Origin of the sequence: Nitrospira sp. T9 (assembly GCF_052156535.1) — a bacterium.
Lineage (GTDB): Bacteria > Nitrospirota > Nitrospiria > Nitrospirales > UBA8639 > Nitrospira_E.
In genome coordinates this window covers 115,343-173,013 of sequence record NZ_JBQKUP010000029.1, presented here as the reverse complement: position 1 = coordinate 173,013, position 57,671 = coordinate 115,343, and the positions used below count along the sequence as shown (strand labels likewise).

51 protein-coding genes (1 of these 51 cut by a window edge) are annotated in these 57,671 nt (G+C 47.6%); 22 read left to right on the top strand and 29 right to left on the bottom strand.

What is annotated here, in order from left to right; translation table 11 throughout:
* On the top strand, positions 1–436 hold the final stretch of the coding sequence (ligA, locus tag ACTRXD_RS05890) for an NAD-dependent DNA ligase LigA (RefSeq protein ID WP_442430911.1). 1,703 nt of this gene lie to the left of the window's left edge; the window shows 436 of its 2,139 coding nt (coding positions 1,704–2,139); its start codon lies off the left edge, out of view; its stop codon occupies positions 434–436.
* Between the two features lie 146 nt (positions 437–582).
* Here ligA and ACTRXD_RS05885 read toward each other — a convergent pair whose 3' ends face one another.
* The 3 genes from ACTRXD_RS05885 to ACTRXD_RS05875 all read right to left on the bottom strand — a co-directional run bounded on the left by ACTRXD_RS05885 (position 583) and on the right by ACTRXD_RS05875 (position 4,112).
* Positions 583–1,854 (bottom strand): hemolysin family protein, encoded by a 1,272-nt coding sequence (locus ACTRXD_RS05885; RefSeq protein WP_442430910.1) that lies wholly within the window; start codon positions 1,852–1,854, stop codon positions 583–585.
* Between the two features lie 250 nt (positions 1,855–2,104).
* The gene (locus ACTRXD_RS05880) at positions 2,105–2,761 is read right to left on the bottom strand and encodes a septal ring lytic transglycosylase RlpA family protein (protein WP_442430909.1); all 657 of its coding nucleotides are present in this window, start codon (positions 2,759–2,761) and stop codon (positions 2,105–2,107) included.
* Between the two features lie 115 nt (positions 2,762–2,876).
* On the bottom strand, positions 2,877–4,112 hold the full coding sequence (locus ACTRXD_RS05875; RefSeq protein ID WP_442430908.1) for a hypothetical protein: 1,236 nt from the start codon (positions 4,110–4,112) through the stop codon (positions 2,877–2,879).
* A gap of 167 nt (positions 4,113–4,279) precedes the next feature.
* Between ACTRXD_RS05875 and ACTRXD_RS05870 the strand changes: the two genes are divergently transcribed.
* Both ACTRXD_RS05870 and ACTRXD_RS05865 read left to right on the top strand, forming a co-directional pair.
* A complete protein-coding gene (locus tag ACTRXD_RS05870; RefSeq protein WP_442430907.1) occupies positions 4,280–4,702 on the top strand; it encodes a hypothetical protein in 423 nt (140 codons plus the stop codon).
* A gap of 189 nt (positions 4,703–4,891) precedes the next feature.
* On the top strand, positions 4,892–7,303 hold the full coding sequence (locus ACTRXD_RS05865) for an endonuclease MutS2 (RefSeq protein WP_442430906.1): 2,412 nt from the start codon (positions 4,892–4,894) through the stop codon (positions 7,301–7,303).
* On the opposite strand, the gene queG is transcribed toward ACTRXD_RS05865, so the two are convergent.
* From queG to ACTRXD_RS05840, 5 genes are all read right to left on the bottom strand, one after another.
* Complete coding sequence (queG, locus tag ACTRXD_RS05860) at positions 7,295–8,323, bottom strand: tRNA epoxyqueuosine(34) reductase QueG (protein ID WP_442430905.1); 1,029 nt, start codon at positions 8,321–8,323, stop codon at positions 7,295–7,297. The two genes, ACTRXD_RS05865 and queG, sit on opposite strands and share 9 nt — an antisense overlap.
* A gap of 30 nt (positions 8,324–8,353) precedes the next feature.
* A complete protein-coding gene (locus tag ACTRXD_RS05855; RefSeq protein WP_442430904.1) occupies positions 8,354–8,728 on the bottom strand; it encodes a hypothetical protein in 375 nt (124 codons plus the stop codon).
* 324 nt (positions 8,729–9,052) lie between these two features.
* Positions 9,053–10,702, bottom strand: coding sequence for a chaperonin GroEL (groL, locus tag ACTRXD_RS05850; protein WP_442430903.1), 1,650 nt, complete (start codon positions 10,700–10,702; stop codon positions 9,053–9,055).
* A gap of 77 nt (positions 10,703–10,779) precedes the next feature.
* Positions 10,780–11,097: a GroES family chaperonin gene (locus ACTRXD_RS05845; protein WP_312641348.1), complete on the bottom strand. Its 318-nt coding sequence runs from the start codon at positions 11,095–11,097 to the stop codon at positions 10,780–10,782.
* Positions 11,098–11,349: 252 nt separating this feature from the next.
* Positions 11,350–12,390: an RNA polymerase factor sigma-32 gene (locus ACTRXD_RS05840; RefSeq protein WP_442430902.1), complete on the bottom strand. Its 1,041-nt coding sequence runs from the start codon at positions 12,388–12,390 to the stop codon at positions 11,350–11,352.
* A gap of 324 nt (positions 12,391–12,714) precedes the next feature.
* Here ACTRXD_RS05840 and ACTRXD_RS05835 point away from each other — a divergent pair, with 324 nt between their 5' ends.
* The 17 genes from ACTRXD_RS05835 to ACTRXD_RS05755 all read left to right on the top strand — a co-directional run bounded on the left by ACTRXD_RS05835 (position 12,715) and on the right by ACTRXD_RS05755 (position 27,733).
* A complete protein-coding gene (locus ACTRXD_RS05835; protein ID WP_442430901.1) occupies positions 12,715–13,854 on the top strand; it encodes an MFS transporter in 1,140 nt (379 codons plus the stop codon).
* A gap of 40 nt (positions 13,855–13,894) precedes the next feature.
* Entirely contained in the window at positions 13,895–15,124 is a 1,230-nt protein-coding gene (locus ACTRXD_RS05830; protein WP_442430900.1) for a bifunctional 3,4-dihydroxy-2-butanone-4-phosphate synthase/GTP cyclohydrolase II, read from the top strand.
* Between the two features lie 110 nt (positions 15,125–15,234).
* Positions 15,235–15,744: a 6,7-dimethyl-8-ribityllumazine synthase gene (ribH, locus tag ACTRXD_RS05825; RefSeq protein WP_442430899.1), complete on the top strand. Its 510-nt coding sequence runs from the start codon at positions 15,235–15,237 to the stop codon at positions 15,742–15,744.
* Positions 15,741–16,268, top strand: coding sequence for a transcription antitermination factor NusB (gene nusB, locus ACTRXD_RS05820; protein WP_442430898.1), 528 nt, complete (start codon positions 15,741–15,743; stop codon positions 16,266–16,268). The genes ribH and nusB overlap by 4 nt, the downstream gene beginning before the upstream one ends.
* Positions 16,269–16,280: 12 nt before the next feature.
* Positions 16,281–17,654, top strand: a complete 1,374-nt coding sequence (gene purB, locus ACTRXD_RS05815) for an adenylosuccinate lyase (protein WP_442430897.1) — start codon at positions 16,281–16,283, stop codon at positions 17,652–17,654.
* Positions 17,647–18,351 carry a phosphoribosylaminoimidazolesuccinocarboxamide synthase gene (gene purC, locus ACTRXD_RS05810; RefSeq protein WP_442430896.1) on the top strand — a complete coding sequence of 235 codons (705 nt, stop codon included), beginning with the start codon at positions 17,647–17,649 and terminating at the stop codon, positions 18,349–18,351. Before purB ends, purC begins: the two co-directional genes overlap by 8 nt.
* Before the next feature lie 115 nt (positions 18,352–18,466).
* Positions 18,467–18,712 (top strand): phosphoribosylformylglycinamidine synthase subunit PurS, encoded by a 246-nt coding sequence (purS, locus tag ACTRXD_RS05805; RefSeq protein ID WP_442430895.1) that lies wholly within the window; start codon positions 18,467–18,469, stop codon positions 18,710–18,712.
* A 91-nt stretch (positions 18,713–18,803) separates the two neighbouring features.
* The gene (purQ, locus tag ACTRXD_RS05800; protein WP_442430894.1) at positions 18,804–19,517 is read left to right on the top strand and encodes a phosphoribosylformylglycinamidine synthase subunit PurQ; all 714 of its coding nucleotides are present in this window, start codon (positions 18,804–18,806) and stop codon (positions 19,515–19,517) included.
* 68 nt (positions 19,518–19,585) lie between these two features.
* The gene (locus ACTRXD_RS05795) at positions 19,586–19,792 is read left to right on the top strand and encodes a DUF433 domain-containing protein (protein WP_442430893.1); all 207 of its coding nucleotides are present in this window, start codon (positions 19,586–19,588) and stop codon (positions 19,790–19,792) included.
* A gap of 209 nt (positions 19,793–20,001) precedes the next feature.
* Positions 20,002–22,275, top strand: a complete 2,274-nt coding sequence (purL, locus tag ACTRXD_RS05790) for a phosphoribosylformylglycinamidine synthase subunit PurL (RefSeq protein ID WP_442430892.1) — start codon at positions 20,002–20,004, stop codon at positions 22,273–22,275.
* 94 nt (positions 22,276–22,369) lie between these two features.
* The gene (gene purF, locus ACTRXD_RS05785) at positions 22,370–23,806 is read left to right on the top strand and encodes an amidophosphoribosyltransferase (protein ID WP_442430891.1); all 1,437 of its coding nucleotides are present in this window, start codon (positions 22,370–22,372) and stop codon (positions 23,804–23,806) included.
* Between the two features lie 112 nt (positions 23,807–23,918).
* Positions 23,919–24,473, top strand: a complete 555-nt coding sequence (locus ACTRXD_RS05780) for a peroxiredoxin family protein (RefSeq protein WP_442430890.1) — start codon at positions 23,919–23,921, stop codon at positions 24,471–24,473.
* Positions 24,474–24,519: 46 nt separating this feature from the next.
* Positions 24,520–24,759, top strand: a complete 240-nt coding sequence (locus ACTRXD_RS05775) for a hypothetical protein (protein WP_442430889.1) — start codon at positions 24,520–24,522, stop codon at positions 24,757–24,759.
* Complete coding sequence (locus ACTRXD_RS05770) at positions 24,756–25,355, top strand: hypothetical protein (RefSeq protein WP_442430888.1); 600 nt, start codon at positions 24,756–24,758, stop codon at positions 25,353–25,355. Before ACTRXD_RS05775 ends, ACTRXD_RS05770 begins: the two co-directional genes overlap by 4 nt.
* Positions 25,356–25,418: 63 nt before the next feature.
* Positions 25,419–26,222 (top strand): tetratricopeptide repeat protein, encoded by an 804-nt coding sequence (locus ACTRXD_RS05765; protein WP_442430887.1) that lies wholly within the window; start codon positions 25,419–25,421, stop codon positions 26,220–26,222.
* A 46-nt stretch (positions 26,223–26,268) separates the two neighbouring features.
* Positions 26,269–26,655, top strand: a complete 387-nt coding sequence (locus ACTRXD_RS05760; RefSeq protein WP_442430886.1) for a hypothetical protein — start codon at positions 26,269–26,271, stop codon at positions 26,653–26,655.
* A 52-nt stretch (positions 26,656–26,707) separates the two neighbouring features.
* Complete coding sequence (locus tag ACTRXD_RS05755; RefSeq protein ID WP_442430885.1) at positions 26,708–27,733, top strand: methyltransferase; 1,026 nt, start codon at positions 26,708–26,710, stop codon at positions 27,731–27,733.
* An 89-nt stretch (positions 27,734–27,822) separates the two neighbouring features.
* Here the strand turns inward: ACTRXD_RS05755 and ACTRXD_RS05750 are convergent, their stop codons facing one another.
* Positions 27,823–30,003, bottom strand: coding sequence for an ATP-binding protein (locus tag ACTRXD_RS05750; RefSeq protein ID WP_442430884.1), 2,181 nt, complete (start codon positions 30,001–30,003; stop codon positions 27,823–27,825).
* A gap of 239 nt (positions 30,004–30,242) precedes the next feature.
* Positions 30,243–32,573, bottom strand: coding sequence for a methyltransferase domain-containing protein (locus tag ACTRXD_RS05745; protein ID WP_442430883.1), 2,331 nt, complete (start codon positions 32,571–32,573; stop codon positions 30,243–30,245).
* Between the two features lie 460 nt (positions 32,574–33,033).
* Between ACTRXD_RS05745 and fusA the strand changes: the two genes are divergently transcribed.
* A complete protein-coding gene (fusA, locus tag ACTRXD_RS05740) occupies positions 33,034–35,136 on the top strand; it encodes an elongation factor G (RefSeq protein WP_442430882.1) in 2,103 nt (700 codons plus the stop codon).
* A 28-nt stretch (positions 35,137–35,164) separates the two neighbouring features.
* On the opposite strand, the gene ACTRXD_RS05735 is transcribed toward fusA, so the two are convergent.
* The 9 genes from ACTRXD_RS05735 to lepA all read right to left on the bottom strand — a co-directional run bounded on the left by ACTRXD_RS05735 (position 35,165) and on the right by lepA (position 44,822).
* The gene (locus tag ACTRXD_RS05735; protein WP_442430881.1) at positions 35,165–36,538 is read right to left on the bottom strand and encodes a Do family serine endopeptidase; all 1,374 of its coding nucleotides are present in this window, start codon (positions 36,536–36,538) and stop codon (positions 35,165–35,167) included.
* 42 nt (positions 36,539–36,580) lie between these two features.
* Positions 36,581–37,177: a glycerol-3-phosphate 1-O-acyltransferase PlsY gene (gene plsY / locus ACTRXD_RS05730; protein WP_442430880.1), complete on the bottom strand. Its 597-nt coding sequence runs from the start codon at positions 37,175–37,177 to the stop codon at positions 36,581–36,583.
* Between the two features lie 22 nt (positions 37,178–37,199).
* Positions 37,200–37,817 carry a CDP-diacylglycerol--glycerol-3-phosphate 3-phosphatidyltransferase gene (gene pgsA / locus ACTRXD_RS05725; protein WP_442430879.1) on the bottom strand — a complete coding sequence of 206 codons (618 nt, stop codon included), beginning with the start codon at positions 37,815–37,817 and terminating at the stop codon, positions 37,200–37,202.
* A gap of 28 nt (positions 37,818–37,845) precedes the next feature.
* Positions 37,846–38,694, bottom strand: a complete 849-nt coding sequence (kdsA, locus tag ACTRXD_RS05720) for a 3-deoxy-8-phosphooctulonate synthase (protein ID WP_442430878.1) — start codon at positions 38,692–38,694, stop codon at positions 37,846–37,848.
* 15 nt (positions 38,695–38,709) lie between these two features.
* Positions 38,710–40,311, bottom strand: a complete 1,602-nt coding sequence (locus ACTRXD_RS05715; protein ID WP_442430877.1) for a CTP synthase — start codon at positions 40,309–40,311, stop codon at positions 38,710–38,712.
* 70 nt (positions 40,312–40,381) lie between these two features.
* On the bottom strand, positions 40,382–41,185 hold the full coding sequence (kdsB, locus tag ACTRXD_RS05710; protein WP_442430876.1) for a 3-deoxy-manno-octulosonate cytidylyltransferase: 804 nt from the start codon (positions 41,183–41,185) through the stop codon (positions 40,382–40,384).
* A complete protein-coding gene (rfaE1, locus tag ACTRXD_RS05705; protein ID WP_442430875.1) occupies positions 41,172–42,185 on the bottom strand; it encodes a D-glycero-beta-D-manno-heptose-7-phosphate kinase in 1,014 nt (337 codons plus the stop codon). The genes kdsB and rfaE1 overlap by 14 nt, the downstream gene beginning before the upstream one ends.
* A gap of 53 nt (positions 42,186–42,238) precedes the next feature.
* On the bottom strand, positions 42,239–43,000 hold the full coding sequence (gene lepB, locus ACTRXD_RS05700; RefSeq protein WP_442430874.1) for a signal peptidase I: 762 nt from the start codon (positions 42,998–43,000) through the stop codon (positions 42,239–42,241).
* 7 nt (positions 43,001–43,007) lie between these two features.
* Positions 43,008–44,822, bottom strand: coding sequence for a translation elongation factor 4 (gene lepA / locus ACTRXD_RS05695; RefSeq protein WP_442430873.1), 1,815 nt, complete (start codon positions 44,820–44,822; stop codon positions 43,008–43,010).
* Between the two features lie 84 nt (positions 44,823–44,906).
* On the opposite strand from lepA, the gene bioA reads away from it, so the two are divergent.
* Entirely contained in the window at positions 44,907–46,328 is a 1,422-nt protein-coding gene (bioA, locus tag ACTRXD_RS05690) for an adenosylmethionine--8-amino-7-oxononanoate transaminase (RefSeq protein WP_442430872.1), read from the top strand.
* Here bioA and ACTRXD_RS05685 read toward each other — a convergent pair.
* From ACTRXD_RS05685 to pyrR, 10 genes are all read right to left on the bottom strand, one after another.
* Positions 46,325–47,125 carry an SAM hydrolase/SAM-dependent halogenase family protein gene (locus ACTRXD_RS05685; RefSeq protein ID WP_442430871.1) on the bottom strand — a complete coding sequence of 267 codons (801 nt, stop codon included), beginning with the start codon at positions 47,123–47,125 and terminating at the stop codon, positions 46,325–46,327. The two genes, bioA and ACTRXD_RS05685, sit on opposite strands and share 4 nt — an antisense overlap.
* Complete coding sequence (greA, locus tag ACTRXD_RS05680) at positions 47,122–47,604, bottom strand: transcription elongation factor GreA (protein ID WP_442430870.1); 483 nt, start codon at positions 47,602–47,604, stop codon at positions 47,122–47,124. Before greA ends, ACTRXD_RS05685 begins: the two co-directional genes overlap by 4 nt.
* 75 nt (positions 47,605–47,679) lie before the next feature.
* On the bottom strand, positions 47,680–50,982 hold the full coding sequence (gene carB, locus ACTRXD_RS05675; protein ID WP_442430869.1) for a carbamoyl-phosphate synthase large subunit: 3,303 nt from the start codon (positions 50,980–50,982) through the stop codon (positions 47,680–47,682).
* A 9-nt stretch (positions 50,983–50,991) separates the two neighbouring features.
* Complete coding sequence (locus ACTRXD_RS05670) at positions 50,992–51,888, bottom strand: M48 family metallopeptidase (RefSeq protein WP_442430868.1); 897 nt, start codon at positions 51,886–51,888, stop codon at positions 50,992–50,994.
* 35 nt (positions 51,889–51,923) lie between these two features.
* Positions 51,924–52,880 carry a signal peptide peptidase SppA gene (sppA, locus tag ACTRXD_RS05665; RefSeq protein WP_442430867.1) on the bottom strand — a complete coding sequence of 319 codons (957 nt, stop codon included), beginning with the start codon at positions 52,878–52,880 and terminating at the stop codon, positions 51,924–51,926.
* A 5-nt stretch (positions 52,881–52,885) separates the two neighbouring features.
* Entirely contained in the window at positions 52,886–54,070 is a 1,185-nt protein-coding gene (gene carA / locus ACTRXD_RS05660) for a glutamine-hydrolyzing carbamoyl-phosphate synthase small subunit (protein ID WP_442430866.1), read from the bottom strand.
* 49 nt (positions 54,071–54,119) lie between these two features.
* Complete coding sequence (locus ACTRXD_RS05655; protein WP_442430865.1) at positions 54,120–54,650, bottom strand: DUF4149 domain-containing protein; 531 nt, start codon at positions 54,648–54,650, stop codon at positions 54,120–54,122.
* Positions 54,651–54,659: 9 nt separating this feature from the next.
* The gene (locus ACTRXD_RS05650; protein WP_442430864.1) at positions 54,660–55,982 is read right to left on the bottom strand and encodes a dihydroorotase; all 1,323 of its coding nucleotides are present in this window, start codon (positions 55,980–55,982) and stop codon (positions 54,660–54,662) included.
* A gap of 9 nt (positions 55,983–55,991) precedes the next feature.
* Positions 55,992–56,933, bottom strand: coding sequence for an aspartate carbamoyltransferase catalytic subunit (locus tag ACTRXD_RS05645; RefSeq protein ID WP_442430863.1), 942 nt, complete (start codon positions 56,931–56,933; stop codon positions 55,992–55,994).
* Between the two features lie 7 nt (positions 56,934–56,940).
* Positions 56,941–57,492, bottom strand: coding sequence for a bifunctional pyr operon transcriptional regulator/uracil phosphoribosyltransferase PyrR (gene pyrR / locus ACTRXD_RS05640; protein WP_312747691.1), 552 nt, complete (start codon positions 57,490–57,492; stop codon positions 56,941–56,943).
* Positions 57,493–57,671: the final 179 nt, after the last annotated feature.

Genomic DNA, 57,671 nt, shown 5'->3' with positions numbered 1-57,671 from the left:
CAATTTGAAGAAGGCTACCGAAGAGGAACTGTTGCAAATCCGTGACATCGGACCAGAGATTGCTGCGAGCGTGACTCATTTTTTTCAAGAATCCCGTAATTTGAAGGTTTGGCAACACATGGAGTCATTGGGAGTTCGGGTTCAACAGGAAGCAAGGATGTCAGAGACGCACGCTCAACCGTTGAGGGGGAAGATATTTGTGTTAACCGGGACGTTGAAGGGCTATTCCCGTCAGGAGGCGAAACGCAGAATTGAAGAGTTAGGTGGACGTGTCACTTCCAGCGTCAGTAAGCAGACAGATTACCTCATAGCCGGCGAAGACCCCGGCTCTAAATATGACAGGGCCACCACATTAGGAGTCAGAATTTTAGATGAAAATGAATTTTCCTTATTCATTCAATCCGGGAACACTCTATCTTCATCATCCAACGAGTAAGGTTTTTATCGAATAATTATTGCTAAGGTTTTGCCTCATCATGCACTAGCGTGGGTTGCAAGAAAGGGCCAGATCAATTTCTTTGTTAGGATTGAGCGATGTTAAATTTTACCAACAGAACACATTATACAACCGGAAAGTTTTTGTTAGGATTCTGAAGACACCGTAGAGGGTTCGGTGGGAGGCGTTTCGGGAACAGGTTCTTCCTTGATGATTTGGACACCTTTGATAGAGCGTTCATCAGCTTCTTGGACAATTAAAAGGCAATTGTCCGTTTGAACTTTCTCACCGACAGCAGGTATATGGCCTAATTCTTCGAGGATAAGTCCGCTAATCGTATTTTGTTCCTCGTCGAGTTCGACCTTAAGAAATTCATTGATGCGGCGTACTTCGGTTCGCCCATCCACTAATATTTGATTTTTTCCCGTCCGGCGAATCCATTCTTCGCTAAGATCGCCTTCATCGAGAATCTCTCCAACTACTTCTTCAAGAAGATCTTCGACGGTAATTAACCCCATCACTCCCCCAAACTCATTGACCACGATTGCAATGTGTCGTTTTTCTTGTTGGAATTGCCTCAATAAATCATCAGCCGTTTTGGTAGAGGGGATGAATAATGCCGGTTTCGCTAATGATTTGAGGGTGAGGTTCGTATGACTTTGAGCCAGCTCCATCAAGGCATGATTGCGATAGAGAATGGCGGTGATATTGTCCGGATTTCCTTCGTAAATGGGAATCCGTGAATATTTCGCTTTAAATAATTCTTCCCGGGCTTCTCCAAGTGTTTGATTGCCATCGAGAGCGAACATATATATCCTCGGCGTCATCGCATCTTCAGCCGTCACGTCATTAAAATCAAACACGTTTTTAATCATTTTCACTTCATCTGTTTCCAAGACCCCCGCTTTTCCTCCGGCATCGAGCATGATCTTGAGTTCTTCTTCCGTGATAAAAGGAACGGTTAACCCCCGACCACCTGTGAGTTTTAAAATAAACGGTTCCAGGAAATAGAGGAACGGAAAAAATAATTGTTCGAGGAGATATATGGGGTATGCCAGTAATTGCACGGCCGTTTCAGAATATTTGGCACAAAGCGTTTTTGGGACAATTTCACCGAATAACAGGACCATAAAGGTTAAGAGACCCGTAGCCACAGCCACGGCCTCAGACCCAAACATGCGAATGGCAATCAAGGTTGCCATGGAGGCCGCCATAATATTGACTAAATTATTACCAATCAGAATTGTCGAGAGAAGGCGTTGTGGATTTGACCGTAATTTCAGGGCAAGTTTTGCCCCTTTATGGCCTTCATCGGCCAGGGTTTTTAACCGGCTTTCCGTTATTGAAAAAAATGCAATCTCCGCCCCGGAGAAAAAGGCGGAAAGTCCTAGACAAATAAGGACGGCGATAAAATCCATAGAGGGCTTAACGAGCTCCGACGTGACAAAGATATGTCGTTACAGCAAGTAAAGCTGCAAGATCTGGTAGTCTGGTCTTGGAGGAAGTTGGTATCAGAAGAGTATGAGAGGGATTCATAATAAGGCCAAAAGTCTCATTGTTGATGAGAGGTTTTGAGCCCTCAGTGCTTGATTGGGTTCAAAGTACCATAGGGTATTGGTTTAAGGCAATTATACCGGATGAATTATCAGATTTGCTCTTTTATTTCAGTCAGTTACCTTGTATCAGAAGAGAGTCAAGGTCGTATTGTTTTTCCAGTTCTATCGCCACGATTTTGGCCTTTTCCTGAGAGGGAAATGTCCCAATCTGAACACGGTGCCATTGTCCGGAGGGAAGGTCCACGGTCGTCAATCGTATATTGGGATAGTGGTAAGCCAATTGTTCATGCAAGGCGACCGCTTGAGTTAAAGTCGAGAAAGAGCCTACCTGCACCCAATAATGATCAAACCCTCCCTTCGACATATAGCCTGAACTTGCGTTTGTCGATTCGAGGATCGTTAAACTGACGTTTTCCGTTCCTCTTCCAATCATGGCCAACTCCCGGGCAGCTCCATAGGACAGATCAATGATCCGACCCCGAATAAAAGGACCACGATCATTGATGCGAACGGTTACTGATTTCCCGGTATCGAGACTTTGAACGAGGACCTGTGTTCCGAATGGTAGCGTACGATGTGCGGCAGTGAGTGCCCACATGTCGTAGGGTTCACCGTTGGCAGTCGGATTACCATGAAAATTTGGGCCATACCAGGAAGCCACGCCTTGTTGAATTGTATCAGGGATCATTGGCTCGGTTCGAGATTGGCCACCTGCACATCCAGCCATGAGCAGGAAAGTCAGGATAAGACAAATCCTTTTGACTGGCATACCACTATTCATGACTCGTATTTCCCGCAGGAGTGTGAAGGGAAGGTGTTTTGTCGAGTTGGATGATCTTGGGAAGCGCATGAGTCTCATGGACTCACCAGTTAGCCATGGATCCTTAAGGAGCCTGGTCCATCGTTCGACGGTCGACAAAGCGGTAGCTCTGTCGATTGAATACCGGATATACTGAAAAGATGGGTGTTCCACAGGGGATAACTGCGCTGTCAATGCCACGGCTTAATTGAAGATGGAGATTTATGAAGTTAAAACTCAAGCCTTCTTGCCAGGGTTGAGATAAATTGTGCACATATGATTCAACTTTATCGGAAGCGTACGTTCTGGTCATGAGGCCCGCTCCGCCTTGCAATCCATAATCGGGGAGATCCGGCGCACCTTGAATGAGGAGTGAAACCATAGAGGCATCGAACCACACCTTGATGTTACAACTAACCTGAATAAAGGGTCCCAAACTACCGGTGTGTTCTAAGACGGCCATGGGGTAGACCAGTTCCGGTGGGAGAGAGGGGTCGGTTTGAGAGGCGTGGGTGATAAACTCTGGGTCCTTGATGCCCGATACAGAGAAAAAGATAAGATTCGGATCGCGGAGATCCACATCCAGCACTTGGCCGTCATGGTAACTGCATAATTTCCCCATCTCATAGCGCAAAGGAAATGAATATCCCATTTTTCCATAGAAAATTCGAATTCCAGCTTCCAACGGATCTTCCGGGCTTCGGCTGATTTTTAAGTCAAAAGGTAAAACAATATGAAAAGCATTCGTCCGGGCATTGATAAATGGAGCGCAGGCACCGGGAAATTCTTTATGGATCGCCAGATTGTCCGGTTCAAAATTTTTCGCTGCTCCACCGAAATGCTGGGCAGTTTTTGCCTCTTTGGTCAATCGATATTTTTCTTGATAATAGGCTGAGGCCCGCTTTTGTGCGGTTTCGAGAAAATATTCAGGGATATCGGTTTCGACAATTAAGCTTTGTCGATCTGGAGATTGTGCCCGGGCCACCTTCATCGCTTCATTGTAGCGATGAAGATCACTTTGAGTTTTTCTGATTAAATGCTCAAGGTCCCGCCCTAATTCAGGATCGTGGTAGCGTGTTTGCGGTAAAAGTTGGTAGGCTTTTTGCAGTAATTCTAATTTCATGGTGTAACGTTTGGGTTCTGCAGAGAAGACCGTCGCTATAGCCATCAACAAATTAAACTGTTCCTCAGGAAGGAGGGATAATTTGTTCAGGTCGTTCTCCTTGACAAATGCTAAACCTAATGGACCAAAGGCTTCCTCCTGGCGTAGATGGAGGGTAAGGAGATAGTTGAGATAGGCGCGAGCGTCTTCTTGAGTCATATGGATCCTTATTTTACGGGAGGGCATTCTAAGGTAAGTTTGTCATTGGAGCAAGGCATCGTTTGAATTTCCATACAATTTTTGTGGAACCCTCTGCTTTGATAACCATGAGAATCATCAAATTTGAGCAGGCGAAAAAACAGGGTTTTGGGAGGAAAGGATTCAATATGCACCAAGCCTTTTTGCTAAAAACCAGAAGTGCCGCCTCTATGCTGGGAATGGGATGGATTATGGCCTGTCTGTTCCTGGGAAGCGGAGCGGCATTTGTTTCGGCAGAAGATACAGCTGGCAAGAAAACAGGATCGGTTGCAGCTAGAGGAGACGATTTATCCACGGAGAGTCTGAATAAACAAATTACTGATTTAGAAATACAAATCCAGAAACTCCGGGATCAAAGCATTGAGTTACAAGAAAAAACCCGAGCCAAACTTCAAGCCCAACTCGATAATTTCAAAAAGCAACAAGATACCCTCATTCCTCGAATTGAGCAACTTCGTGACAATAGTGAAACCGCTTGGCAGGACATCAAGGAAAACATTCAAAAGGCCATTGAAGATCTCAAGCTTTCCGTTGATTCTATGAAAAAATAACGTTGCGCCGGCCTCTCGGGTAGTCTTTACGTTTGCAGTAGATTACTTGCCAGGGACTCTTTGCTTTTATATCCTTCCAGTACATTTTTTTATTCACCCTTTTTTTTGAAAATCTCGCCGCTAAATCCAAGGCTTGTTCCGCTTGGAACGTCTTTTTGAACTGACACGCTAAAATAAAAGGTGTCTAGCATGATTCAACACACAGAACGGGTCCTGGAATGGCCTGTTTTGATCGATTGCCTTGCCAATGAAGCCGCCTCCACGATGGGGGCCGCTCGCTGTCGTGCGCTCGTTTTCGCAGCGGACATTCAGGCTGCCCGTATTCAACAACAAGAAACCACAGAAATGGTTGATATCCTCGAAGGCACCCATCCTCTGCCTTCCATGGTGTTTCCCGATATCAGAAATGTGCTGGCACGGGCTGAAAAAGAAGGAGTTCTGGACGGTCCGGATCTTCGAGATATTGCTTCGGTTGTAGGCCTGGGTCATACGATCAGACACCACCTGGAGATTCATGGCTCCCTCTTTCCGATGATCAGAGTTCGTTGTGAAAAACTTCAAGATCTGATGTGGATCAAGCACATGATTGATTCGTGCATTGATCGCAACGGCCATCTGCGAGAATCAGCGAGTCCTGAGCTCTATCAATTGACACAGAAACGTCAGGGGCTTCGTCAAACCATGCGTCGACAGTTGGAAGGGATGTTGGCTTCTCAAGAATATGAGGATCTTCTTCAAGGACAATACTTTGCTGAACGTGAGAATCGATACGTAATTCCGATTAAAGCCGAACGACAACATGCGATTGATGGGATTGTCCATGACATTTCCGGTAGTGGAGCCACGGTGTTTATTGAACCCCGTCATCTCTTTGAATTAAATAATTCCATTAAATTTGCCGACTTGCAGGTGGCTCAGGAAGAAAGGCATATACTGCAAGATTTGTCCAGTCGTGTCGCAGAACATGTTTGGTCCATCCGTGAAAATTTGGACTGCTTGGCCGATCTCGATTGCCTCATGGCCAAAGCACGCTTGAGCATTAAAACGCATGGCTCTCCCATTCACCTTACCCAAGAACATTGTATTGATCTGTACCAAGCCAGGCATCCCCTCCTGGCGTTGACCAAGGAACACGTCATACCCAATTCTATTCGTATTGAGGGCGATACCACAGTTCTCATCATTTCTGGACCAAATGCGGGCGGGAAGACAGTGTCATTGAAGCTTGTGGGATTATACGCGATGATGGTGAAAGTTGGGCTTCACCCGACTTGTGGCCCCGATTCTAAGATGGCACTGTTTGGACAGGTGTTTGCGGATATCGGAGATTCTCAAGATCTCAGTAAAGATGTATCCAGCTTTTCGGGCCATATTCTCAATATGATCGCCTTACTGAAAAATATCGGAACGCCAGCGAAACCAGTGAGCAGGGATATCCTTGTACTCCTGGACGAAGTCGGGAGCTCGACGGATCCTATTGAGGGCGCTGCATTAGCTGAAGCCCTCTTAACCCGTCTTTGCGAATTCGGGTGTACGATTATCGCGACCACGCATTATCCCACCTTGAAAACCCTTGCTTTTCGAAATCCTCATGTTCGGAATGCCAGTCAGGAATTCGATATGGTTACTCTCACTCCAACGTACCGGCTCATAGACGGAATTCCTGGGGGGTCTTCAGCCTTGGAGATTGCGGAACGATTGGGGTTGGATTCTGCAATCATTCAATCTGCCCAAGTTTTGATACAAAGACAAGACTACGATTTTGATGCGATCTTCCGGGCTCTGCAGAACACACATACTCGCTTAGAACGTGAATGTGAACAGGCCCAACACCTTCGTCTAGAGGCACAGCACCTGCTTGATGAGGCGGAAGTCACTCGCAATCAATTGCGGGCGCAGGAACGGGAAGACCGGCAACGATATCGGAAGCAGTGGCAACAAGAATTTTCCAAAGCACAACGGCAACTTAATCAAATCATCAATGACTTAAAAACGGACAAAACTCTTTCGAAGGTTCGGTCTATCCAGCAAACGATTGGTTCGGTGAATCAAGAAATACTCTCCCGCCTCCCCAATAATTCCCTGGAATCATCTGAACCTCTACACGAAGGGGACCTTGTGGAAATTGATCTATTGGGGACGATAGGGATCTTGCAGGAAAGTCTTGAAGGGAAAAAGCAGGTATCCATTCGTGTGGGTACCCAGACAATTAAAACCGCTCCTTCAGCCGTACGTCGAGCCACGGCTTCTTCCGGCAATAAATCTTTGTCAGGGCCACAACAATTGAGTCGGAAACGGTCTCCCTCCACAATTTCCACTGAGACAAGTCACCCAAGCGCTCATCAGGCAACAGGGCAATATCAACAGGAACTGTGTATTCGTGGGTTCAGGTTGGATGATGCGATGGAGATGACGCTTGCGGCCCTAGACCACGCCCTGGTCACACAAGCAAAATATCTTAAAGTCATCCATGGCCAGGGTTCTGGTGCACTCAAAACAGGAATTCGAACTTTTTGTCAATCCTCTCCCTATATTCAAAGCTTTCGACCCGGCGATCCAGCTGAGGGAGGGGACGGTGTGACCGTGATCGAATTACGATAAAGGAATCCGTGGAGGGTGATTATCGAGTCCCATCTGTACATTTCGGATAAAGCCCTCATGTTTAGGGCGGCGCAAGGGGCTCCCTGTCGTGAGTGATTGAAATTCATCTTTTGTCAGATTAACCAATTCAGGTAATTGGGGATGTAATGTCCATGGAAATGGCTGGAATCCTGGCTCCGTAGTGGCTTTTGCATTCACATTAAAAGGACAAATATCCAAACAATCGTCACAACCAAAAATTCTATTGCCTATTTTTTTTCTCAACTCGGTTGGCAGGTCATCTGCACTACCACGATATTCAATCGTCAAATATGAGATGCATCGTTCCGCATCAAGGAGATAGGGTTCCACGATGGCTCCAGTGGGACAAGCCTGAATACAGAGAGAGCATGTTCCACATAAATCCATGGCGGGTTCGTCAAAATCCAATGGCATGGTCGTTAGAATTTCTCCGAGCAACAGCCAAGACCCAAACTCGGTGGAAACGATATTGGTGTGTTTGCCGATCCAGCCAATGCCGGCTTCCTGGGCCCACGGTTTTTCCATGATGGGCCCCGTATCCACATAGCTCCGGGTCTGAATATCCGGTACGTGTGTGTGAAGGAAATTTTCTAACTGTTTAAGCCGGTCCTTCATGAACCCGTGATAGTCCTTCCCCCAGGCATATCGGGCAATTCGTCCAGCCGTCTTTGACTCATCCGGAGTATGACCAGTGTAGTAATTCATCCCCACGACTACCAGGGATTGGCAACCTGGAAGAACTTCTTCTGGGTTGGAGCGGCGTTTCGGATCCTTGGCTAACCATTCCATAGATCCATGAAAGCCTAAGTCCAGCCATTTTTTTAGCCGTTCCCATAACCGCAAGGTAATCGATTCCTCTGCATGGGAAATCGTATTTTGAGCCGGAGGGAAGAGTGTGGTGGGTAGAGGCGGTGGCAGACGAGCAATCCCAACAGCATCAAAGCCTAGTCGGCGGGCCTCTTCCTTGATTTGATTTGCCAGGATTGACCGAGGAGACATGATTACTCCTCCTCAGGATTAATTCGAGATTTATTTTTGTCCAGGGGTTCCCGGATTAGCAGGAGGAACATTGTTCGCACAATTAAACATCACGATAAATCTTCCCGTACATTGCTCGGTGGTACAAGCTTGACATGAGCCGACAATTGACGTTTCCCAGTCGGTTTGTTTCTCGTCAAATTGGCAAGAGGTTCTCCCTCCTTTGGAAATATCAACCCACGGTTCGGGATATCCAGGAAACTGGGCAACAGTACAGCCATTGGGAATGGGAACTCGACATTCAGCCTTGGCCTCGCCTTTTACCATACCAATGGTACAATTCGCTTCTGTTCGCGACTGGGCATCGGCTGCTTCACCCTTATTGATAAGTCCAAGCAAGTCGTTTTCGGTCGCGAGAAAAGCCACAATTGCCCACATTAATATCCGATAGGATTTTGTTTGACCAAAAATGACCTTGATTGTGTTTGGGTATAAATTCATAGTTTGCTGAATCTGGATCAAAGGATAGGGAATGCCGCATCAATACCATAAAAAGGTTTCATAATGATGGATTTCCTTATACCACATCACCCAAACAATTTGTCAAAAACTATTCCTTATGGAGGGCAACTATCAATTAACTTGGAAGTTTACTGTCTGATCTGCGAAGGAATTAAAGATTCAGAAATAGAAAACCCCCTGGAGGATCCAATCCTCCAGGGGGTTTTCACTAAATTCGTGAGTTGGATTTTAGAATCCGCCCATGCCGCCCATGCCACCCATGCCGTGATCATGACCGCCAGGCATCCCAGCACCTTCTGATTTCGCTTCTGGAATATCAGTGACCATAACTTCCGTAGTGAGCATGAGAGCCGCAACACTAGCAGCATTTTGCAACGCGCAACGTGCCACCTTGGTTGGATCAATCACACCGGCCTCAACCATATCCACAAATTCTCCGGTTCCAGCATTGTATCCTCGATTTGTGGATTCAAGTCGAACTTTTTCCACAATAATAGAACCTTCGGCGCCGGCATTGATGGAAATTTGTCGAATTGGTTCTTCCAGGGAACGCTTGACGATATTCACGCCAACTTGTTGATCGTGGTCTAATTTCATTTTATCCAGAGCCGGAACACAACGAAGGAGAGCCACGCCTCCGCCCGGAACAATGCCTTCCTCTACTGCGGCCTTGGTCGCATGAAGGGCATCTTCCACACGGGCTTTCTTTTCCTTCATTTCTGTTTCCGTTGCGGCGCCTACATTAATTACAGCAACGCCACCCACCATTTTCGCCAATCGCTCTTGTAATTTTTCCCGATCGTAATCGGATGTGGTTTCCTCAACCTGTGTTTTAATTTGTTTGACACGACCTTCAATTCGTTTCGGATCTCCAGCTCCTTCCACGATCGTGGTATTGTCCTTGTCAATGTTCACCCGTTTGGCCCTACCGAGGTCCGTCAGCTTCACACTTTCGAGTTTGAGGCCTACTTCTTCAGAAATTACTTGCCCGCCTGTCAGAGTGGCAATATCCTCCAACATGGCTTTTCGTCTATCACCAAAGCCAGGAGCCTTAACTGCTGCCACATTCAATGTGCCACGAAGTTTATTGACTACCAGTGTTGCCAGGGCTTCGCCTTCGACATCTTCAGCAATAATGACTAACGGTTTCCCCATTTTCGCAACTTGCTCCAGAATAGGGAGTAAGTCTTTCATGGCGCTGATTTTCTTTTCCACAATCAGTAAGAACGCGTCTTCCAATGAAGCTTCCATTCGATCTGCATTGGTCACGAAATAGGGAGAGATGTACCCGCGGTCAAATTGCATTCCTTCGACTACATCTAAGGATGTCGACATGGATTTGGCTTCTTCTACGGTGATGACGCCATCTTTTCCCACCTTATCCATTGCTTCGGCGATCAGGTCACCAATGGTGTGATCATTATTGGCGGAGATTGAACCAATCTGAGAAATTTCCTTTTTGGTCTGGCAGGGCTTGCTGAACTTTTTCAATTCTTCAATCGCAACTTCAACAGCTTTATCAATTCCCCGCTTAATCTCCATTGGATTGGCGCCTGCCGTGATATTTTTGACCCCTTCACGGTAAATGGCCTGGGCCAAAACTGTCGCAGTCGTGGTCCCATCACCAGCGGTATCACTTGTTTTACTTGCCACTTCCCGAACAAGCTGCGCGCCCATGTTTTCATACGGATTCTTTAACTCGATCTCCTTGGCTACCGTCACGCCGTCTTTGGTGATGGTTGGGGCACCAAATTTCTTGTCGAGAATCGCATTCCGGCCTTTTGGCCCTAATGTCGCCTTCACTGCATCTGCTAATTGATTCACTCCGCTCAATATAGACGCACGTGCCTTTTCACTGTATTGCAACTGCTTAGCCATACATATCCTCCTTTAAAAACATATTTTAGTGATGTGGAATGCCAATTAAAAAAGTGAGTTTGAACTTGATGGTGGTTTTAATTTTCGAAGACGCCCAAAATATCTTCTTCTTTCAAAATTAAACAATCATCGTTTTCAACCTTAATTTTGGTCCCAGAATACTTGTCAAACAGGACTTGATCGCCAACTTTCACATTTTCAACATCAGGGCCTGCAGCTTCGATAGTACCTCTTTGTGGTTTTTCACGAGCTGAATCCGGCACGTAAATTCCGCCTGCTGTCCGCTCTAATTCTTCCGTGTAGGCTACGAACACACGATCCCCTAAGGGACGGAATCCCTTCGCGCTACTTCCTTCTTTGGCTTCCTTCTTTTCCTTCTCTTTTGTGGCTGCCATGTCTGCCTCCTTCTTTGGTTGTTGCTAATTGAATAAGGAAATGGTGAGTACTAACTTTTAGGATGACGCACACCTGTTTGATGTTTCAAAAATGTGTCAACTTGCACGGAAAGATAAGTCTGGATGAATTGAAGTCAAGAGGGAAGGATAAGATTTTCAATAAGGACGAGAGGCGGAGGTCCATTTTTTTAGAAAAGAAAGCACCCTTAATTCTTGAGAGAAACAATTTCGTAGGTATATGAACTTACAGCATTATTTTCTGAGATGTTCAAAATCCTGGATATCCTTTTTCATAAGCTCTCGTAACTTCTTAATTATTTTAGCCTCCAGTTGACGAGTCCGCTCTTTGGTAATCATATATTTTCTTCCTAAGTCTTCTAAGGTCACGGGAGATTCCGATAGGAGTCGATTGCGAAGAATGTCCTCCTCTCGCTCTGATAGTGTTTGTGCAAATTCTGCCAACTTTTTTCGGAAGAGAAGACGCAACTGTGTATCAGCCAATTGGTCATCAATGGGAGCTTGGGTAGAGGGAAGAAGGTCATGAAACGTGCCTTCTCCGTCCGAAGTCATAGGCTGATCGAGGGAAAGTTCCCAACTTCCTAAACGTTGATCCATTTCCACAACATCTCGTTCACGCACATTTAACCGGTCTGCCAGTAACTTTGGGTCGGGGACATAGCCTTGTCGTTCCAGTTTGGCTTTTTCGCGACGAAGGTTATAGAAAAGGCGTCGTTGCTCCTGGGTTGTGCCTATTTTGACAAGACGAAAATTATTGAGGAGATACCGCAGCACAAAGGCTCGAACCCACCAGGCTGCATAGGCATAAAAGCGAACATTTTTTGTTGGATCAAATTTCTTCATGGCCTGCAAAAGCCCCACATTCCCTTCCTGGATCAAGTCCATTTGATCAATACCGGCAAGACCATATTCCGAGGCGATGGAGACACACACACGAAGGTTAGCTAAAATTAATTTCACTGCAGACTCTCGTGTCCCTAACGTCTGATATTCATGAAAGAGTTGAAGCTCTTCTTCTTTCGAAAGGAATGGATAACGGCGGACTTCGGCTAAGTATCGACTGAGCGTTGTAGTCGGAGTCAGTGCGGTTGAGACTGGATCCCACTTCGCCTGGTCTTCGGAGTCTTCTTCACTTTCAGGGTGGTTTTCTTGTTCCTTGGCATCATCAAGGATAATTTCATCACGGACCTCTTCATCAGGTAGTTCAGAAAGAGATTTTTTGACCACGACGTCGATCACATCGGGAGTCCGCTTTTTGGATGATTTCTGTGTCATGTTTGGCTTACTGATCTAGAAGGCAGGGTATGCCGTATTCTTCTGATATATTGTAATGAAATTTTCTTGAATCACCAAACGCATTTGACGAATTTTTCCAATTTCGGGGTGAAAAGGAGGTCTCAGAAATTTCCAATTCAGAGAAATATTGTTTATTTCAGGGAAATCTTTTTATAGTCTGGTCTTGGCTACAGATTTGAAAAATTATCCAGAAAGGCCTCCCATGCCCTTGAAAGAACCATGTTAAAAGAGGTATGCCAGTCACTTCGTTCCGGGCATTGGCCAACTCTCCTTGGTGCGTGGCTCCACTTTGAAATAAGTTTTATGGTGTGGCTTCTTATTGGCGCCATGGGTATTGCTATATCTGAAGAATTTTCTCTTACGGCTTCTCAAAAGGGCTTATTAATCGGCTTCCCATTGCTGGGTGGCGCTTTGCTTCGAATTGTCGTGGGGCCGTTAGGAGACCGATTCGGGGCTAAAGTTGTGGGATTGGGCATACTGGGCTTGGAAGGCATCGGGTTACTGTTGGGATGGTTAGGTGGAACCACTTTCGAGTCTATGCTGGGAATTGGACTCTTTTTAGGATTTGCGGGAGCCAGCTTTGCAATTGCTCTGCCTTTGGCTAGCCAAGCCTATCCCGCAGCCCATCAGGGGTTGGCCATGGGGGTTGTGGCGATTGGAAATAGTGGTGTGCTGTTGGCTGCGTTTATGGCCCCACGCCTTGCGGAAGGGGTTGGATGGCATCAGGTTTTCGGCATCATGCTCCTACCTGTTATGGGGACAGCCCTCATGTTTTTCTGGTTGGTTCAATCAGCCCCCGTAAGGAATAAAACCGATCCCTCAAAAAATGACAGTATTGGAATTTTTTTGCGAAAAGGGATTCAGGATCCAGTCATGTACTGGTTATGTTTTTTGTATGGTGTGACATTCGGAGGATTTGTAGGGCTTTCGAGTTATCTCCCGATTTTTCTTCACGATCAATTTCACGTCGGCATGGTAAAGGCTGGAACATTGACCGCACTTGGCGCTTTAGCGGGAAGTGTGGTCCGTCCTCTGGGAGGATTTCTTGCGGATCGCCATGGCGGCATCGCCTTATTGCAAGGGCTCTATCTTATAATAGCCGCCTTATGCCTGATATCGGGGAATCTTGATAGTTTTGTCTTGAGCTATGCCATGATTCTCCTAATTATGCTTTGCTTCGGATTTGGAAATGGAGCCATTTTCCAGGTTGTTTCCTATCGATTCAAATCGGTTATGGGTACGGCTTCCGGTTTTGTTGGTGCGGCAGGAGGTCTTGGAGGATTCCTCCTACCATACGGGTTTGGATGGTTAAAGGAGCTAACTGGGACCTTCTCTTCAGGATTTTTCACTTTGGGCATGGTTTCAGGATTGGCAGGCATTAGTGTTATGATGTTTCAGCGTTCGACTCGGTTAACCAAACACAAATCCATTCCAGAAATTTAACGAACTTGCCTGAAACGTTTGCCCGTCAAGGGAGTCACCCATGAAAAAAGAAACCGCCCCAATACACAAACCTCAATTTCATACCATTGCCGAAACTTTACAGGATATTCAGGCTGGCAAATGCATCATTCTTGTTGACGATGAGGACCGCGAAAATGAGGGCGATTTGGTCATGGCAGCTGAAAAGGTCACGTCGGAACATATTAACTTTATGGCGAAATACGGCCGAGGATTAATTTGCCTGGCCCTCACCCCCGATCGAGTTGAGGAGTTAAAACTTCCCCCACAGACGAATGAAAATACCGCACCCTATGGCACAGCCTTTACCGTATCGATTGATGCCGCCAAGAATATTACCACTGGGATCTCCGCTGCTGATCGGGCCACCACGATTCAATTGGCCGTGGATCCAAGAGCCAAGCCAGCTGATTTTGCCAGACCTGGGCACATCTTTCCTTTAAAAGCTAATAAAGGCGGGGTATTGCGCCGTGCCGGACAAACCGAAGGGTCTGTCGATCTTGCCCGGCTGGCCGGGCTGTATCCCGGGGCAGTGATCTGCGAAATTATGAATGATGATGGCACGATGGCCCGGGTTCCTCACCTAATGAAATTTGCAAAGCACCATGGTTTGAAAATCATCACAATTAAAGACCTGATTCAATATCGATTGCATCGAGAAACGTTTGTGAAGCAAGTTGCCACCGCAAATCTTCCCACACGTTTTGGTCATTTTCAGTCGGTCGTTTTTGAAAACGAACTTGATGCCGGAACACACATCGCCTTGGTGAAAGGGGAGATCGATGATCTTCCAACGTTGGTGCGAGTCCATTCAGGCTGTCTGACAGCCGATGTCTTTGGGTCATTGCGCTGTGATTGTCGGGAGCAACTCCATCGAGCAATGGAAATAATTGAACGGGAAGGCAAAGGGGTCCTGCTGTACTTAAATCAGGAGGGACGGGGAATCGGGCTCACCAATAAAATTCGGGCCTACCACCTTCAGGACCAGGGCAGTGATACAGTCGAAGCCAATTTACAATTGGGGTTTAAGGCTGATTTGCGGGATTACGGAATTGGCGCCCAAATTTTAGTTAATTTAGGTCTTAAAAAAATCAGACTCATCACCAACAATCCAAGGAAAATTGTGGGAATCGAGGGTTATGGGTTGGAAGTGGTGGAACGAGTATCCATTGAGATTACTCCCCAGGAGTCAAATGTGCACTACTTGCGCACGAAAAAGGCCAAATTAGGCCACCTCTTGAATAATGTGTAGTGAGGACTTGCGGTTCTTTCTGGCAAGTGGTACACACTGAATCGCGGATCGCTACTCTCTTGATTCTTGTAATGAGAGAGTGAGTCTCAAAGGAGAATTACTTAACCAACATGGCGAATCAGGAGCGTGGTGACGAGGCAAACTGTCAGGTTGCGATCGTGGTCAGTACTTTTAACGAGGTTGTGACCAGCCGCTTATTGGCTGCAGCTGAATCCACCCTGACCCAATTAGGCACCCCGCCAGACAACAGGAAGGTCATTCGGGTTCCTGGAGCATTTGAGATTCCCTTAATAGCAAAGACACTGGCCCAATCTCATCAATTTGATGCCGTTATTTGTTTAGGGGCAGTGATCCGCGGAGAAACTCCACATTTCGAATATATTTGTGCCGAGACAAGTCGGGGGATCGGCCAAGCAGCTCTGGAAACTGGCATTCCAATTATTTTCGGAGTGCTGACTACGGATACGGTTGATCAGGCAATGGAACGTTCTGGGGCACCTGAACGAAATAAAGGGGCTGATGCAGCGCGTACGGCTCTTGAAATGGCGGTCTTAATGAAACGTTTGAGTAAAACCAACATCCGTCAGTCTGGCTTTTTAAGGGAATCCACAACATTATGACCATGACTGTTCCATCCGATACACCGCAAGCCAATCAAGCCCATGGACGGCCATCTAGACGCCTGGCCCGCCAGCTTGCATTGCAAATGCTTTTCCAGCATGAATTTCAGGATCAAAATCCTACATGGCAAGAAAAGTTTTGGGCAAGTCAATCGGCTTCCCCGGAAGTCCAAACATTTACCTCTATCCTCTTTCTTGGTGTCATCACGAATCAGTCCGAAATTGACAATATCATTCGTGATTTTGCCATCGACTGGTCTTTGCAGCGGATGCCGGTCGTGGATAGGAATATCCTCAGATTCTCCATTTACGAATTATTGTGGGAGCCCGATATTCCGGCCATGGTCACCATCAATGAAGCGGTTGAATTGGCTAAATTATTTGCAGATGATGAGGCCAGACGATTCGTAAATGGACTGTTAGACCATGTGCTCCGGGCTGAACCAAGGCTTGCCATCAAGCGAGGCCAAATTCAACAAAAAAATCCTGCGCCAAAATTTTCTGATCCGTCACCTACCGCCTAATTGCCCTTTCCCATGATTGACCGCTACACGTTACCCCGTATGGGAATCGTTTGGACTCAGACCCACAAATATGAGTTGTGGTTGCAGGTTGAACTTGCCGTGTGCGAAGCCATGGAACAGATGGGTCAGGTCCCTTATGGCGTGGCAGCCCGCATTCGAAAAAAAGTCACGATTAATCCTTTACGAATCGGGGCGATCGAACAAGTTACAAAGCATGATGTTATTGCCTTTCTGGAATCGGTGTCCGAGCAGGCAGGGAAAGACAGTCGATTTCTCCATGTTGGGCTCACCTCCTCGGACATTGTGGACACATCCCTTTCATTGCAATTATCGGAAGCAGCCCAATTGATTCGTGAGGATGTCAGGAAATTGCTCAGTGTCTTGCGGGATTTAGCCTTTGCGCATCAGAATACTCTGATGGTGGGACGTTCGCATGGGATCCATGGAGAGCCTATTTCCTTCGCATGGAAGGTGGCCATTTGGTATCAGGAGTTTCAACGGCAGGAACTCCGCTTAAAAGCGGCAATCGCCGACATTGCTGTTGGCAAGCTTTCAGGGGCCATGGGAACGTTTGCCCATCTTTCTCCCTCGATAGAAAAAACGGTATGTCAACGGTTAGGATTGAAGCCGGCGCCTATCTCAAATCAGGTACTTCAGCGGGATCGGCACGCCGCCTTCCTCTCGGCGTTGGCCCTGATGGCGGCCAGTATTGAAAAGGTGGCGACGGAGATACGTCATTTGCAACGAACGGAAGTCTTGGAAGCGGAAGAGTATTTTGAACCTGGTCAAAAAGGCTCCTCTGCCATGCCGCATAAACGAAACCCGATCAGCTCGGAAAATTTATGCGGTCTTGCTCGAGTGATTCGCGGCAACAGTCTGGCTGCCCTGGAAAATGTCGCTTTGTGGCATGAACGAGACATTAGCCATTCATCTGCGGAGCGGATCATCCTTCCCGATAGCACGATTCTGATCGATTACATGTTGGTCCGTTTAACCAACATGTTATCCAAGCTGGTGGTCTATCCTGAACGAATGATGGCCACTCTCAATCAAACCGGCGGCCTCATCTATTCGCAACGGCTACTACTGGCGCTGGTGGATAAAGGTGCGATCAGAAAAGACGCCTATGAGCATGTACAGCAACATGCCATGGCTGCCTGGAGGGGAGAGGGGAGTTTTCAAATCCTTATTGAGCAGGATCCTTTTATTGCCAAACATCTTAGTACCAAAGAAATTGCGACATGTTTTAATCCCAAAACCTACTTGCGCCATCAACAGCAGATTTTCACGCGCGTGTTTGGAAGGCAAGTTCGACGAAAGAGCTCAACACCAACCCGGCTTACTCCTTCAAAGAAAACTTCAAAAAAGAGGAAATACATTGACTAAAGGAAATTTGCTCTACGAAGGAAAAGCCAAAAAGATTTTTCTGACCGAGAAGGACGACGAGCTCATTCAGTACTTCAAGGACGATGCGACCGCCTTTAACGCCGAAAAACGTGGGACGATTATGGAAAAAGGCGTTGTCAATAATGCGATTTCCGCAAAACTGTTCCAACATCTTGCCGACGCCGGAATTCCCAGTCATTTCATTCAGCAAATCAATGACCGGGAGATGTTAACGCGTCGGGTAAAAATTATTCCGGTTGAAGTGGTGGTGCGTAATCGAGCCACCGGCAGCATTGTCAAACGTTTAGGTTTGGAAGAAGGCTTGATTATTGATCCTCCCTTAGTCGAGTTTTTCTATAAGGATGATTCACTGGGCGATCCTCTTATCTCTGAAGACCATATTCGATTGTTGAAATTGGCCACACCAGGACAAATCGAGGAACTCCGACAACAGGCTCTCAAAATCAACGAAGTGCTCAAACCTTTTTTTCAGAAAAAGGGCATGTTTCTGGTGGATTTTAAGTTAGAATTTGGATTATGGAATGGTCAGATTATTTTGGCAGATGAAATTTCTCCGGACACATGCCGTTTTTGGGATATCCAAACCGGAGAACGCATGGATAAGGATCGTTTCCGAAAAGATTTGGGCCGGATCGAGGAAACCTATCAAGAAGTTCTCAAGCGGGTTTGCGGATAATTCACGAAGTAGGCAGCTTTGTGTTCATGCTTTGGCACCGACTATCTTGTTGACGGATCTGTCTATTTCGTAAAACGTTTATTCACCGGGTGCATGTTACTCCTTCCGGAAAATTATGAAAGCCAAAATTTACATCACACTCAAAAACGGAATTCTTGATCCCCAAGGTCGAGCTATTCAGCAATCTCTTCAAACCCTTGGTTTTGAATCAGTTGGAGAGGTCCGAATTGGAAAATTTATCGAAGTTGATCTTTCTGAAACAGACGCGACGTCCGGTGAAACTACCATCAAAGCGATGTGCGAAAAACTTCTTGCCAATACGGTCATTGAAGAATATCAATACGAGATCCTTGAGGCATAGTGGTCTCTCCATTGTTCCCCCTGATTCAATTCGATCCTTTCTCTCCTGATAACTCTTATCTCAGTATGAATGTCAACGAGCAGAGAATGATATGAATATCGGCATCATTGTCTTTCCCGGATCCAATTGTGATCGTGATTGTGCGCATGTTCTTTCGGAGGTTATGGGACAAACGGCACAGTTTATCTGGCATCAAGAGAGATCCGTCAAGGGCATGGATGCCATCATCCTGCCAGGGGGGTTTTCTTATGGTGATTATCTGCGCGCGGGTGCCATAGCCAGATTTTCTCCCATCATGGAGGCCGTCGTTGAGTTTGCCGGGCGGGGAGGAATGGTCCTAGGCATCTGTAATGGATTTCAAATGCTTTTGGAGCTTGAATTATTACCCGGTGCCATGTTGCGCAACAGGGATCTTTCCTTTATTTGTGAAGATCATTATATACGGGTAGAAAACGCGAATACTCCATTTACCAATCACTGTGAACCCGGACAGATTCTGAAGCTCCCGATTGCCCATGCTGAAGGAAATTATTATACCAACCCGGTGACGTTGTCCGCCTTGCAGGCCAATGCGCAAATCGTCTTTCGATATTGTGATCGCGAAGGCAAAGTGACTTCCCAAGCCAATTCCAATGGATCGCTGGATAACATTGCGGGAATCCGCAACGCGGCCGGCAACGTCCTTGGTCTGATGCCTCATCCAGAACGAGGGGCAGAACACCTGCTCAATAATGAGGATGGAATGTATATTTTTCGATCCATGCTTTCAGCGTTGGAAACACACAAAACACCTCAACCGGTATAGGCTCGATTGCCGTTATCCGCCCTTCCCTTTCGGTCAAGGCCACCATGGAAGTTTTTCCGGGAATTACGATGACTCCAGACATCTGCCAAGGGAAACCATGTGTGGCAGGCACTGCCGTTGATGTGGCTACCGTGGTCGGAACCCTTGGGATCGGAAAATCATTTCATGAGGTTCAAGAAGCATTGAATCTGACATATGAACAAGTGCTCACGGCGTTACGCTATGCTTCCTATGTCACGGATCATTTGCCCCTTCGTCTCCCTTCAGGTCATTAAGCCACAGGACAGTATGACGGTGTTTATGCTAAATTCCCTTTCATAGCAATAATGACTCTCCTGACTTTCAAATGTGCATGTCTGAAACATTAAGGAAATCAATTTCATGGGTTTGTTCAGAAATTATTAGTGACATATTCGGTTTTTCATCTCTTTCATTCCCCTTGTGCTAATTGGGAAAGATTTTCATACAAAATGAGTTATTTGCCATGACCCAGGAATCAAAAGTCCTGCCCAAGGGACCCCTTACACCAAAAATTATTGAACAGCATGGTCTGTCCGAGGATGAGTATCAGCAAATCCTCAAGCATCTTGGTCGTGAGCCGAATCTCACTGAGTTGGGTATCTTTTCTGTGATGTGGAGTGAACATTGCAGTTATAAGAGTTCACGCATTCATTTGAAACGATTTCCGACAGAGGGTGAGCGGGTGGTTCAAGGGCCGGGAGAAAATGCCGGTGCCGTGGATATTGGAGAGGGACTCGCGGCAGTGTTCAAGATGGAATCGCACAATCACCCCTCATATATTGAGCCGTTTCAAGGGGCGGCAACAGGTGTCGGTGGGATTCTACGCGATATTTTTACCATGGGAGCACGCCCGATCGCGTTATTGAATTCCCTGAGATTCGGAGAATTGGACCTTCCCAGGAATCAGCACATTCTCAAAGGAGTCGTTTCTGGAATTTCTTCCTATGGGAACTGTATGGGAGTGCCAACGGTAGGGGGAGAAATTACGTTTAACGATATTTATTCAAAAAATCCATTAGTGAATGTCTTTTGTCTGGGTATCGTGAAAAAAGATCGTCTCCTGCGTGGCTTAGCTAAAGGTGCTGGAAATCAAGTGCTCTATATTGGTGCCAAAACAGGACGAGATGGGATTCATGGCGCCACCATGGCCTCTGACAGTTTTGACGATGCATCTGACAAGAAGCGTCCGAATGTACAAGTCGGCGATCCATTTTTAGAGAAGTTATTGCTTGAAGCGTGCCTTGAATTTTTAGAACAGGATCTCTTAGTTGGGATTCAGGACATGGGGGCGGCCGGGCTGACCAGCTCCTCCTGTGAAATGGCCTCACGTGCTGGAACCGGTATTGACATGGATTTGGCTAAGGTGCCTCGCCGTGAACCGCACATGACTCCTTATGAAATTTTACTATCGGAATCCCAGGAAAGGATGCTCCTGGTGGCTCAACCTGGCAAGGAAGAGTCAGTGCTCGCAATCTGCCGAAAATGGGGAATTGATGCCGCCGTGGTCGGGCAGGTGACAGGTGATGGATTCTTACGAATTAGAGAGGGCAACCAGATTGTAGCGGAAATACCGGCGCATGCTCTCGCTGAAGAGGGTCCACGCTATGAACGGCCTGCTGCACCACCTCCTTATCAAGAGTTTTTGCAATCCTTAAATATCGATACGCTTCCAGAAGTCAAAAAACCTGCCGAGGTGTTATTGAAATTATTAGCTTCACCCACTATTGCGAGCAAACGTTGGGTCTTTCGGCAATACGATCATATGGTGGGAACCAATACCGTGGTCTGTCCCGGTTCCGACGCCGCCGTGGTCCGCATTAAAGGGACCACGAAAGCCTTGGCCATGACGACGGATGGCAATAGTCGATACTGCCTGCTGAATCCCTATTTGGGAGGAGGATTAGCCGTGGCTGAAGCCGCGAGAAATTTGGTCTGTGCGGGTGCCCAACCGATCGGAGTGACCGACTGCCTAAATTTCGGCAACCCGGAGCGTCCCGACATCATGTGGCAATTCATCATGGCGGTCGAAGGGATCGCCGATGCCTGTCGAACATTCGAAATTCCTGTAGTCAGTGGAAACGTGAGCTTTTATAACGAGACGAATGGCCTGTCCATTTATCCAACACCAATTTTGGGAATGGTGGGACTTATTGAGCGCCCGGAAGACATTACCACTCAATGGTTTAAACAATCAGGCGATCATATTTTCTTGTTGGGGGAGACGAAAGAAGATTTAGGCGGGACAGAATATCTCAAGGTCATTCATTCTCGCGAACAAGGCAATCCCCCTTGGTTGGATGTGGACCGAGAAAAAGCTCTCCAATCCTTCCTACTCACCTTAATCCAAAAGGGGCTTGTGCAATCAGCGCATGATTGCTCAGAAGGGGGATTACTTGTGACATTAGCCGAATGCTGTCTGACCCATCCTTCCGCGCTATTCGGAGCAACTGTTATACTGAACCAAGATCGTTTGCGTCTAGATGCTCTACTTTTTGGAGAAAGTCCTTCACGGGTTGTCGTCTCGGTTAAATCTGGGGACGTCAAGCAATTGATGGAAATGGTTCAAGGCTCAGGGGTGCCATGCACCGAATTAGGCCAAGTCACTCAAGGAAATATGGATATTACTGTTCGTGGAAATCATGGTCGGCCAGTGTGTCAGATAAGCCTGCCCCTTTCTGAAATGGCAGACCAATGGCACCATGCTCTTGCACGACAACTTGGAGTCGAAGGATCGTGAGCAAGTTTGGTTATTCCTTAAATTTGAATTGGTTAGTTTTTATGATTGCTCAAGACGATCTGGTCTGTTTGAGGACACCATGAGAAAGTTACCGATGGTACGGTCTATGCCTTCCCCGGACGGGTTTCATGAAGAATGTGCTGTCTTTGGAATTGCGGGATCGAAAGAAGCTGCGAATCTGACGTACCTGGGCCTTTATGCCCTACAACATCGGGGGCAGGAAGGCTCTGGTATTGTGTCCTCCGATGGAGAGCAATTCTTTCAAAAAAAAGGTCTAGGTCTCGTTGCTGATATTTATTCCAAAAAAACGTTACGCGAACTTTCGGGAACAAAGGCGATCGGGCATAACCGATACTCGACCGCAGGCAGTGGACAGTTGCAAAACGTTCAACCCTTGTCCGTCAATTTCGCGTTTGGCAATTTGGCGTTGGCTCACAATGGAAATTTAGTGAATGCCGGGGTGCTTCGAGGTGAACTCGAGGCCTATGGGGCTATTTTTCAATCGGACTCCGATAGCGAGGTCATCATTCATCTGATTGCTCACTCCAAGGGAGACACGATTGTGAATCGGGTGATTGACGCCTTAAGTATGGTTCGAGGGGCTTTTTCTTTGGTGCTGTTAACCGATGATCAATTGATCGCCGCTCGCGATCCGTTTGGATTTCGCCCGCTGTGTTTAGGGCGGTATAAAAGCAGCTGGGTCGTGGCATCCGAGACGTGCGCCTTCGATCTGATTGATGCCAAGTTCGTCCGTGAAGTTGAACCGGGAGAAATTATTGTCATTCAGGGTACAGAATTGACCTCCTATCATCCGTTTCTCGAACGCTCGCGCGCCCAGTGTGTATTTGAATACGTCTATTTTGCGAGACCGGATTCGAAAATTTTTGGCCCGAATGCGGTGTATCCGGTTCGTAAAGCCTTTGGGCGTCAACTGGCTAAGGAGTGTCCCGCCGACGCAGACATGGTCATTCCTGTTCCGGATTCCGGTGTTCCTGCGGCCTTGGGCTATGCTGAAGGGATGGGGTTACCGTTTGAGATCGGACTAACCCGAAATCACTATGTGGGACGAACCTTCATTGAGCCGCAGCAAGCCATTCGCCATTTTGGCGTAAAGTTGAAATTGAATCCTGTCCCGGATGTCCTGGAAGGGAAACGGATTGTGGTTGTGGACGACTCCCTTGTTCGAGGCACCACCAGTCGGAAAATTGTCAAAATGCTTCGACAGGCCGGTGCTCGGGAAATTCATCTGCGCATCAGTTCTCCACCTGTCATTGCCCCATGTTATTATGGCATTGATACGCCGACCCAAAAAGAACTCATAGGGTCAAATCTCAACATTGAAGAAATTCGTCGTTATGTCACGGCCGATAGTTTGGGGTACCTTAGCCTGGAAGGTATGTTGGCAATGGCTCCGGGCTTTTCCCATCATTATTGCAATGCCTGTTTTACGGATAATTATCCCATCATGTTGACCAAAGCCGAACAACTACAACTCGGATTATTCGAACCGGATCAACTCTTTCGCTCTTAAATGTATTTCCGTTTTGTTGCCGCCCCAAAAATTCGTGTGTTAGGCTTTTGAGGATGTGAAGGTTGAATCTCTGATTATATGCCTTAGGAGGTGCCATGAACAGGAGGAGCCTATGAAAAGGAATATTCTTCAGGTATTGATTGGAGTCATCTTAATACTAAGCACCGGTTTTATCGTGCACGCGGGAAGTTTCTTTAAAGTCGGGGAGTCCGCTCCTAATTTCTCACTAACGGGATTGGATGGCCGACCTCTCTCCCTTGACCAGTTTAAGGGTAAGGTGGTGGTTCTAGGACTCTTTCATATTTGCGAGCCGTGCTTAATCCAGAGTACCAATCTCCAGAGGGTACATGATGCCACAAAAGACAAATCTGTCGCGGTGATCGGAGTCAATTCATCTGGCGACTCCCTGGCAGATGTCAGGGAATTCCTACAAGGATTCCCGTTGAAGATTACGTATCCCTATCTTTTGGACCCCGAAAAGAAAACAGACAAACTCTATGGCGGGGGGAAATTTATTCCCAATGTGTATGTCATTGATCAAAATGGTCTTATTCGTTGGCAGCGTGTTGGGAATTTCTTTACTGACGGCACATTAGCCGGACATGAAGCGATTCTTCAGGAAGTGGAGAAATTGTTGGAGGCACCGCCTGCTTCCTCGACCATGTAGGTCGATGACTCCTTTTAAACATTCTTGAACCGAATGTTAGGGCACTATGGACGAACTAGAAGACGGAAAACAAAAATTTCTTGAGATCGTGAAATCCCTAGATGCGGCCGTTGAGGTCGTCATTCCGACCACTCCTTCGCGCAGTCTTTTACTCATTTCCCTTACTAAAGGCTCCAATCGTAAATTTATTACGGTCCATGAGGATGACATGTTGGATCTTCCAGAAGATCCGGGCGTTCAAGCCAAAACCACAGCCCTTCTCCAAGAAAGTCTGGAAACCCTATGAAAACCATTCTGCCCAATATTTCTGAATGGTCCTGGTTTTCTGAGGAAAAACAGCTTAATTTTAACGGTCATTTATTGGCCGTGGGGGAACATCGAATATTAGTCGACCCACCTCCCATGAATGCCGGTGATATGGCCATGACGCAGCGGGGAGGGGCTCTAGATTATATTATCTTGACCAATAGAGACCATGAACGGGAAGCGGCCAATTTCAGAAAAACCTTTAACTGTCAGGTGATGGCGCCGGAATTAGATGCCAAGGAGATGACCCTTTCCGTTGATAAAATCTTTAAAGATGGGGAATTGCTTCCAGGGGGAATTTGGGTTGTTCAACTTTCGCATCAAAAATCTCCAGGAGAAAGTGCGTTATTTTTGCAGCAGGGTCAAGGGGTACTTATTGTGGGAGATGCGATTATTGGAGATCCTCCAGGTTCACTCCGGCTTCTGCCGTCGGAAAAATATGTTGATATTGTTCAAGCCCGCGACAATCTTCGTCGATTATTAAAGTATACCTTTGATAGCCTCCTGGTGGGAGACGGAACATCCCTGCTCACCGGAACCAAGCCTGCACTTGAACAATTATTGAAAAATGAATGAATTGAAAACCTCATAATGGCCTGGAAGGTTTTTCATCCGCACTGTGACCACAGGTGAGCACCTATGGCCTGGTCTCAATCCGCCAATCTCAACTCTTTAGGCAATCGCCATTTTTCCAAAGGCTTTTATACAGAGGCTTTTCAATGTTATGCGCAGGCTCTGGAAGTTGATCGTCAAAATGGAGACCAACGGTCATTGGCCACCACACTGGGCAATTTGGGTAACATTTGCGCCGTGAGTGGTCGTCGAGAACAAGCGAGATCCTATTATAGTGAGGTGTTAGAGCTTCAAAAAATTCTGGGTGACGAACGGGGGATTAGTACGACTTTAGCCAATTTGGGTAACCTTTCGGCCGATGCCGGCGAATGGGAACGTGCCCGGGCGTATTATCTAGAAGCTTTGGATTTAATGAATCATTTGTCCGACTATGCCGGAAAGGCGGTTTTACTCTCTGATTTGGGATTAGTCGCGAGGGAAACGGGCAAGGAAGAAGATGCGCTCGCCTATTATCAGGAATCCCTGATCTTAATGCGCCGGGTCGGGAATGAAGCTGGACAATCCGATGTCTTTCGTATGATGGCACGGTTGTATTTAAGTCAACGACGATTTGGGGAAGCGCAATCCTGCACCTTGACCAGCCTGGATGTTGCCAGACGGTTGAAAGATGAACTGCGAATGGGCGGTGCCTGGTATATTCTTGCCAGTTGCCATGAAGCCCAAGGTCAATGGAGCCAAGCCGTGCACTACTTACAAAAAGTTGTACGCATAGACCAAAAATATCTACTGCCTAAACTCGACGAAAATACCCAGCGACTAAGGGCTTTAGAATCCCAGCTGAGCGCCAGAACGGGAACAACACATGAGTGAGTCTTGCACCCCTTCAACTCTATGGCCTGAGGCCAGAATTTATCTTGTGGATGAAATTCAAGGGTGGATGGATATCGATACTATGGAAGCCTTAACCCTTCCCTTACCGGACGAGGACTGGTTGCTTGAAATCACCGCCGACGGCAAGCTGGTGTGCATGGCAGGATACGATCTGGAGGATATGAAAAGCATGTTGTCGGATGGGACGCCAGAAGACTTAGGAACCGACGAACTTGCAAAACAGGCCAAATTTTACCTACAACAAACTGTTTCCAAATACCGGTCAAAACTCATGCGTCTCGGTTTCACGGAACGAATTGAGATGAATGAATCGCATGTTGCCGCTTATTATGAACGCCCGGTCGACTTCGGAAACCTTGCTGACCTCCATCAACAAATCAAGACCTGCCTGACATGGTTCTCAACTCACTAACTACATATCCGATTCCCACATCGAGGCACTCACTCAGATTAGCTAAACCATCGTGAAACCGATTCCAATTTCCATTAAATCCTTCAAGCAATTTCGAGAGGCCATCTATGCCTTTCGATTGCCAAGAATTATTTTTTCGGCATTAGATCTGAATTTATTTACAAAGATGGATGATCGGGATTGGACGATTCCGGAGTTAGCCAAACGGGTACGGGTGAGCCAACGTGGACTCGCAATCTTGTGCCGGAATCTTGCTAGTATAGGATTATTGGTCAAATCACAATCAGGATATCGTCTCGCTCCGTTTTCCAAACGCTACCTCCAGGAATCCAGCACGGACTTTCAAGGAGACTATTTGGTGCTCATGCAGCGCCAATGGAGCGAATGGTCTCATTTAACGGAAGTGATTCGTGCCGGTCAGCCACTGGACAGCCAGAAACCGGAAACCATTGAATATCGACGATCATTTTCCTGGGCCATGCATCACCGGTCGATCCAACCGGCTAGGGAGGTTGCCCAACAAATTTCTTTGAAGGCGGATCGTACTCTACTGGATTTAGGCGGTGGCCCTGGCACTTATGCTATGGCCTTTTTAGCGAAGAATCCAATACTTCACGCTACAGTGATGGATAGGTCCGCCGCTCTGGACGTCGCCCGTACGCTGGCGGAACAGTCTTCTTTGGGAACCCGCTTGACCTACCAAGCTGGTGATTTTTTAACAGCACGCATTTCAGGCACCTATGATGTTGTCTGGTATTCCAATGTGCTCCATATCTATTCTCCTACAGACAACCTGAAAATTTTCAAAAAAATTAAACGAATTCTCAATCCTGGTGGACGGCTGCTCATCCAAGATACCTTTTTGCAGGATACAAATGACCTTCAACCCCTTGAAGCCAATCTCTTTGCCGTCTCCATGTTGCTCTATACCCAGCGGGGCAACACCTATTCCGTGCGAGAGGTTCGAGATTGGCTTCAAAGAGCTGGGCTCACTCGTTCACGGCTTCTTCATCTGAAAAAGGGAACCGGAGATTGGGAGGGGCAATTGGTTGAAGGACGCCTTCCGCGTTCTGGATAACCGTTCTGTATGGCTATTCAAACCCCAATTCCTTATGCCCGAAGCGTGAATATGCCTTGATTCAGAATTCGTGGTTTTATAGGGGTGATTCAATCAAGATTGGGGAGTTCGGCCTTTGGGGACACACTCTGGGCTGGAGAAATTGATGTGGGTGCTGGAGAATTTGGGAGATTTACAAGAAAGGTGGTTCCCCCTCCTTTCACACTTTGGACTTCAATACTTCCTCGATGTTCTTGAATGATTTGATGGGCAATGGCCAATCCCAAACCTGTTCCCTCATGTTCCTGACTCAAGTGCTTTGTGGTAAAAAAAGGATCAAATATATGCTCGATGTCTTCCGGATTTATTCCTTTTCCAGTATCGTGTATGTCCACCTGCACCCAACCCTGAACCACACCTGAACCAATCTTTCGAGTCCGCACTGTTAACACCCCACCCTCCGGGAGCATGGCTTCCACGGCATTAAACAACAGATTGAGGAACACCTGCTTCAATTGCTGCCGATCGGCAAATACCTTTGGCAACCCATGAGCCAAATCGGTTTCGACGACAATTAATTCATGAGAGGGTCGAATTCTGAGGGTATACAGACAGGATTCCACAATATCATTGAGATCTTCTTCCTTGAGAAACGGTTCCATTGGTTTGGCATAATCCAAGATCTCTCGAGTGAGCCGCTCGATTCGAAACACATCTTCTTTGACGACCTTACTAAATCGAACCAGAAACTGTTCATCATCCTTTCGTTCAGGTGCCAGATCCACGAAAGCTTTAATCGAGGTCAAGGGATTTCTAATTTCGTGAGCCAATCCGCCGGCCATGGTCTCCAGAGATCGAAGGCGATCCGTTCGACGAACCAACGATTGGGAGCGCTTGAGCTCTTCATAGAGCAAGGCATTGTCTAACGCCACGGACGCTTCTTGGGATAAGGTAGTTAATAAATCCAAATCCTGGGTCGTATACCCTCCGCCACTTTTCGTATTAGGTCCAAACACACAAAAACCTAAGAGCCGGGTTTTGTTAACCAAGGGCAAACAAACTTCTGTTCCAATATGGGCGAGCTGTGCGATGACGGCTTCAGAGTCGGAGTTGATGGTAGAGAGTTCCAATTCATGGATGACAAAACAGGACGTGCCTTGTCTCCACATTTCTAGCAACGTAGGCGTTTTATGCAAATAGAGGACTGGAAGATCTGTGGTGGATTTTCCAAAGCTGGATACCGGTCGATAATCCTGACTGCTGGAACTTCGTAAATATAAAACTCCCCATTGCAATCCTAATGTGGGGCAAATGGATTCCACGATAGTGGCCGTCAAATCTTTTAATTCCAATATGGATAGGAGGGACTTAGAGAAATGTACCACCGTTTCATGTCGATTATATCGTTCCTTGAACAGTGATTTCGTGATTAATGTTTTTGCTTCCCGCTTCAAGGAGGACGCTCCAAGTACTAAGATGAGCAACACGGTGAGTTCAACAAAAGAATAGGCGATATTAATTTGCCCAAAATACAGACTCTGGCCAAGGAGGAGGATCGGATAGGCCGGGAAAGCCACGAGTGCTAACAAGAGGCCTCCCGTGATGCTGCGTTCAACAGCCGTCCCGAGATCCATCAGTCTGTATCGTAGGAGCGTATAGGCGACGACCGACGTATAGACCGTCAGTAGGATTGTGCCGTTTGGTGGGATTTCAATTCCATACCAGAGCGGAAAAGTCGTCATCCCCCCTAAGTAGGCAATGACTGATCCGATAGTGAGAAGGAAAAATCGTGAACGTTCAGGACCGGTTCTGGTCCGAGCTCCCCGATAAAGTAACCACGTTCCATAAATAGTCGATAGGCCAAATCCCAGGAGATAGATATGAAAAAATGGACCGGGTTGCGGCCAAAATGGAAAATCACCGACATGATGGACATCAGCCACGAAATAGGTGGTAAAATTCGCGCCGAAATAAATAAGACTAGCTCCCCATCCAAGACGAATAACCCCTCTGTTGGCTTCCACATCATCCAATAAGGTCAGGACGTGCCACAGATAGGCTGGCGGAAGAAAAATGGCTCCGGCCATTAACAATCGAACAAAGAGAAGGGCAAGATCGTGAGTGGAAGAAAGGTGCCATGCGCAATACCCATATCCCCAAATGGCGGCAGCTAAACAATACAGGGCATAGGCTTGATGCTTGGAGCTGTGAGGATTTTTGGCATAGACAATAAGGCCGGAGGCTGTGGCGGCCAGACCATTCAAGAGTCCGCTGAAGGCGTAAAAATTCACGTGAAAAACAAGGACAGATGAGAGATTACCCTAGATTATGGCTCTGACATCTTTGAAGGCCTATTGGACAATAAATGCAGGCAGAAGTCAAAAGAGTTAAGTTCAGGAATGTCCTCGGGGGATATCTCCTCTTATGCTTCCATGAACGACACTCTTTTGTATAATCAACGGTAGTCATTGTCATACTGAGGTCCCATGCGGTTCTCCTGAAAAATATTTATAGATAGAAAGGGACCCTCCTATGCCACTTGCTTCAGAATCCCTGACAGCTGGTTTCGGGTGGAGCATGGTTCTGCATTTTGGATGGGCTTTTGCGCTTGTGTGCAGAAAATTGGTTTGTCTAAAATAACGAGATACGCTTGTTCTGCAAAAGTTGAAAAAATACCAGCATTCGTACAGCCCAGGGTGGCGACGATCGATTCCCATTGGGTTTGATCATAAAAACAAAATTGCCCTTCTTTTTCGGCCTGTCGGATTTTCCCGTAATTATTCAAGAGATCCCGTGCTTCTTCTCGTTGTTGTGGGAGAGCAGCACTACTGACCAGACTCTGGTAAATACCGGAAAAGTCACCATTCGGTTTTAAATTGGAAATAACGATTCGTCCCCCTGGAGCGAGAACACGATACAGTTCTCGTAGGGTAGCGCCTGGATCCTGGACATATCCAATCACCAGATTAGAGACAATCCGGTCGAAATGGTTGTCTGGAAAGGGGAGCGGCTGACCTAAATCTACCTGCGCCCATGCCTTCGTGAAGAAGGGTGTCGGAGAGGTCATGCTATGTTGCCATTCTGTGTCGGCGGCAAGCATTGCTTTGTTAGCCCGTTTCAAGGCGTCAGGAACGACATCAATCCCCAGATATTGAATGGACTTCTCTAGGTAAGGGATCCCACTGGAAATGGTGGCGGAAAGCCTATCCAAAAAATATAACCCTGCATTGCCGTTTCCACAGCCAGCATCCAGAAACCGTTGGCCAGAAGTGATGGGGCCCAAGGCATGAAACACATGATCAAGGAGTTTCACATAATCCCGGCATTGCGCCACAGACTGAAAGTGGCCCAAGTAATCCTGCCAAAAGCCTGCGCCGACGTCGGTCTCGGCCTGTTGTTGTTGCGCAAGTTTTTCTCGTCGATTTTGGCGTCCCAAGTCTAGTCGATTAGGGGTGTGGATCACATCAGGAGCAGCTTTCTGATTCACTTGCTCATGGCATTGTGCAATGAGTTGTCGATAGGTTTCACGGGCTCTTTTGGGGTTTTCTTGTAGACGATGCAATGCATCTGGCACCACCATCCAATGCTCAAGGCGTCGACCCAATGCATTCCGAAACGCTTGAAGATCATCGGGAGCGACCCAGGCATCCTTCTCGGCGGAAACCAGTATGACGGGGGAGCTTAAGGATTCCGCATCAATGAGTGTGTGTTCAAGCGTGACAAATTTGTTGGCAATGGCATCTCCCAAAAATTGATTGCCCACATTGAAGCCCAAAAAATTCGCCGATGCAGGGCACTGCTCATTCCCATAGGCTGCAAAGAGATCTTCCTGATGAACCGTGGCTGCAGACCGTTGGACATTGACAATGCTCATGAGCATGATCAAAAGGGATAATGATGGATATTCAGCCTCGGCTTTGAGAGCGACTCGCGAGGCTAAGCTGGCAGCCACACCGATTATGGCTGAGTGCGGCCAAGTGGCCCTCACATAACGGGTCACAGTTTGAAAATCATTTTTCATTGATGAAAGGGATACCTGGTAGTGCAGTCCATCACTCTCGCCGACATGATTGGTATGGTCATAGCGCACGACATGAAATCCATTGCTGGCAAAGTAATAAGCCAAGGTCAAATAATCCCGTTTGGTTTCCCCATACCCCGGGGCAATAACGACGACAGGTCCTTCTGTTGAATTGCCTTCAATAGGTTGGTCATGGTAGGCACTAATCTGCTGCCCATTGCCTTTATTAATGGTGAGACGACTGCTGGACACGCCAGTTTTTTGAAGAATCAGGGACCCATCCTTCGGTTCTTCTTCTTCCTTCTCACGAAAAGAAACACCTGGTATAGAGTCGGAGATTTCGTGGTTATGAATCTTCCTGGACGAATTGAACGAACCCGTTAAAACATGTCCATGTACCATGAGGCTCTCTCCTTGAGGGAGCAGAACTTTCGTACCTGACGAAAAGGAACTAATGGCATCATTCTCTGTGGGGCAGTCTAAAAGAATGTCAGTTGTTCCTTCCCAAGCGGTCTGACCTGGTTTCACCTGTATATTTTTAATCATTCCATGAAGCTTTTTGAAGGGACGATCTTGACCTGAAATGCCATATTTCAATTCAATGATCTGCGAGAGTTCTATGGGAGGGAATCCGGTCAAACGCAATTGCATAGTGTCCCCGTGCCATCCAACAAGATACCCTTCCCAAACCCCTCCCAGACAATGTAAAGAGAAGGGAAGTGGCGAGAGGTCACGGATTCCAGAAGGATCACCAGGAACCAGCTCCTGAGTTACCTGCTTCAATCCAGCAAATTGATTCATTGAAGTTATACCTGCCAACTCTGGTGTCAATGTGCTCATGCGATCCCCCACCGAAAATTAAGTGTTAATACCTACTTTTTAGAGCAAGACGTTCCCTGGATCTCAATAGATCCTGATGCCTGCATCAGCCTGTACGAGAAAAGGGGCGAGAGATGAAACGACTTACATCGTTTCGTTCATTGATACCGGTGTATGGGCCACCATGGAATTGGCATCAATTTTTACTCTCTTGGATAGGACACTAGAGCAACCTGGGTGCCAGAATTTTCGAACAAAATGCTCGGGTCCATTTTCAAGAGAAAATCGCAGAATTTACTAGGAAAATTTTGCCTGAATATTTTTTACCGCAAATCACCGTGCAGGTTTTTTGAAGTCTTATCTGTCGGTCCACTGACGATAAAATCAAAAGAGCGTTGATCTCCTGACAGGCCATTGTTCTTTTTCATTGACACTCCTTCCTCTCCTACCTAAAATTCAAGGAAATTGAGAGGAGGTTCGCATGCCACACGAATCGGCCCCATCCATCCGTAACGTGGTCATTTGTTCCTACCCGGGGGCAGGAAAGACCACCCTTTGTGAAGCACTGGCCTTTTCCACGGGAGTCATCCCGGCCATGGGGTCTATTCCTCAGGGAAATACCATTGGTGATTTTGAACCTGAAGAGGTTCACAGGCACCATTCCATTAGTTCGACCATCTGCCAGTTCGAATGGCAGGGCACAAAAGTCAATCTTATAGATACACCGGGAATGAGCGATTATGCCTTTGAGGTTCAATCCGCTCTCAGGGCGGTGGATGGCGTGGTGCTTGTTGTAGGGGCCAGTACAGGGCTTCGGTCAGAAATCGAACGAGTCTGGGACCTTATTCAGGAACACGAACTTCCCTGTCTCCTGTTTATCAATGAACTGGATAAAGAACGAACGGACTATCGCTCGATTTTGGCAGAGTGTGAAAAAACATTGGGATTCGCCGGAGTTCCAATCACCATTCCCGTTGGAGAAGAATCCACACTGACCGGGGTCATTGATCTCATTTCAAGGAGTGTCATAGCTCCGGCTTCCGGCACGCCCAAAACCCACAACACGGAGATTTCTCCGGAACACCAATCCATGGCGAATGAATTCCGGCGCCGAGCTATGGAACAGGTGGCAGAAACGAATGATCAATTGGTGGAAAAATATCTCTCCCAAGGTGAGATCTCAAATGAAGATTTACACGATGGATTGACGCTCGGCACATTAGAGGGGAAGCTTGTTCCGGTATTATGCGGATCTGCTATTCGCAATATTGGAACCACAACCCTGTTCGATGCGATACAACGATATCTCCCGTCTCCCTCCGATCGTTCCAGTCTCCATCCCAATATTGGCCTGCAACCTCAGACGCATGACGAAGGTCAACGAAAATCTGATCCACAGGATCCATTTTCAGCTTTCGTCTTTAAAACCACCATCGATCCATTTATGGGGCGTTTATCATTTGTGCGAGTGCTGTCAGGGACTCTACATGCAGATTCAGGGTTTTATAATGCCTCCCGGCAAACCAAGGAGAAAGGTGGACATCTTTTTTTCTCCGTGGGCAAGAAGCATCACCAGGTTAATCAGGTCTCCGCCGGAGATATTGTGGCCATCGGTAAATTAAAAGATACTCAAACCGGCGATACCATTTGCGATGAACGACATTCCATTATATTCCCAGGCCTGAAAATAGCGCGGCCGGTCATGTCGTATGCCTTAGAGGTAAAAAGCAAGAATGAAATTGACAAGGTCAGCTTAGGTTTACATAAGTTAGTTGAAGAAGATCCCTCCCTCGAGTTTCTTAGGAATGAAGAGACAAAAGAAATGCTATTAAGTGGAGTGGGGCAGAGCCACATTGATGCCACTTTAGACAAACTGAGACGCAAGTATGGTGTAGAAGTGGACTTGCACATGCCGAAAGTCCCCTATAAGGAGACCATCCATCGACTGGCCCAGGCCCAGGGAAAATACAAAAAACAAACCGGTGGGCATGGACAATATGGAGATTGTTGGCTACAAATTGAGCCCCTTCCCCGAGGGGCCGGATTTGAATTTCACAACAAAATTGTGGGTGGCGTCATACCACGGAATTTCATCCCCGCAGTGGAAAAGGGCGTGATCGAAGCCCTGCAACATGGGATTGTTGCCGGGTTTCCCATCGTGGATATTCGCGTGGCTGTCTATGATGGATCTCATCATCCCGTCGATTCTTCGGAGTTGGCCTTTAAAGTGGCCGGATCAATGGCCCTCAAGCATGCCCTGGAGGCCGCTCAAAGCACGATTCTTGAACCCATTATGTCCGTAGATGTGCTAGTCCCGGATGATTTGGTGGGAACCGTGATTGGAGATCTTAACTCGCGCCGTGGACGCATACAGGGAATGGCGACTAAGGGGCACAATCAAATTGTGAAGGCCTTTGTGCCGCTAGCGGAAATGCTGAAGTATGCTCCCTCTTTGACGTCCATGACGGCTGGAAAGGGTAGTTATGTGATGGAATTTTCAGGTTACGAGGAAGTACCGAAGGATTGCCTTAATCGTATTGTGGAAGAACATAAAAAGGAAAAGGAAGCCGTTTCGTCCCATTAACCCCCTCTTACTTATAGTAGGGGAGGCTTTAAGGCAGCGTTTTAATCACAATGAAAAAGGCTCTTGTTTTTCGAATAATTCGAAGTAGAATGGTCTGACCCGGCTTCACTTTGGCGACTTCCTCGGAAAATTGGGTAACGGTCCGGACCGTTTTCCGATTAACCTCGTTAATCAAATCTCCTTCCTGAATCCCCTCAGAGTTCGCGAGACCGCCTGGGTCAACTTTTGTCACAAGCACGCCAACGGTTTCTTCTAATTCAAATTGCTCAGCGAGTGCAGCTGTAAGCCCCTGGACATCAAGCCCTAAGGTGACCTCTGATTTTTGCAAGGGGAGTGAGGCCAACGTGGATTTTTCCTGCCTTTCCACTATCGGCACCAAGTAGGTCAACTCTTTTCCCTCCCGTAACACCAGAATTTTGGCATTTTCACCAGGTCCAACACGCGCAACAAGTCTCGACAGTTGGTTGGGCGAATCAACCGAACTGTTGTCTACCGACACAATGATATCCCCTGGTTTAATCCCGGCCACATGGGCGGGATCGTGTTCATACACTTCGTTGACGAGAACCCCATGGCCTTCCTTAATCCCAAATTGTTCCGCAAGTTCTTTCGTGAGAGATTGAATCCCGACACCAAGCCACCCACGAACCACTCGCCCCTGGGACACCAGTTGATCAACCACCCGCGAAACCATATCGGCGGGAATGGAAAATCCTATGCCTTGTGCCATATGGATTATGGCGGTATTAATCCCGATCACCTCACCTCGAAGGTTAAAGAGCGGCCCCCCTGAATTCCCTGGATTGATTGCGGCATCCGTTTGAATGAAATTTTCATACCGGGATAAATTGAGTCGTTCCCTTCCAATCCCACTGATCACGCCTAGGGTCACTGTGCGGTCTAACCCCATCGGATTTCCGACAGCCAATACCCATTGCCCCACCTTCAAGGCATTGGAGTCCCCAAAGTGAGCGACTGGAAATTTCCGGTCAGATTCAATTTTGAGGACCGCTATATCGGTTTCTTTATCACGTCCAATCACCCGAGCAATCATGTTGGATTTATCGGATAGCCGGATATCTGCCTCCCTGGCGTCTTCCCCAACTACATGATTGTTGGTTACGATAATGCCATCCTCCCGCACGATAACACCTGAGCCACTCCCTTGAGAAAATGGCGCCCGTCGCTGAAACCCTTGTCCCTGAGCGATTTCACGAATCGGTGTAATATTGACTACCGTAGGGGTCACCCGTTCAGCCAGGCTGGTGATGGCCTGTTCGATATCTCCCAGAAGCTCTAGCCCTCTAAGTTCTTTGGCTGTTTGACTGACTGCGGGTGACGGAGAAATACACAAAAGAAGGCAACATAATGAAAATATTGGTGAAAAATTACCTAAATGCATCCTAAACCTTACATTTTATAGCGTCGGATAATAAATATTATGTTAAATTGAGAAAAGTCTCATTTTACTTTCGGTCCCCTGAATAAGACGGAGAATGTTTTCTTTGTGGCAGAAAAAAATGACGGCAGTCACTCCAACAGCAAAAAAGCAGAAATAGTAGTCGAAAGTCAGGAAATAGGCCAAGAATGGAAACACACTAAAAGCCAGCAGAGCGCCACCTGAGGAATATCCAAATACCAAAACCGCCCCTAACCACACACCAACAAGAAGCCATCCAATCAGCGGATGTATTCCAATAATGGCTCCTAAGGCCGTGGCGACTCCTTTCCCCCCCTTAAATCCTAAAAATAGAGAAAACACATGACCAAGAAGGACCGAAAAGCCTATGATAAGAATCCAGAGCCAAGGAAACCCGAAGAAGCCAGCGATAACGGTCGCAACCGTTCCTTTCCCTAAATCACCAATTAGAGTTAATATTCCTACTTTTTTACCTGATACTCTCAGAACATTGGTAAAACCGATGTTCTGGCTTCCCTGTGTGCGCGGATCATCTGCTCCGAAAATGCGAGAAACAACTAAGCCAAATGGGATAGATCCTAAGAGATAAGCGCTGACAACTCCTAATAAATATATATCCATTCCGAGCGACTTGTGAGCACTCCTACCAATATTGCGGACTAATTTTCTTAAAGATTTGCATGAGATATCGCCAGCCGGAAAATAAAGAGAAAAACAAGGCAATATACAACAGTCCGGTTCCAATAGTAGCCATGGCCCCCTCACTTTGAGCCCAAACCCCTTGAAGAATAAGGCACAGAATCCCCCCGATTTGCCCGATGACTTTGAATTTCCCAAGAGAGTCCGCTGGAACCACAAATCCCTCTTTCGCTGCGACCACCCTGGCTCCGGTCACAATCATTTCGCGTGCAATCATCACAATAGCCAACCACACCGCAACACGCTGGAATTGCACAAGAAGAATTAGTCCGGAGGCCACCAGGAGTTTATCGGCAACCGGGTCCAGCAATTTCCCTAAATTGGTTATCTGACCACTTTTTCTGGCCAAATATCCGTCAAGAAAATCCGTAAAAGCCGCACAAGCAAACACCAGGGCGGCTGCCATGGCCCGGTCAGGACTAGATTCAGAGAACAACCAGACAAAAACAGGAATTAACAGGATGCGCAAGAGAGTAAGAGAATTTGGAAGATTGAGATAGACTTCTCCCATAATTACATCATTTTGTTCAGACTTTTCTTTTACTACTTCAGTTTGATTCATGAAGATTCAAATATTTCTTTGTAAAAACTCATGTAAGAGGAGAGATTTCTCCCTTTCCGGTTACCTGCCAAATGGCTTGAAGTTGTGCTAATAAACCTCGCAACTCACTCAATCTTATCATGTTTGGACCATCGGATAGTGCCTCTTCCGGGCGAGGATGGACTTCCATAAAGAATCCGTCACATCCAGCCGCGGCCGCCGCACGGGCTAATGGCGCCACAAATTCCCGTTGTCCTGAAGAGACCGTCCCCCCTCCTCCAGGCAATTGCACGCTATGGGTTGCATCAAATACCACCGGGTATCCCAGATTTCTCATAACGGGTAATGAGCGCATATCGACGACAAGATTTTGATAGCCAAAGCTAGCCCCCCGCTCAGTTAAGAAAATTTTTCTACTCCCGGCCTCTTGCAATTTATGGACAACATTCGCCATATCCCAAGGGGACAGAAACTGTCCCTTTTTCACGTTGACCACCCGACCGGATTTTGCGGCAGCAACTAACAGATCGGTCTGTCGACATAAAAAAGCGGGAATTTGTAACACATCTACAACCTCAGCAACCCGAGAAACGTCGTGGACTTCGTGAATATCCGTGAGAATGGGGATACCTAACTCACTGCGAATTTTCTTGAGGATTTTCAAGCCTTCCTTTATGCCCAACCCCCTGAATGAAGAAATCGAAGTGCGATTGGCCTTATCATAGGACGCCTTAAAGATGTATGGAATGCCAAGATCTTTGGCAATTTCCGCAATGGCAACAGCGGTCTCAATAACCAATTTTTCGCTTTCGATCACGCAAGGCCCCGCAATTAAAAAATGCGGGAAACTTCCGCCAACGGAGAACGGGCCAATATCGACTTGGGTTGGCTGAGCCATGATAAATCCAGTTCGTTACGTGCCGAATTTTCTTTGAAGCGCGGCGCCAATAAATGCAGAAAAAAGAGGATGAGGAGAACACAGTCGAGACTGAAACTCTGGATGGAATTGCGTACCCACAAACCAGGGATGCCCTTCCAATTCGATGATTTCTACCAGCCTTCCGTCAGGGGATGTCCCGCTAACCGTCAGACCCTTTGAAGTCAAAGCTTCCAGATATTCATTGTTAAATTCATAGCGATGGCGGTGTCGTTCACGAATATCCGATTGCCCATAGGCCGCAAAGCTAAGCGTATTGGGAATCAATCGACAGGGAAACCCTCCCAATCTCATTGTACCGCCCATTTCTTGAATGGATCGTTGTTCGGGAAGGAGGTCGATTACGGGATACGGCGTCTCCGGATTGAATTCCGAACTATTGGCATGCTGAAGTCCGCCGAGACTTCTGGCAATTTCAATCACCGCACATTGCATACCCAAGCAAATGCCAAAGAAGGGAAGATGCCTCTCCCTGGCATACCGGATTGTATCGATTTTTCCTTCAATCCCTCGAAGCCCAAACCCTCCCGGAATTAAGATTCCATCCACATCAGCTAACAAACGTTCGGGGCCGTCCTTTTCAATGTCACCTGATTCCACCCATTGAATATGAACCCCTGTTTCATCGTGTAATCCGCCATGAGTCAAGGCTTCCGAAACACTTTTATAGGATTCTCGAGATTCTACATATTTGCCAACCAGTGCGATCGTGACTTCATGTCGTGGCCGCTTAATCTTCTGGACTAAAATATCCCAATCCCGAAGGTTCGGCGGGCGTGTTTCAAGATGGAGTAAACGGACTATAAGTTCATCCAGGCCTTCTTTTCTCAGGATAATCGGTACTTCATAGATGGAATCCACATCTTTGGCTGTGATGACAGAACCTTTATCCACGTTACAAAACATGGCAATTTTATCTTTCACGCCAGGAGGAAGAAATCGATCGGTCCGACACAACAGGATATTGGGTTGAATGCCGATTTCACGAAGTTTATTGACGGAATGCTGCGTGGGTTTGGTTTTAAGTTCCCCAGCCGTTCCGATATAGGGCACTAAAGTGAGGTGGATATATAGGACGTTTTCCCGACCAACCTCATAGGGCATTTGTCGAATGGCTTCTAAAAAAGGCAGACTTTCAATATCACCGACAGTCCCGCCAATTTCCACGATCACCACATCCACGTCATGGGCCACATTGAGAATCGTCTGCTTTATGGCGTCCGTAATATGGGGGACGACCTGGACCGTCGCTCCAAGATATTCTCCTCTTCGCTCCCTTTGAATCACCGACTCATAAATCCGTCCTGTCGTACAATTATTTTCCCGATGCAACTGAACCGTGGTAAATCGCTCATAATGCCCCAGGTCCAAGTCAGTTTCCGCTCCATCATCGGTGACAAAGACTTCCCCGTGCTGATAGGGATTCATCGTACCCGGGTCGACATTAATGTAGGGGTCCAGCTTCAGAAAGGTGATAGTCATGCCACGGCTTTCCAATAAATGTCCGATAGCCGCAGAAGACAATCCCTTCCCTAGGGACGAGACTACTCCACCTGTCACAAAAAGAAATTTACTCATGATGTTTTCTGGTTAGTTGGATAATGACCCACAGGGCCTCCCTTGGATTTCTCGACTCCACCATATTGTTCTATCTATTTTCAACCCTCTCTCCGGCCCCCAACAGTCTCTCTTTCGGCTTACAGAAGTTCTTGTTTAAAAGACCCTCCGCAGTGATAACATCTTCAGGAATATCTATACGGATGGATTCGTGTTCCGTTTCCCAAACCATTATCGGAAGGCCATGTTCTAAGGCCCGCAATTGTTCTAATTTTTCCGCCTCTTCCAGATATCCCGATGGCAACCCGGCAAATCGAATTAAATCTGATTTCCTGAAAATATATACTCCCAAATGTGTATAGGCGATTTGATTATTCCCAGAAGGTACCCCATCGCGCCAGCACGGTATCGGGCTCCGTGAGAAATACAGGGCCTGCCCATTGATATCGGTTACCACCTTTACGATTGACGGATTGGTTAAATCCTGTGTGCGGTGTAGCTTTCTTTTCAACGTCCCCACCCCTGCTGGAGAAGCCAAAAAAGGAAGAATGAGATCATCCAGCAACCCAGGGTGTTGAGGAATTTCATCAGCTTGTAAGTTCACAATTACGTCATATTTCAATTGGGAAGCCACTTTCGCCACCCGGTCCGTTCCGGTTCGACAGAATTCCTTAACGAGACAGACTTCTCCACCAAAACCCTTAACCCCTTGTTCAATGGATTCCTGATCGGTAATTACCAGGATTTGCCCCACCTGCGAAACCTGTTGAACCGCTTCATAGACATGCTGGATTAAGGGCTTTCCGGCTATGAGGGCAAGGGGTTTCCCCGGAAATCGAGACGATCCGTAACGAGCAGGAATACACAGGCTGACGTGGGAATCAGTTGTGGCCATGGAGTAAAGCCTCTTGAAGTTGCGCCCGCGTCACTGTGGCGGTACCCACCATACCCACGACAATACCTGCCGCCTGATTGGCTAATACCGCAGCTTCAGGAAGTGGGGCTTTTGCACTCAGCGCTAATGCAAGAGTACTGATGACCGTATCCCCTGCGCCGGTGACATCATAGACTTGTCGAGCCACGGCCGGGATTGTCCATGATTGGCCCGTCTTTTCAAAAATACTCATTCCCTCCTCTCCCCTCGTGACAACGACTGCCTGGCATTGTAATTGTTGTTGGAGAGCCAGGCCGATTTGTTCAACCGGAACATCCTGGCTTGTGAGGAATCCTGCTGCCTGTTTGGCTTCGAAATGATTGGGTGTGATAACCGTCACGCCCTGATAATACGCCATATGCTCAACCTTCGGATCCACCACGACCGGAACGCCAAATTGATCAGCCAGAATATGAATGGCCTTCATCAGGTCCACGGTGATCATGCCCTTCGCATAATCGGAAATCACCAGGCAGGAAACTTCAGGAAGACGGGAAGCCACATGTTTTATCATTTTCTTTGTCTGTTGAGACGAAATGTCATGGCGTTGCTCCACATCAAATCGAACAATTTGCTGATTGTGGGCTACTACTCTGGTTTTTTTAATGGTAGGACGACTAGAGTCGACAAACACACCGGAAGTAAAGGGGGACGATCGTCGAATGTCAGCAAGGAATTGTTTCCCAACATGATCCGCACCGACCATGCCACACAATTCAGCCTGTCCACCTAATGTCAGAATATTTTGATACACATTCGCTGCCCCGCCCATTCTGTACGATTCAGAATCCACATGAACAATCGGTACAGGCGCTTCCGGAGAGACACGATGCACCTTGCCCCAGACATAATGATCGAGAATGAGATCTCCGACAACCAGAATGCGAGCACGGGAGAAGCGTTGAATATACTCCTTGAATTTCCGAGCGGAAATCGATGGGACAACGGATAGCGGTTTCATCCTTGAGTCAGCACAAGCCTGAAGTTTGCTTGAATCGAGTGAGTTGGTCCTCACTATTCAATGATCTTCCCGATTCGTTCCCATCGGATCCAATCGGTCCAAGCTCCCTGCCCATTCCATGACCAATATACGAGAAATGCCCTGCCTTTAATTTTATCCATTCGCACAAATCCCCAAAACCGACTGTCCAAACTTTGGTCACGATTATCACCCATCACAAAGTAGGAGTCCGGAGGAACGGTTAAGGGCCCAAGATTATCCCGAGGATTGATACGACCATCAATAATTCCAGGGTCGACCCTCTGCGTAAAACCCTCATCCAACAAAGGCTGTCCATTCACAATCACGTGTTTATTTTGAATATGAATGGTATCACCAGGAAGCCCGATCACCCGTTTAATAAAATCCTTGTTTTCATCCTCGGGGTAACGAAACACGATGATATCTCCACGGGACGGAGGATCAAAATTCATCACGATCGTTGAAGAAAAACACGTCACGGGCGGGAACGAGACCTGAAACTCACAGTCTTTCGGCAACTGAAACCCATAGGCCAGCTTGGAAACGAGGATATGATCCCCAATCATCAAGGTCGGAATCATCGATCCTGATGGGATCTTAAAGGCCTGGACCACAAAGACCCGAATGGTTAGAGCCAGAATAATCGCAATGATCAAGGCTTCGGCATATTCTCGAAAAATGGATTTTTTGGATATCTCCATATCTTGTGAACTTGAGGTAACCGAAGATTCCCCTTGAAGATTTTTTTCGGAAGATTCGGTCATTTTTTGTTGTTGCGGATCTTGTGTAGTCATCAGCGGTTCAGTTTGGATCGGTCTTTAAAATAGCCAGAAAAGCTTCTTGAGGGACTTCGACACGCCCTAATTGTTTCATGCGTTTTTTTCCTTCTTTTTGCTTTTCCCACAATTTGCGTTTTCGGGAAATGTCCCCACCATAACACTTGGCCGTCACATTTTTCTTGAGTGCGCCAATGGTTTCCCTGGCAATAATGCGTTTGCCAATTGTCGCCTGAATGACAATTTCAAACATTTGCTTGGGAATGAGTTCTTTCATTTTTTCGGCTAATTGTCGCCCGCGGCTTTGCACTTTATCCTTATGTGCGATTATGGAGAGCGCATCTACTGTCTCCCCATTCAGCAATAAATCCAATTTCACTAATTCAGACTCGCGATAACCGAGCAATTCATAGTCCAAGGATGCATACCCTTGCGTGCGGGATTTCAGGCGATCATAAAAGTCTAACACAATTTCATTGAGCGGGATCTCATAAATTAACATGGATCGGGTTGGATCCAGATATTGCAGCCCGACTTGAATGCCACGACGTTCCTGGCACAACTGAAGAATATTTCCGATATAGCGCTCAGGCGTAATCATCGTGGCTTTAATATAAGGCTCTTCAATTCGTTCGATCTGTGAAGGATCCGGGAGTTTGGAGGGATTGTCGATTACCAGGGTTTCGCCTTTGGTGGTCGTCACACGATAAACCACCGTCGGGGCAGTACTAATCAGATCGAGTCCATATTCCCGCTCCAAGCGTTCCCGAATAATTTCCATGTGGAGAAGCCCTAAAAACCCACATCGAAACCCAAACCCCAAAGCCAGGGATGTTTCCGGTTCATAGACAAAGGAGGAATCATTCAGCTGCAACTTCTCCAGAGAATCCCGCAGGTCCTCAAACTTGGCATTGTCCGTGGTATATAACCCGCAAAAGACAACCGGTTTGACATCCCGGTATCCGGGCAAGGCCATGCTTGTTGGGCGCTTTGAATCCGTAATGGTATCGCCAATTTTAGTGTCCGATAGTTCTTTCATCCCGGCACAAATGTACCCGACTTCCCCAGGCCCCAGCCGGTTCACCTTGGTTCGTTTCGGTGAAAAGACGCCCACCTCCAGGACTTCAAATTCACGTCCGGAAAACATGAGCTTAATCATCATATTGGGGGTGATTTCTCCATCCATGACTCGAAGAAGCACCACGGCGCCCTGGTAATTGTCGAACCAGGAATCAAAAATCAGGGCTTTTAACGGTTGATCAATTGAACCGACGGGAGGCGGGATAATCTTCACCACTCCTTCAAGCACCTCCTTTACCCCTCGTCCATCTTTGGCACTGACTAAAAATGCCTCTTCACTTGACAACCCCAAGACATCTCGAATTTGGACTTTGACCCCTTCGACATCGGCGCTCGGCAAATCAATTTTATTAATGACAGGAATTATCACTAAATCATTCGAAATCGCCAGGTAGGCATTGGCGATAGTCTGGGCCTCCACGCCCTGGGTGGCATCGATTAACAACAGTGCTCCTTCACAGGCAGCCAGGCTGCGTGATACCTCATAGGCAAAGTCCACATGTCCAGGAGTATCAATGAGGTTAAACTGATATTCCTGTCCATCCGAACTCCGAAATCGTGCTGTGACGGCATGCGCTTTGATCGTAATGCCGCGCTCACGCTCCAGGTCCATGGCATCCAGATATTGCGCACGGGCCTCACGTGGAGATACGGCACCGGTGATCTCCAAAAACCGGTCGGCAAGAGTAGATTTGCCGTGGTCGATATGAGCAATAATTGAAAAATTGCGGATGTGGGTTTGAGGAAAGGCTTTACTCATTCGAAGTGACTGTGATTGTAATGAGACCCTAAAAGGTTGTCAAAATTCAATGGATTCCGCTAGGTTATTTCCTTACAAACGACCATGACTCTCAATACGACCCGCACAGCGTTAGAAAAAGACGATCGTGAGTACGTGTGGCACCCTTTTACCCAAATGCAGGAATGGGAACGCCAGCCTCCTCTCATCATCAGACGCGGAAAAGGTTCGTATATCTATGATATGGAAGGCAACGCCTATCTCGATGCGACAGCATCTATCTGGGTCAATATTCATGGGCATCGACATCCTCGTATTGATGAGGCCATTCGTCATCAACTGACCCAGGTGGCTCATACGACGTTGCTGGGACTTTCCAACCCACCAGCCATTCAATTGGCAAAAGCCCTTATTCGCCTGGCACCTAAAGGGTTACAAAAAGTCTTCTATTCCGACAACGGCTCTACCGCCGTTGAAGTTGCCGCAAAAATGGCTATTCAGTATTGGCAACAATGTCCGAACCCCCAACCACGAAAAACCCGGTTTATCCATCTTGGCATGTCCTATCACGGGGACACGGTGGGTGGAATGAGCCTCAGCGGAGTCGAATTGTTCCGCAGATCTTTTTCTCCACTCCTCTTTGCAAGCCATGACGTGGAGCCCCCTTATTGCTATCGTTGTCCCCTTCAATTGCATTTCCCTCAATGTCGGCTCGCCTGTCTTGATCCGCTTGAAAAACTTCTTTCCACACAGCATCAAGAAATTGCAGGCCTCATTCTTGAGCCCATGGTGCAAGCGGTCGCCGGGATCATTCCTTCGCCTCCAGGGTACTTGAAACGAGTCAGGGAGTTATGCACGCGGTACAAGGTTCTCTTTATTGCCGATGAGGTTGCCACCGGGTTTGGACGAACAGGTCGGATGTTTGCCTGTGAGCATGAAAGCATTTCTCCGGATATCATGGCGATTGCCAAAGGTTTAACGGGAGGCTATCTCCCATTGGCCGCCACACTGACGACAAACGCCATTTATGAAGCGTTTTTGGGAGAAGGGCACGAAAACAAAACATTTTTCCATGGACATAGTTATGCGGGGAACCCCTTGGGATGCGCGGCGGCTCTGGCCAACCTTGCCATCTTTAAGAGTGAACGAACTCTCGCAAAGCTTCAACGACGGATCCCTAAATTTCGCAGAGCTCTTGACTCCCTGACCGAAGACCCGTGGGTTGGGGATATCCGGCAATGTGGCTTTATGGTTGGGATTGAATTGGTTCAACAAAAATCCAAAAAAATGCCATTCCCTGCCTCCGAACGTATTGGCCAGAAAATAGCCATGACCGCGAGAACATTAGGACTGCTGATCCGTCCCATCGGGACCATTATGATTCTCATTCCCCCCCTTTCGGCAAGTGCCAAGGAACTCGATCAAATGGTGTCTATTTTAAAACTGGCCATTTCAGTGGTCCGTGCATCCAGCACATCTTTCCCAAAACCATCACCTCCGGAAGTATTGAATCGTCCCCTAGACTAGATGAGCTCAACCGTCTGACCAATGCGCAATTGACATCGGTCCACGGCCCGTCCTTGCTTCACAAAAATCTCAATATGCCCATTACTATTTATGAGACCTTCCGGGTATCCCAAGGCGCCTTCTTCGTAATGAGTTTTTACTCCCTTGATGACCACCTCTCCAATTTTGAGCCCGGAGAATTCTTTCTTGGTCACTGATCGAAACGTCTCTATGTCGGGCAGGGTCAAATTCGTTATGGCATTGCCAAAATGGTCAATATAGACAATTCGTCCATGTAGGGAATGTCCTTCCATACGTGGGGGATCAAGGGGAAGTTTGACATAATCATGAATGAGGCGCCCGTACGAACCGGGAACCTGCCCCTTCGTCAACCAGGCTGCCGAAGGCGCAAATAAATCCCGTCCATCAAAGGTCGCTCCCAGGGAGTCCAATCGATATTGTTTATTTTCAACCGATCGAACTTGAACTGCGGTTTCCTCTTGAAGTACGTACGTCAGGACCCCATTATCCGGAGCCAGGAAAAAATGCCTGGAAGTTGAGGCCAAAATCGCTCTTCGAGAGCTCCCCACCCCGGGGTCTACGACCACCACATGTACTGTCCCATCTGGGAAATATTGATAGCATGATTTTAAAAAAAATGCCGCTTGTTCAACCCCATGCGCCGGAATTCGATGCGTCAGATCGACGATGCGTATTTGAGAATTAATTCCGAGCATTACGCCCTTCATACTTGGAACAAAATAATCGACATCCCCAAAATCTGTAATCAACGTAACCAGGGATATGGCGGAAGTCATGATTGTAGCTCCTCAAAACAAATGGACTGGATTTGATATTCAATAACTCCTGCGGGTCGATGCACTTCAACAATATCCCCGACTCGATGTCCGATCAGTGCACGCCCAATAGGCGATTGAACCGAAATCGAACCATTTTTGATATCGGCCTCTTCTTGCCCCACCAAGGTATAGCGTTTTTCTTCTTGTGACTCTAAACTTAAAATGGTGACGGTGGCCCCAAACACCACTGTGTCACTCTGGCCTGGCGAAATTTCCACCACTTGAGCAATACTAAGTTTATGCTCAAGCTCAGACATCCGTGTATCAATAAATTGTTGTTGCTCCTTGGCGGCTTTATATTCGGCATTTTCCTTGAGATCACCATGTTCACGAGCTTCGGTGATAGCTTGAATGTTTTTAGGGCGATCTTCCCGCCGCAGCCTGGCCAGTTCTGCTTGCAGTGCCTCATACCCTTTTTTGGTCATAGGAATTTTCATGAAACCTCACTCCCCCTCTCTAAATCATGGAAATCGGATGTCAATCATCCAACATCGCGTCACGTCCACTTAGGCTTACCTGCCTGGCATCGCAGAATGATATTCCTGCAGACAGCGAACCTCCATGGATGTTTTCTTCATCGCCTCTATTCCTGAGATGGCGGCTTGCGCTGCCTGAATGGTCGTAAAATAAGGAATTCCGCCGAAGACGGACGCCCTGCGTATCGGCGCGGAATCATCCTGTGAAGAGGCACCTCCCACCGTATTTACAACTAATGACAGCTCTTTATTTTTGAGTAGATCTTCGATATGGGGCCGAGCCTCATTGATTTTATTCACCGTAACCACGTTGATCCCATGTGTCCGCAAAAAGGCCGCCGTCCCTTTCGTGGCATTCAATGAAAATCCTAGCTGCGACAGTCGCTGTGCAATAGCAAGCGTCGCGGGTTTATCTCCATCTTTCACGCTGAGAAGGGCAGTCCCCGCCAAAGGCAATGGCATTCCCGATGCGGCCTGTGATTTGGCAAACGCCCAACCGAAACTTCGATCAATCCCCATGACTTCGCCGGTCGAACGCATCTCGGGCCCCAACAATACATCGGCGACGCCAAGTTTGGTAAATGGAAAGACGGCCTCTTTAATGGCAATGTGGGGGAAAAGTGGGCACTGCGTAAAGCCTAAGTCTTTCAGGGTTCGCCCTGCCATGACTTTCATCGCATGTTTGGCCAAAGGTACACCGATGGCCTTACTGACAAAAGGGACCGTGCGGGAAGCGCGAGGATTGACCTCCAAGATATACACCGACCCATCCTTGACCGCATATTGAATATTCATCAGACCCACCACGTGTAATTCCTTGGCAAGAAGTATGGTTTGGTGCGTGATGGTCTTCAGAATATCGGCATTAAGAGAATGGGCAGGTAATGAACAAGCCGAATCTCCTGAATGAATGCCTGCCATCTCGACATGTTCCATGATGGCAGCCACCACGACGTCTGTCCCATCTGCGATGGCATCCACATCAACTTCTATGGCGTCTTCAAGGTAATCATCAATTAACAAGGGATGTCTTCCCAAATCCATCTCGTGTCTCTGAAGGTATTCATCTAATGCGTCGGCATCATACACGATTTGCATGGCCCGCCCCCCCAACACATACGATGGGCGGACCATCACTGGATAACCAATGTTGACGGCTATAATATGAGCTTCATGTGAGGACCGTGCGGTACCGTTTTGCGGCTGCAGGAGATTCAATTCCATTAACAAATCACTGAATCGTTTTCGATCTTCCGCACGGTCAATGGCATCAGGTTGTGTCCCCAGAATTCTGACCCCTTCCTGTTCTAAGGGGACGGCAAGCTTGAGAGGTGTTTGTCCACCGAATTGCACCACGACTCCGTCCGGTCGTTCAGTCAGGATAATTCGCAAGACCTCTTCTTTGGTCAACGGTTCAAAATACAAGCGATCGGAAATATCATAATCCGTACTGACGGTTTCCGGATTACAATTGACCATAATCGTTTCAATGCCTTCTTCTTTAAGGGCCATTGCGGCATGCACACAACAATAATCAAATTCAATGCCCTGCCCAATGCGGTTCGGCCCTCCGCCTAAAATCATAATTTTTCTTTTTTGAGTAGGGCGGGATTCACAGGATAACCCCGACGTTGAATAGAGATAGGGCGTATGCGCCTCAAACTCTGCGCCACAGGTATCCACTCTTTTAAACACTGTGCCATAGCCAGATCCCCTGACCTGTCGCCATTGACGAATGGTATCTTCCTCTCTCCCGATGAGTTGACCGAGGCGGTGATCTGAAAATCCAAGACCTTTTGCGTGTTCCAGGAGAGCCACCAGGGAATCTGGGCATCCTTTGCGGGTGTCGTGTGAACGATCAATCCCAACTTCCGCCTTATTTCTACGAACCCATTCCGCCTCAAATTCTACGAGTTCTTCAATCTCATGCAAAAACCAGGGGTCAACACGCGACAGATGATACAGTTCCTCTACCGACATTCCGATTCGGAAGGCATCAGCCAGAAACCAAAGGCGATCAGCGGTCGGGATTCGAACCTGAGATTGAAGACGCTCATACAACGGATGAGCCGAGCCGGCAGAGTCTTTTTTCCCATTCAGGCCATGTAACGACATCAACCCATACCGGTCTGTTTCAAGGGAACGAATAGCCTTCTGCAAAGCTTCTTTGAAGGTTGATCCGAGTGCCATGGCTTCTCCCACGGATTTCATATGGGTTGTCAGCACCCGATCAACACCATCAAATTTCTCAAATGTAAACCGTGGAATTTTCACGACCACATAGTCGATGGTCGGTTCAAAACAGGCTTTTGTCACTTGTGTAATATCGTTAGGAATCTCATCAAGGGTATACCCGACGGCCAACTTCGCAGCGATCTTGGCTATCGGAAACCCGGTTGCCTTTGAGGCCAAAGCGGAACTCCTCGATACGCGAGGATTCATTTCGATAACCATCAATGCTCCGTTGTCCGGATTCAAAGAAAATTGAATATTGGCCCCGCCGGTATCCACACCGATTTCTCGAATGATGCGGATGGCCGCGTCTCGCATATGCTGATACTCTTTATCAGATAAGGTCATGGCAGGGGCCACGGTGATACTGTCCCCGGTATGCACACCCATTGGATCGAAATTTTCGATGGGGCAGACAATGACCACATTGTCTTTAGAGTCCCGCATCACTTCTAATTCATATTCCTTCCATCCCAGAAGCGATTGTTCAAGCAAGGCCTGTCCAACAGGACTGGTCACAAGAGCCCAATCAATATACGTATCAAACTCTTCACGATTATAGGCGATATTGCCCCCTGCTCCTCCCAGAGTGAATGATGGACGGACGATAGCGGGAAATCCTATTGTTTCAAGAAGCCGTAGGGCTTCTTCTCTTGAGCGAAATGATCCGCTTGCCGCCACATTTAATCCAATACGTGTCATCGCCTGTTTGAACAAGCCCCGATCTTCCGCTTTTTGGATCGACTCATAGGAAGCTCCGATAAGTTGGACTCCGTACTTTTCCAGAATACCCCGTTTCACTAATTCCACAGTGATATTCAGAGCAGTCTGACCGCCCATGGTGGGAAGCAGGGCATCAGGGCGCTCTCGCTCTAGAATTGCTTCCACGACTTCGACCGTGATCGGCTCCACATAGGTCCGGTCCGCGAGATCCGGGTCGGTCATAATAGTGGCAGGATTACTGTTAACGAGGATGACTTCAAAGCCCTCCTCCTTCAGAGCCCTGCAGGCTTGCGTTCCAGAATAATCAAACTCACAGCCTTGCCCAATAACAATCGGTCCAGAGCCGATTAATAAAATTCGATGAATGTCGTTTCTTCGTGGCATGATGGGCTCTCAGGATGTTGAAACCGGTCCAGACATCAGTTTTTTAGTAGGAGATTCAGGTGATTCGGGAGGTGATGTCTCGGGATGATAAAATTTTAGTGCTTGGGGAATCCAGGCTTCAATTTGATTAATTCGGGTCACATCCGAAGGATGAGTGGACAGAAATTCTGGAATCGCATTTTGACTGCGAAAACAAAATTTTCCTATCATTTTTCTCGGACATCCACTCATACGTTCCCAAAACGGCACCGCTTCCCTCGGATCGTAGCCGGCCTTGGCCATCAATTGCAGCCCGATAAAATCAGCTTCGGTTTCCTGGTCACGGGAATTGGGAAGGGCCACCCCTACTCCATAGGCGCTCATGGCCCCAATAGCCAAGCCAGGGTCGACGCCACCGGCGGCGGCTCCAGCCAAAGCACCAAGTTGACCAATTTGTTCCAAAATTCCGCGACTGTATCGCTCGGCTCCATGCCGTTGCAACGCATGGGCAACTTCATGTGCCATGACCGTTGCCAACCCGCCTTCTGTTTTTGTGTATTTTAAAATGCCGGTAAACACCGCCACTTTGCCACCAGGCAATGCAAAGGCATTCACTTGATCATCATCCTGAATGACGGCGAATTCCCAGACATATTCAGGTTTTTGGGCTGCCTTGGCAATGCGTTGCCCCACACGATTCACCATTAACGCGACTTCCGGATCCCTACTTAAGGGTGCCGACTTTAAAACCTCGCGAAATGCCGCAAGTCCCAGGGCAATTTCCTTTTCTTCCGAAATATAAATTAATTGATCTCTAGCCGTCCCCGGAGCCTTTTGACATGCTGAACTTAGCAATAGAATGGCACATACCGCACCGGCCAAGAGCCATTGGAATGCCTTTGCAGAACCTGGTGAATCGTTGGTCATGGGAACAACATTTTTACATCAGAACAATATCGATTTTACGGCATCCACATATACAGCATTTGTGGTGTCCCTCCGGTCAATACGTTGAAGAGAGAATGCGAATCCACCTGTGGAAACCCGATAGACCCGATCTGAGGAGGATCAAACCGTGAGTAGATATTGTGATGAGTTCCCCCTCCCCTGGTGTACGTGACGACTTTGGCCTGTTCCAAATTGGCCTCCTTTTTGGCCAAATCAATCGCCTCATCCAAATATCCAATGCTATCCACAAGACCCTTGGATTTGGCAATATCAGCCGTAAAAATCCGTCCGTCAGCTACCGTGCGAATCTGCTCCATGCTTAATCCGGGTCTCCCCTCTTTTACCACCGAAAGGAATTGCTCAAACAAATGATCAATGGTCCCTTGAAAAATAGCCCGCTCTTCATCATCCATTGGCCGGAATGGAGAACCCATAGATTTTTTAGGACCCGACACAATCGCCGCCGGTTGGACCCCGACTTTTTCCAACAATCCTTCTGCATTCATGGTCACCATAATGACCCCGATACTTCCGGTAATGGTTGAGGGATGTGCAAGAATATGGTCGGCGGCCGTCGCAATGTAATATCCGCCGGAAGTGCCCAAATCCATAATGGCCGCAATAATGGGGACGGCGCGTTTTTTCTTAAAGACCTTCAGCTCATGATATACCAAATCTGAGGCCGTGACTGATCCTCCTGGAGTATTAATTCGAAGGAGGATAGCTTTGACATGTTCATCCTCTTCGGCTTTGGTCAATTCCTCTTTGATCCGTGCCGGCAGACTGGGTTCCTCCAAGATACCCGATGCTTTGCCTGTCGTCAGCATGCCCGAGATATCAATCAACAACACCTTATCCTTTCCTTCACCAGAAATGATGGCTTCCTGGAGTTTTCCTCCTCCCGGGAAAAGATCAATATGGATGCACCCGCTGACCATAAAAAGAAAAAGAATCAGATAACACCGAGTCATCAACATTATCCACGGCCTTTCATCATTCCCAGAAATTGTCGGAATACATACGAAGAATCATGCGGGCCCGGGGAGGCTTCCGGGTGATACTGAATAGAAAGAATGGGACTCTCTAAGCCCGCCATCCCTTCACAACACCCATCATTCACACTCCGATGCGTAATTTCCATTCGTCCAACACAGGAGTCAAACTGTTGAGACGTCAATGTCGGACACGCGCCTTCCTTGTGAGGAAGGCCAACAGCAAAATTATGGTTTTGCGAGGTAATTTCAATTTTTCGGGTGCGAAGATCCATGACTGGATGATTGGCTCCATGATGCCCAAAGGTTAGCTTATGAGTGTGCAATCCCAGGGATAATCCCAATATCTGATGCCCCAAACAAATTCCCAACAGTGGTTTCCAACCCAATAGCTGCTTGACGGTTTCTACCGCATAGGGCACCCCTTCGGGATCTCCCGGGCCATTGGATAACACAATTCCATCCGGATTAAGGCGACGGACTTCTTCCGCGGTCGTGGAAGCAGGCACAACCCGAACCTGACATCCCAGATCCACAAGACTTCGTAAAATATTCTGTTTCACACCAAAATCCATGACTACCAGTTTCAAAGGGGGCTGAGCGGTGTTTTGAGTGAAAATGGATGGGTCACCACTAGCCGGGTCCATAACAACGGATCTCTCAGTCCATTCATAGGCGTCCGGACAGGTGACCTCCTTCACCAAGTCCCGTCCAACCAGGGAAGGCACGGCCTTCGCCTTTTTTCGCAGGGCATTGTTATCAAAATCTCCATGAGAAATGATTCCCATTTGTGAGCCGTGATCACGGACATGACAGGTCAGTGCTCGCGTGTCTATCCCTTGAATGGCCACAATACGATGCTCAATTAAATAATCTTCAAAAGATTTCCGGCTACGCCAATTACTCCGGTACTTGGCCGCTTCACGGACAATAAATCCTTCCGCCCACACCCGATGCGACTCATCGTCTTCCGGGGTCACCCCATAATTCCCTATTTGGGTTGAGGTCATCAGCACGATCTGCCCTTTATAGGAAGGGTCGGTCAAAATTTCTTGATAGCCCGTCATGGCCGTATTAAATACCACTTCTCCTACGGTTTCGCCTTCGAACCCGAGTGCCTGTCCCTGAAAGATGGTTCCATCGGCTAACGCCAGAACTGCGGGCTTCATGGTCTTTCCTTTTTCATCTTCGTATTTCCGTTGTACCGATCAAGAGTAATTATGAGCGAAAAGCTATGGAGTGGTAAAAGAGAGCTTTCCGTACTTTGACAATAAGCAGCGAAGCCGCGAGACCAAAATTCACCAAGTGGCAGGCACGTACAACCATATGAAGACGAAAAAATTTTGCGTAGGCGGTATCTTTGTCTTCTTTTGAGACCGCCTCAAAGGCCTCTTCCTGTAACGTAATGGCTTGGGGACTCAGAACCACCAGTATACTGAACGTCATAAGGGCCATTCCGGCCAGAAGCCACCATTCCACGGAAGACACGGCAAACATCTCGGAGGGGTTATGGCCAAAAGCCCGGGAGCGAATCACGGCCACCACACTCAATAAAATCAAAATCCAGACATTCATTAAGCCAAACCCATCAAACACTCTCCGTAAAAAACGGCCAGCCGGTTCCATCCCGAAGGAATTAAAAACGGCAGGAATCACCAACGCAATAATGACGACTAACCCGCCCACCCATAGGATTAAGGCACACAGTTCAAAAAGAAACCCCACCACCCCCCAGTTAATCCGCTTCATACTTTTGAATTATCGGGCATCATAGACCATCCTGCCATCAACCAAGGTCATCTTCACTTTTCCCTTCACTGTCCAACCCCCAAATGGCGTATTCTGACTTTTTGAGAAAAATTTAGTGGGATCCACCACCCACTCTTCATGAGGATCAAACACCACGATATCGGCATGTGACCCTGGCTGGAGGCTTCCAACAGGAAGGTGAAAAAGCCGGGCAGGAGATTTGGTCAATTTATCAAGCGCCTGTTCAAGGGACAAGACCCCCTCATCCACCAGACGGAGGGTTAAGGGGAGAGCGGTCTCAAACCCTACAATTCCAAACGGAGCCGTATCAAATTCCAATTGTTTTTCTTGGAGGGCATGGGGAGCATGGTCGGTGGCAATGGCATCAATAGTACCATCAACCAAGCCCTGCTTGAGGGCTTGAACGTCTTCATCCGTCCGCAGTGGTGGATTCATTTTGGCATTGGAATTATAACAGCGGACGGCTTCTTCAGTTATGGAAAAGTGATGAGGACAGACTTCTGCGCTCACCGGCAACCCTTGCCCTTTGGCATGACGGACCAGTTCCACCGAACGGGCGGTGCTCAAATGGGCCAGATGCACATGAACCCCGGTAAGATCGGCCAGAGCCAGGTTTCGAGCCACCATCACCTCCTCTGAGGCATCGGGGATCCCTGGCATCCCGAGTTCAGTCGATACCATACCCTCGTTCATACATCCGCCATCGGTTAAATGCAGGTCTTCGCAATGGTCCACAACAGGAATTCCAAAAGCCTTGGCATACTCCAGCGCCCTTCGCATGACCAAACTATTCATCACGGGGCGCCCATCATCCGAAATGGCCACACATCCGGCGTCCACCAATTCACCAATATCGGCAAGTTCTTCTCCTTCGGATTTTTTGGTGATGGCCCCGATCGGGAACACTCTGGCCTTGCCGGCTTCTTGCCCTTGGGCCAGCATAAATTTGGTGATGGCAGCGTTATCATTCACGGGCTGGGTATTCGGCATACAACAAATGGTCGTAAATCCTCCTGCCACGGCCGAGGCCGCGCCGGTCGCGATGGTTTCTTTGTATTCAAACCCGGGTTCCCGTAAGTGGCAATGCAGATCGACAAGGCCAGGCGCCACAATCCAGCCATGGGCCTCAAGAATTGTAACTGATGAATCCTGAGAAAGGGGGTTCGTCAGTGGAAAACCGACTTCAAGAATGTTTCCATCTTGAATAAGCACATCGGCTCGTCCATTCACGTGGCCGGGGTCAATCACGATTCCACCTTGAATACAGAGCAGGTGAGAAGAGGTGGGAGACTGTCCTGTCTTTTTGGTCATGTTGTCCGATTATTCGTTAAGGGTTGAACGTTCACTAGATCCTGATAATAAATACATCAGGGCCATTCGCACAGAGACGCCATTCGTCACTTGATCCAGAATCACCGCGACATTGCTATCCGCGACCGACGGCGAAATTTCCACGCCCCGGTTTAGCGGACCGGGATGCATCACAATAGCATCCGGTTTGGCGAGCTTGAGTCTTTCCGTCGTTAAACAAAACAGTTTGGCATATTCTCGAAGACTGGGAAGTAACGCCCGCCCTAAGCGTTCACGTTGCAATCGCAGCATGATGATTACATCCGTTCCAATCAATGCCTCATCAAGATCGTGGAACACCTCCACACCGAAATGTTCAAGACCGAAGGGAATCATGGTTGGTGGAGCCACGACTCTCACCTCTGCTCCGAGTTTGGTCAAAGCCAGAATATTCGAGCGCGCCACGCGGCTATGTGCAATATCGCCGACAATCACCACCACTAAACCCGAGACGCGTCCTTTTTTCTCTTTTATGGTAAAGACATCCAGGAGGGCCTGAGTGGGATGTTCATGCCACCCATCTCCCGCATTGATCACCGATGACCTGACCGAACGCGCAAGGTTTTCTGCGGCACCAGGTGATGGATGACGCAGCACAATGATATCTGCCTGCATGGCTTCAATATTTCTGGCAGTATCGACTAAGGTTTCTCCTTTCACCATACTGCTGGTCGAAGGCGAAAAATTAATGACATCGGCACTCAATCGTTTAGCAGCCAATTCAAAAGACGTTCGAGTACGAGTACTGGGCTCAAAAAATAAATTCACCACCGTTTTCCCTCGCAGAGCCGGAACTTTTTTGATGTCCCTCCCTCCGACTTCTTTCAGGGATTCGGCTGTCGTTAAAATCAATTGAATTTGGTCAGCTGATAAGGCCGCAATGGTCAATAAATCTTTGCGTTCTAGACCCATAATGACTTCATGGTGTTAATATGGAGACTCGATCGTCCTGCCCTAATTCCTCAAAAAAGACCTGGACGTTTTCTTCCCGGGCAGTCGGGATGCTTTTCCCGACATAATTAGCACGAATGGGAAGCTGCCGATGTCCACGGTCGACAAGAACAGCCAGTTGAATTTCGGCAGGGCGCCCTAAATCCATTAACCCATCCAAGGCCGCACGAATGGTTCGTCCGGTAAAGAGTACGTCATCGACCAGCACGATTTTCACATCGGATATATGAAACGGAATGGTCGTTTTTCGTATTTCCGGCTGATCTTTTCTGATGGAGAGATCATCCCGGTACAATGTGATATCCAACTCTCCAAGAGGCACGTCCCGTTTTTCAATCTGCTGAATTCTGAGGGCAATCCTTTTGGCGAGAAACACCCCGCCCGTGCGTATCCCCACCAACGCTAACCCTTCAATGCCTTTATTCCGCTCAAGAATCTCATGACTAATGCGGGTTAAGGTCCTGGCCATTTCCTGACCATCCATTAGCAGTCGTTCGTGTGGTCGAGGAGAAGTGTTCATGTCATCGCGCCCCATGAAAACAAAAAAAACCCTTCTCAGAACGACATGAGAAGGGCGCACATGAAATGGCCAATTGAGTGGCCGTCATCGGTTGACTCTCCTTACCCACCTCGCCGGATGGGTTTTAAAGGTTTCCCCATACTATTCGCACAACGATCGGCTGTCAAGATCGTGAAGAG

Excerpts from the sequence above, each read along its gene's own strand:
- carA (WP_442430866.1), bottom strand. The coding sequence starts at position 54,070 with ATGAAGCCCGCAGTTCTGGCGTTAGCCGATGGAACCATCTTTCAGGGA.
- ACTRXD_RS05670 (WP_442430868.1), bottom strand. The coding sequence starts at position 51,888 with ATGACCAACGATTCACCAGGTTCTGCAAAGGCATTCCAATGGCTCTTG.
- plsY (WP_442430880.1), bottom strand. The coding sequence starts at position 37,177 with ATGGATATATATTTATTAGGAGTTGTCAGCGCTTATCTCTTAGGATCT.
- ACTRXD_RS05780 (WP_442430890.1), top strand. The coding sequence starts at position 23,919 with ATGAAAAGGAATATTCTTCAGGTATTGATTGGAGTCATCTTAATACTA.
- pyrR (WP_312747691.1), bottom strand. The coding sequence starts at position 57,492 with ATGAACACTTCTCCTCGACCACACGAACGACTGCTAATGGATGGTCAG.
- purQ (WP_442430894.1), top strand. The coding sequence starts at position 18,804 with ATGAATATCGGCATCATTGTCTTTCCCGGATCCAATTGTGATCGTGAT.
- purB (WP_442430897.1), top strand. The coding sequence starts at position 16,281 with ATGATTGACCGCTACACGTTACCCCGTATGGGAATCGTTTGGACTCAG.
- lepA (WP_442430873.1), bottom strand. The coding sequence starts at position 44,822 with ATGAGTAAAGCCTTTCCTCAAACCCACATCCGCAATTTTTCAATTATT.
- lepB (WP_442430874.1), bottom strand. The coding sequence starts at position 43,000 with ATGACTACACAAGATCCGCAACAACAAAAAATGACCGAATCTTCCGAA.
- ribH (WP_442430899.1), top strand. The coding sequence starts at position 15,235 with ATGGCGAATCAGGAGCGTGGTGACGAGGCAAACTGTCAGGTTGCGATC.
- ACTRXD_RS05775 (WP_442430889.1), top strand. The coding sequence starts at position 24,520 with ATGGACGAACTAGAAGACGGAAAACAAAAATTTCTTGAGATCGTGAAA.
- ACTRXD_RS05865 (WP_442430906.1), top strand. The coding sequence starts at position 4,892 with ATGATTCAACACACAGAACGGGTCCTGGAATGGCCTGTTTTGATCGAT.
- ACTRXD_RS05745 (WP_442430883.1), bottom strand. The coding sequence starts at position 32,573 with ATGAGCACATTGACACCAGAGTTGGCAGGTATAACTTCAATGAATCAA.
- ACTRXD_RS05765 (WP_442430887.1), top strand. The coding sequence starts at position 25,419 with ATGGCCTGGTCTCAATCCGCCAATCTCAACTCTTTAGGCAATCGCCAT.
- ACTRXD_RS05885 (WP_442430910.1), bottom strand. The coding sequence starts at position 1,854 with ATGGATTTTATCGCCGTCCTTATTTGTCTAGGACTTTCCGCCTTTTTC.
- kdsA (WP_442430878.1), bottom strand. The coding sequence starts at position 38,694 with ATGGCTCAGCCAACCCAAGTCGATATTGGCCCGTTCTCCGTTGGCGGA.
- purF (WP_442430891.1), top strand. The coding sequence starts at position 22,370 with ATGGTACGGTCTATGCCTTCCCCGGACGGGTTTCATGAAGAATGTGCT.
- ACTRXD_RS05770 (WP_442430888.1), top strand. The coding sequence starts at position 24,756 with ATGAAAACCATTCTGCCCAATATTTCTGAATGGTCCTGGTTTTCTGAG.
- ACTRXD_RS05735 (WP_442430881.1), bottom strand. The coding sequence starts at position 36,538 with ATGCATTTAGGTAATTTTTCACCAATATTTTCATTATGTTGCCTTCTT.
- ACTRXD_RS05655 (WP_442430865.1), bottom strand. The coding sequence starts at position 54,650 with ATGAAGCGGATTAACTGGGGGGTGGTGGGGTTTCTTTTTGAACTGTGT.
- carB (WP_442430869.1), bottom strand. The coding sequence starts at position 50,982 with ATGCCACGAAGAAACGACATTCATCGAATTTTATTAATCGGCTCTGGA.
- pgsA (WP_442430879.1), bottom strand. The coding sequence starts at position 37,817 with ATGAATCAAACTGAAGTAGTAAAAGAAAAGTCTGAACAAAATGATGTA.
- ACTRXD_RS05835 (WP_442430901.1), top strand. The coding sequence starts at position 12,715 with ATGGTGTGGCTTCTTATTGGCGCCATGGGTATTGCTATATCTGAAGAA.
- ACTRXD_RS05880 (WP_442430909.1), bottom strand. The coding sequence starts at position 2,761 with ATGCCAGTCAAAAGGATTTGTCTTATCCTGACTTTCCTGCTCATGGCT.
- purS (WP_442430895.1), top strand. The coding sequence starts at position 18,467 with ATGAAAGCCAAAATTTACATCACACTCAAAAACGGAATTCTTGATCCC.
- nusB (WP_442430898.1), top strand. The coding sequence starts at position 15,741 with ATGACCATGACTGTTCCATCCGATACACCGCAAGCCAATCAAGCCCAT.
- queG (WP_442430905.1), bottom strand. The coding sequence starts at position 8,323 with ATGTCTCCTCGGTCAATCCTGGCAAATCAAATCAAGGAAGAGGCCCGC.
- sppA (WP_442430867.1), bottom strand. The coding sequence starts at position 52,880 with ATGACTCGGTGTTATCTGATTCTTTTTCTTTTTATGGTCAGCGGGTGC.
- ACTRXD_RS05715 (WP_442430877.1), bottom strand. The coding sequence starts at position 40,311 with ATGAGTAAATTTCTTTTTGTGACAGGTGGAGTAGTCTCGTCCCTAGGG.
- purL (WP_442430892.1), top strand. The coding sequence starts at position 20,002 with ATGACCCAGGAATCAAAAGTCCTGCCCAAGGGACCCCTTACACCAAAA.
- ACTRXD_RS05795 (WP_442430893.1), top strand. The coding sequence starts at position 19,586 with ATGACTCCAGACATCTGCCAAGGGAAACCATGTGTGGCAGGCACTGCC.
- ACTRXD_RS05840 (WP_442430902.1), bottom strand. The coding sequence starts at position 12,390 with ATGACACAGAAATCATCCAAAAAGCGGACTCCCGATGTGATCGACGTC.
- kdsB (WP_442430876.1), bottom strand. The coding sequence starts at position 41,185 with ATGGCCACAACTGATTCCCACGTCAGCCTGTGTATTCCTGCTCGTTAC.
- ACTRXD_RS05685 (WP_442430871.1), bottom strand. The coding sequence starts at position 47,125 with ATGACTTCCGCCATATCCCTGGTTACGTTGATTACAGATTTTGGGGAT.
- ACTRXD_RS05645 (WP_442430863.1), bottom strand. The coding sequence starts at position 56,933 with ATGGGTCTAGAACGCAAAGATTTATTGACCATTGCGGCCTTATCAGCT.
- ACTRXD_RS05870 (WP_442430907.1), top strand. The coding sequence starts at position 4,280 with ATGCACCAAGCCTTTTTGCTAAAAACCAGAAGTGCCGCCTCTATGCTG.
- ACTRXD_RS05845 (WP_312641348.1), bottom strand. The coding sequence starts at position 11,097 with ATGGCAGCCACAAAAGAGAAGGAAAAGAAGGAAGCCAAAGAAGGAAGT.
- greA (WP_442430870.1), bottom strand. The coding sequence starts at position 47,604 with ATGAAAATTCCTATGACCAAAAAAGGGTATGAGGCACTGCAAGCAGAA.
- fusA (WP_442430882.1), top strand. The coding sequence starts at position 33,034 with ATGCCACACGAATCGGCCCCATCCATCCGTAACGTGGTCATTTGTTCC.
- ACTRXD_RS05830 (WP_442430900.1), top strand. The coding sequence starts at position 13,895 with ATGAAAAAAGAAACCGCCCCAATACACAAACCTCAATTTCATACCATT.
- rfaE1 (WP_442430875.1), bottom strand. The coding sequence starts at position 42,185 with ATGAAACCGCTATCCGTTGTCCCATCGATTTCCGCTCGGAAATTCAAG.
- groL (WP_442430903.1), bottom strand. The coding sequence starts at position 10,702 with ATGGCTAAGCAGTTGCAATACAGTGAAAAGGCACGTGCGTCTATATTG.
- ACTRXD_RS05650 (WP_442430864.1), bottom strand. The coding sequence starts at position 55,982 with ATGACCAAAAAGACAGGACAGTCTCCCACCTCTTCTCACCTGCTCTGT.
- bioA (WP_442430872.1), top strand. The coding sequence starts at position 44,907 with ATGACTCTCAATACGACCCGCACAGCGTTAGAAAAAGACGATCGTGAG.
- ACTRXD_RS05875 (WP_442430908.1), bottom strand. The coding sequence starts at position 4,112 with ATGACTCAAGAAGACGCTCGCGCCTATCTCAACTATCTCCTTACCCTC.